Source organism: Dehalococcoidia bacterium (genome assembly GCA_041649635.1).
Classification (GTDB): domain Bacteria; phylum Chloroflexota; class Dehalococcoidia; order E44-bin15; family E44-bin15; genus JAYEHL01.
Window position 1 is genome coordinate 1 of record JBAZMV010000002.1, and the last position, 57,438, is coordinate 57,438.

At 53.8% G+C, this 57,438-nt stretch carries 58 protein-coding genes, 2 tRNA genes and 1 rRNA gene (1 of these 61 only partly in view); 28 read left to right on the plus strand and 33 right to left on the minus strand.

Annotation, left to right across the window (positions count from 1 at the left end; translation table 11 throughout):
- Positions 1-112: 112 nt before the first annotated feature.
- The 12 genes from WC562_03830 to WC562_03885 form a co-directional block, all read right to left on the minus strand.
- Positions 113-427 (minus strand): type II toxin-antitoxin system PemK/MazF family toxin, encoded by a 315-nt coding sequence (locus WC562_03830; protein ID MFA5055290.1) that lies wholly within the window; start codon positions 425-427, stop codon positions 113-115.
- Entirely contained in the window at positions 427-681 is a 255-nt protein-coding gene (locus WC562_03835) for a ribbon-helix-helix protein, CopG family (protein ID MFA5055291.1), read from the minus strand. Before WC562_03835 ends, WC562_03830 begins: the two co-directional genes overlap by 1 nt.
- A gap of 175 nt (positions 682-856) precedes the next feature.
- Positions 857-1,891 (minus strand): hypothetical protein, encoded by a 1,035-nt coding sequence (locus WC562_03840; protein MFA5055292.1) that lies wholly within the window; start codon positions 1,889-1,891, stop codon positions 857-859.
- Between the two features lie 178 nt (positions 1,892-2,069).
- Positions 2,070-2,696 (minus strand): HNH endonuclease, encoded by a 627-nt coding sequence (locus tag WC562_03845; protein MFA5055293.1) that lies wholly within the window; start codon positions 2,694-2,696, stop codon positions 2,070-2,072.
- Between the two features lie 69 nt (positions 2,697-2,765).
- On the minus strand, positions 2,766-3,617 hold the full coding sequence (locus tag WC562_03850) for a hypothetical protein (GenBank protein MFA5055294.1): 852 nt from the start codon (positions 3,615-3,617) through the stop codon (positions 2,766-2,768).
- A 45-nt stretch (positions 3,618-3,662) separates the two neighbouring features.
- Positions 3,663-6,050 carry a phenylalanine--tRNA ligase subunit beta gene (pheT, locus tag WC562_03855; protein MFA5055295.1) on the minus strand — a complete coding sequence of 796 codons (2,388 nt, stop codon included), beginning with the start codon at positions 6,048-6,050 and terminating at the stop codon, positions 3,663-3,665.
- 295 nt (positions 6,051-6,345) lie between these two features.
- Positions 6,346-7,404 (minus strand): phenylalanine--tRNA ligase subunit alpha, encoded by a 1,059-nt coding sequence (gene pheS, locus WC562_03860; protein MFA5055296.1) that lies wholly within the window; start codon positions 7,402-7,404, stop codon positions 6,346-6,348.
- A 486-nt stretch (positions 7,405-7,890) separates the two neighbouring features.
- On the minus strand, positions 7,891-8,241 hold the full coding sequence (gene rplT, locus WC562_03865) for a 50S ribosomal protein L20 (protein MFA5055297.1): 351 nt from the start codon (positions 8,239-8,241) through the stop codon (positions 7,891-7,893).
- Between the two features lie 11 nt (positions 8,242-8,252).
- Complete coding sequence (gene rpmI, locus WC562_03870) at positions 8,253-8,450, minus strand: 50S ribosomal protein L35 (protein ID MFA5055298.1); 198 nt, start codon at positions 8,448-8,450, stop codon at positions 8,253-8,255.
- Positions 8,428-9,054: a translation initiation factor IF-3 gene (gene infC / locus WC562_03875; protein MFA5055299.1), complete on the minus strand. Its 627-nt coding sequence runs from the start codon at positions 9,052-9,054 to the stop codon at positions 8,428-8,430. The genes rpmI and infC overlap by 23 nt, the downstream gene beginning before the upstream one ends.
- A 23-nt stretch (positions 9,055-9,077) precedes the next feature.
- Positions 9,078-10,817 (minus strand): threonine--tRNA ligase, encoded by a 1,740-nt coding sequence (gene thrS / locus WC562_03880; protein ID MFA5055300.1) that lies wholly within the window; start codon positions 10,815-10,817, stop codon positions 9,078-9,080.
- Between the two features lie 82 nt (positions 10,818-10,899).
- Positions 10,900-10,976 (minus strand) — tRNA-Val (locus WC562_03885).
- A gap of 250 nt (positions 10,977-11,226) precedes the next feature.
- Here WC562_03885 and WC562_03890 point away from each other — a divergent pair.
- From WC562_03890 to WC562_03915, 6 genes are all read left to right on the plus strand, one after another.
- Positions 11,227-11,302: transfer RNA gene (locus WC562_03890), tRNA-Ala, on the plus strand.
- A 114-nt stretch (positions 11,303-11,416) separates the two neighbouring features.
- On the plus strand, positions 11,417-12,187 hold the full coding sequence (locus WC562_03895; protein MFA5055301.1) for an RNA methyltransferase: 771 nt from the start codon (positions 11,417-11,419) through the stop codon (positions 12,185-12,187).
- Positions 12,188-12,252: 65 nt separating this feature from the next.
- On the plus strand, positions 12,253-14,265 hold the full coding sequence (locus WC562_03900) for a tetratricopeptide repeat protein (GenBank protein MFA5055302.1): 2,013 nt from the start codon (positions 12,253-12,255) through the stop codon (positions 14,263-14,265).
- Positions 14,266-14,308: 43 nt separating this feature from the next.
- Entirely contained in the window at positions 14,309-14,935 is a 627-nt protein-coding gene (locus WC562_03905; GenBank protein MFA5055303.1) for a GNAT family N-acetyltransferase, read from the plus strand.
- Between the two features lie 64 nt (positions 14,936-14,999).
- Positions 15,000-15,425 carry a thioesterase family protein gene (locus tag WC562_03910; GenBank protein MFA5055304.1) on the plus strand — a complete coding sequence of 142 codons (426 nt, stop codon included), beginning with the start codon at positions 15,000-15,002 and terminating at the stop codon, positions 15,423-15,425.
- Positions 15,426-15,434: 9 nt separating this feature from the next.
- Positions 15,435-15,866, plus strand: a complete 432-nt coding sequence (locus WC562_03915; GenBank protein ID MFA5055305.1) for a lipocalin-like domain-containing protein — start codon at positions 15,435-15,437, stop codon at positions 15,864-15,866.
- A gap of 49 nt (positions 15,867-15,915) precedes the next feature.
- On the opposite strand, the gene WC562_03920 is transcribed toward WC562_03915, so the two are convergent.
- The 4 genes from WC562_03920 to WC562_03935 form a co-directional block, all read right to left on the minus strand.
- Positions 15,916-16,107: a hypothetical protein gene (locus WC562_03920; protein ID MFA5055306.1), complete on the minus strand. Its 192-nt coding sequence runs from the start codon at positions 16,105-16,107 to the stop codon at positions 15,916-15,918.
- A gap of 94 nt (positions 16,108-16,201) precedes the next feature.
- Positions 16,202-16,846 (minus strand): 2Fe-2S iron-sulfur cluster-binding protein, encoded by a 645-nt coding sequence (locus WC562_03925; protein MFA5055307.1) that lies wholly within the window; start codon positions 16,844-16,846, stop codon positions 16,202-16,204.
- Entirely contained in the window at positions 16,833-18,785 is a 1,953-nt protein-coding gene (locus WC562_03930) for an NADH-quinone oxidoreductase subunit NuoF (protein MFA5055308.1), read from the minus strand. The genes WC562_03925 and WC562_03930 overlap by 14 nt, the downstream gene beginning before the upstream one ends.
- Positions 18,763-19,266 carry an NAD(P)H-dependent oxidoreductase subunit E gene (locus tag WC562_03935; protein MFA5055309.1) on the minus strand — a complete coding sequence of 168 codons (504 nt, stop codon included), beginning with the start codon at positions 19,264-19,266 and terminating at the stop codon, positions 18,763-18,765. The genes WC562_03930 and WC562_03935 overlap by 23 nt, the downstream gene beginning before the upstream one ends.
- 146 nt (positions 19,267-19,412) lie before the next feature.
- Here WC562_03935 and rrf point away from each other — a divergent pair.
- The 8 genes from rrf to WC562_03975 all read left to right on the plus strand — a co-directional run bounded on the left by rrf (position 19,413) and on the right by WC562_03975 (position 24,334).
- A 5S ribosomal RNA gene (gene rrf, locus WC562_03940) occupies positions 19,413-19,530 on the plus strand.
- Positions 19,531-19,620: 90 nt separating this feature from the next.
- Positions 19,621-19,821, plus strand: a complete 201-nt coding sequence (rpsU, locus tag WC562_03945) for a 30S ribosomal protein S21 (GenBank protein MFA5055310.1) — start codon at positions 19,621-19,623, stop codon at positions 19,819-19,821.
- Between the two features lie 32 nt (positions 19,822-19,853).
- A complete protein-coding gene (locus WC562_03950; protein MFA5055311.1) occupies positions 19,854-20,303 on the plus strand; it encodes a GatB/YqeY domain-containing protein in 450 nt (149 codons plus the stop codon).
- Positions 20,304-20,458: 155 nt separating this feature from the next.
- Positions 20,459-20,983, plus strand: coding sequence for a 50S ribosomal protein L9 (gene rplI, locus WC562_03955; GenBank protein ID MFA5055312.1), 525 nt, complete (start codon positions 20,459-20,461; stop codon positions 20,981-20,983).
- Positions 20,984-20,992: 9 nt separating this feature from the next.
- Entirely contained in the window at positions 20,993-22,342 is a 1,350-nt protein-coding gene (gene dnaB / locus WC562_03960; GenBank protein MFA5055313.1) for a replicative DNA helicase, read from the plus strand.
- On the plus strand, positions 22,339-23,031 hold the full coding sequence (locus WC562_03965) for a DnaD domain protein (protein ID MFA5055314.1): 693 nt from the start codon (positions 22,339-22,341) through the stop codon (positions 23,029-23,031). Before dnaB ends, WC562_03965 begins: the two co-directional genes overlap by 4 nt.
- The gene (locus tag WC562_03970; protein MFA5055315.1) at positions 22,952-23,800 is read left to right on the plus strand and encodes an ATP-binding protein; all 849 of its coding nucleotides are present in this window, start codon (positions 22,952-22,954) and stop codon (positions 23,798-23,800) included. The genes WC562_03965 and WC562_03970 overlap by 80 nt, the downstream gene beginning before the upstream one ends.
- A gap of 3 nt (positions 23,801-23,803) precedes the next feature.
- The gene (locus WC562_03975) at positions 23,804-24,334 is read left to right on the plus strand and encodes an HNH endonuclease (protein ID MFA5055316.1); all 531 of its coding nucleotides are present in this window, start codon (positions 23,804-23,806) and stop codon (positions 24,332-24,334) included.
- Here the strand turns inward: WC562_03975 and WC562_03980 are convergent.
- The 4 genes from WC562_03980 to WC562_03995 form a co-directional block, all read right to left on the minus strand.
- Positions 24,331-25,176 (minus strand): stage 0 sporulation family protein, encoded by an 846-nt coding sequence (locus WC562_03980; protein ID MFA5055317.1) that lies wholly within the window; start codon positions 25,174-25,176, stop codon positions 24,331-24,333. The two genes, WC562_03975 and WC562_03980, sit on opposite strands and share 4 nt — an antisense overlap.
- Positions 25,173-26,180, minus strand: coding sequence for a DNA polymerase III subunit delta' (gene holB / locus WC562_03985; GenBank protein ID MFA5055318.1), 1,008 nt, complete (start codon positions 26,178-26,180; stop codon positions 25,173-25,175). The genes WC562_03980 and holB overlap by 4 nt, the downstream gene beginning before the upstream one ends.
- 309 nt (positions 26,181-26,489) lie before the next feature.
- Positions 26,490-27,794 (minus strand): diaminopimelate decarboxylase, encoded by a 1,305-nt coding sequence (lysA, locus tag WC562_03990; GenBank protein MFA5055319.1) that lies wholly within the window; start codon positions 27,792-27,794, stop codon positions 26,490-26,492.
- 239 nt (positions 27,795-28,033) lie between these two features.
- The gene (locus WC562_03995) at positions 28,034-28,843 is read right to left on the minus strand and encodes an MBL fold metallo-hydrolase (protein MFA5055320.1); all 810 of its coding nucleotides are present in this window, start codon (positions 28,841-28,843) and stop codon (positions 28,034-28,036) included.
- Positions 28,844-29,015: 172 nt separating this feature from the next.
- Between WC562_03995 and WC562_04000 the strand changes: the two genes are divergently transcribed.
- The 3 genes from WC562_04000 to WC562_04010 all read left to right on the plus strand — a co-directional run bounded on the left by WC562_04000 (position 29,016) and on the right by WC562_04010 (position 31,865).
- Positions 29,016-29,561, plus strand: a complete 546-nt coding sequence (locus WC562_04000) for a hypothetical protein (GenBank protein ID MFA5055321.1) — start codon at positions 29,016-29,018, stop codon at positions 29,559-29,561.
- 637 nt (positions 29,562-30,198) lie between these two features.
- Positions 30,199-30,513 (plus strand): hypothetical protein, encoded by a 315-nt coding sequence (locus WC562_04005; GenBank protein MFA5055322.1) that lies wholly within the window; start codon positions 30,199-30,201, stop codon positions 30,511-30,513.
- Positions 30,514-30,602: 89 nt separating this feature from the next.
- Positions 30,603-31,865, plus strand: a complete 1,263-nt coding sequence (locus WC562_04010; GenBank protein ID MFA5055323.1) for a pitrilysin family protein — start codon at positions 30,603-30,605, stop codon at positions 31,863-31,865.
- A 187-nt stretch (positions 31,866-32,052) separates the two neighbouring features.
- Here WC562_04010 and groL read toward each other — a convergent pair whose 3' ends face one another.
- From groL to tsaD, 3 genes are all read right to left on the minus strand, one after another.
- Positions 32,053-33,663: a chaperonin GroEL gene (gene groL / locus WC562_04015; GenBank protein MFA5055324.1), complete on the minus strand. Its 1,611-nt coding sequence runs from the start codon at positions 33,661-33,663 to the stop codon at positions 32,053-32,055.
- 47 nt (positions 33,664-33,710) lie between these two features.
- Positions 33,711-34,004, minus strand: coding sequence for a co-chaperone GroES (groES, locus tag WC562_04020; protein ID MFA5055325.1), 294 nt, complete (start codon positions 34,002-34,004; stop codon positions 33,711-33,713).
- Between the two features lie 462 nt (positions 34,005-34,466).
- Complete coding sequence (tsaD, locus tag WC562_04025) at positions 34,467-35,486, minus strand: tRNA (adenosine(37)-N6)-threonylcarbamoyltransferase complex transferase subunit TsaD (GenBank protein ID MFA5055326.1); 1,020 nt, start codon at positions 35,484-35,486, stop codon at positions 34,467-34,469.
- Positions 35,487-35,697: 211 nt separating this feature from the next.
- On the opposite strand from tsaD, the gene WC562_04030 reads away from it, so the two are divergent.
- The 5 genes from WC562_04030 (at position 35,698) to WC562_04050 (ending at position 41,109) form a co-directional block, all read left to right on the plus strand.
- The gene (locus WC562_04030; GenBank protein MFA5055327.1) at positions 35,698-36,954 is read left to right on the plus strand and encodes a hemolysin family protein; all 1,257 of its coding nucleotides are present in this window, start codon (positions 35,698-35,700) and stop codon (positions 36,952-36,954) included.
- Between the two features lie 6 nt (positions 36,955-36,960).
- Positions 36,961-37,608 carry a TIGR03936 family radical SAM-associated protein gene (locus tag WC562_04035; protein ID MFA5055328.1) on the plus strand — a complete coding sequence of 216 codons (648 nt, stop codon included), beginning with the start codon at positions 36,961-36,963 and terminating at the stop codon, positions 37,606-37,608.
- Between the two features lie 206 nt (positions 37,609-37,814).
- A complete protein-coding gene (locus WC562_04040; protein ID MFA5055329.1) occupies positions 37,815-38,447 on the plus strand; it encodes a histidine phosphatase family protein in 633 nt (210 codons plus the stop codon).
- The gene (gene tilS / locus WC562_04045) at positions 38,448-39,887 is read left to right on the plus strand and encodes a tRNA lysidine(34) synthetase TilS (GenBank protein ID MFA5055330.1); all 1,440 of its coding nucleotides are present in this window, start codon (positions 38,448-38,450) and stop codon (positions 39,885-39,887) included.
- A gap of 262 nt (positions 39,888-40,149) precedes the next feature.
- Positions 40,150-41,109 carry an NAD-dependent epimerase/dehydratase family protein gene (locus WC562_04050; GenBank protein MFA5055331.1) on the plus strand — a complete coding sequence of 320 codons (960 nt, stop codon included), beginning with the start codon at positions 40,150-40,152 and terminating at the stop codon, positions 41,107-41,109.
- A 77-nt stretch (positions 41,110-41,186) separates the two neighbouring features.
- Here the strand turns inward: WC562_04050 and WC562_04055 are convergent, their stop codons facing one another.
- The 4 genes from WC562_04055 to WC562_04070 all read right to left on the minus strand — a co-directional run bounded on the left by WC562_04055 (position 41,187) and on the right by WC562_04070 (position 45,302).
- Positions 41,187-42,152 carry an NAD-dependent epimerase/dehydratase family protein gene (locus tag WC562_04055; protein MFA5055332.1) on the minus strand — a complete coding sequence of 322 codons (966 nt, stop codon included), beginning with the start codon at positions 42,150-42,152 and terminating at the stop codon, positions 41,187-41,189.
- A 77-nt stretch (positions 42,153-42,229) separates the two neighbouring features.
- Positions 42,230-43,438, minus strand: coding sequence for an NADH:flavin oxidoreductase (locus WC562_04060; GenBank protein MFA5055333.1), 1,209 nt, complete (start codon positions 43,436-43,438; stop codon positions 42,230-42,232).
- A gap of 334 nt (positions 43,439-43,772) precedes the next feature.
- Positions 43,773-43,979 carry a hypothetical protein gene (locus WC562_04065; protein MFA5055334.1) on the minus strand — a complete coding sequence of 69 codons (207 nt, stop codon included), beginning with the start codon at positions 43,977-43,979 and terminating at the stop codon, positions 43,773-43,775.
- Positions 43,980-44,114: 135 nt separating this feature from the next.
- Positions 44,115-45,302, minus strand: coding sequence for a radical SAM protein (locus tag WC562_04070; GenBank protein ID MFA5055335.1), 1,188 nt, complete (start codon positions 45,300-45,302; stop codon positions 44,115-44,117).
- A 94-nt stretch (positions 45,303-45,396) separates the two neighbouring features.
- Here WC562_04070 and WC562_04075 point away from each other — a divergent pair, with 94 nt between their 5' ends.
- Complete coding sequence (locus WC562_04075) at positions 45,397-46,443, plus strand: hypothetical protein (GenBank protein MFA5055336.1); 1,047 nt, start codon at positions 45,397-45,399, stop codon at positions 46,441-46,443.
- Positions 46,444-46,452: 9 nt separating this feature from the next.
- On the opposite strand, the gene WC562_04080 is transcribed toward WC562_04075, so the two are convergent.
- The 5 genes from WC562_04080 to WC562_04100 all read right to left on the minus strand — a co-directional run bounded on the left by WC562_04080 (position 46,453) and on the right by WC562_04100 (position 51,975).
- Positions 46,453-47,169, minus strand: coding sequence for an SDR family NAD(P)-dependent oxidoreductase (locus WC562_04080; GenBank protein ID MFA5055337.1), 717 nt, complete (start codon positions 47,167-47,169; stop codon positions 46,453-46,455).
- A 12-nt stretch (positions 47,170-47,181) separates the two neighbouring features.
- Positions 47,182-48,093, minus strand: coding sequence for a hypothetical protein (locus WC562_04085; protein ID MFA5055338.1), 912 nt, complete (start codon positions 48,091-48,093; stop codon positions 47,182-47,184).
- A gap of 63 nt (positions 48,094-48,156) precedes the next feature.
- On the minus strand, positions 48,157-50,082 hold the full coding sequence (locus tag WC562_04090) for an FAD-dependent oxidoreductase (GenBank protein ID MFA5055339.1): 1,926 nt from the start codon (positions 50,080-50,082) through the stop codon (positions 48,157-48,159).
- 187 nt (positions 50,083-50,269) lie between these two features.
- A complete protein-coding gene (locus WC562_04095) occupies positions 50,270-51,088 on the minus strand; it encodes an ABC transporter permease subunit (protein ID MFA5055340.1) in 819 nt (272 codons plus the stop codon).
- The gene (locus tag WC562_04100) at positions 51,085-51,975 is read right to left on the minus strand and encodes an ABC transporter ATP-binding protein (GenBank protein ID MFA5055341.1); all 891 of its coding nucleotides are present in this window, start codon (positions 51,973-51,975) and stop codon (positions 51,085-51,087) included. Before WC562_04100 ends, WC562_04095 begins: the two co-directional genes overlap by 4 nt.
- 230 nt (positions 51,976-52,205) lie before the next feature.
- Between WC562_04100 and WC562_04105 the strand changes: the two genes are divergently transcribed.
- The 4 genes from WC562_04105 to WC562_04120 are packed head-to-tail and all read left to right on the plus strand — an operon-like array spanning position 52,206 to position 56,052.
- Complete coding sequence (locus tag WC562_04105; GenBank protein MFA5055342.1) at positions 52,206-53,510, plus strand: NAD(P)/FAD-dependent oxidoreductase; 1,305 nt, start codon at positions 52,206-52,208, stop codon at positions 53,508-53,510.
- A 56-nt stretch (positions 53,511-53,566) separates the two neighbouring features.
- A complete protein-coding gene (gene mscL, locus WC562_04110) occupies positions 53,567-54,022 on the plus strand; it encodes a large-conductance mechanosensitive channel protein MscL (GenBank protein MFA5055343.1) in 456 nt (151 codons plus the stop codon).
- A gap of 35 nt (positions 54,023-54,057) precedes the next feature.
- Positions 54,058-54,537 (plus strand): DUF3795 domain-containing protein, encoded by a 480-nt coding sequence (locus WC562_04115; protein MFA5055344.1) that lies wholly within the window; start codon positions 54,058-54,060, stop codon positions 54,535-54,537.
- A 48-nt stretch (positions 54,538-54,585) separates the two neighbouring features.
- A complete protein-coding gene (locus WC562_04120) occupies positions 54,586-56,052 on the plus strand; it encodes an NAD(P)/FAD-dependent oxidoreductase (GenBank protein ID MFA5055345.1) in 1,467 nt (488 codons plus the stop codon).
- 75 nt (positions 56,053-56,127) lie between these two features.
- Here the strand turns inward: WC562_04120 and WC562_04125 are convergent, their stop codons facing one another.
- The gene (locus WC562_04125) at positions 56,128-57,129 is read right to left on the minus strand and encodes a 4Fe-4S binding protein (GenBank protein ID MFA5055346.1); all 1,002 of its coding nucleotides are present in this window, start codon (positions 57,127-57,129) and stop codon (positions 56,128-56,130) included.
- 135 nt (positions 57,130-57,264) lie between these two features.
- On the opposite strand from WC562_04125, the gene WC562_04130 reads away from it, so the two are divergent.
- Positions 57,265-57,438 carry the beginning of a glycerol-3-phosphate acyltransferase gene (locus WC562_04130; protein ID MFA5055347.1) on the plus strand. It continues 465 nt past the right edge of the window, so 174 of the gene's 639 nt are visible here — the first part of the coding sequence; it begins with the start codon at positions 57,265-57,267; its stop codon lies off the right edge, out of view.

Genomic DNA, 57,438 nt, shown 5'->3' on the forward strand with positions numbered 1-57,438 from the left:
CGTACGTCCGCTGGCTGAAGCCCCCCGCTCCCCGCCCCACCCCCGCCCCCTCTGCCCCCATGTCCCCCGCCGTAGCGCGGACGGCGGCCGCGGTTTTGCCCCTTTAGGTAAGCTATTCCATGCCCATAGCGAATTGGATGGCCGCATCGATTTCTTTAAGTTTCTTGGCGCTCAAGGTAGTGATGCGGCTGCGAAGGCAGTCTTTGGGAATAGTGGTGATGGTATCCAGGTTGGCTACGCATGCCTGTGGCATTCCTTCCGCCTTGCCCAGGGATACCTCCGAGGGAATATTACGGATGCGGGTGGTGACCGGCGCCACGATTACCAGTGAGCGGACGCTATAGGCTTCGTTACGTGAGAGCAGCACCACGGGGCGCTGCCCCGCCGGCGCTTCCAGCTCCGCCCACCATATCTCGCCCCTCCGCATTACCAGGGTTCCTCGGCAAGGATGGTGCTGGCGGCGCGGCGGGCTGCGCTCACTTCCTCCGGCGTCTCCGGCGTCTGCTGGTAGGCGCGGATGTATTGCTCGCTCTGCTCCTGCTCCTGCTGGCGGCGGAGTAGAGTCTCAACAGCGCGGCGGAAGAACTGGCTGCGGCTCTCACCCCGCTGATCCCGTTCCCGTTCCACCGCGTCGAGAACTTCCGATGGAAGGCTTATGGCAATTTTCGCTGTTTTAGACATGGTGTCACCTTATCATACTGAATTCATACCATAGTATGAAAGAATCAGATGTGTTTGTCAAGTCAACTCCCCCCGCCCCACCCCCGCCCCCTCTGCCCCCATGTCCCCCGCCACAGCGCGGGCGATGGTCGCCTTGTTGCCCCACAGGGATTCGTATATGATCATAGCTCCCGGGTTACAAACTTTTTCTAGAGACTCTGACATTCCTATTGAACTTGAATCCTGATCTATTGCCCTGTTCCGGCTGCAAACCGCTTTCCTTAATTTTCTTTTGAAATAGGTCGTGTGCATCATTCTTTTGTGGACCAGACCATTTTAAAACAGAGGGGACGAGTAAAACTTTGTTGTCTCCATAAAGAGACAATGTCCCATCTTTATCGAACGTAATATTCTTCACTTCGTGCCAGTAAATTCTGTAGGTAGCCAACATACTGCTACATGTGACGCTTTCATCATTAAAAGTGAAATGGTTCACCCTCCAAATCAAGTTGATGACACAAAGTACTGAAAAAGCTACTAAAAAATAAGCCAGACTGTTCTCATGTGCCAAGAACGAGCCGATTGCGCCACCGGCGGATATTACGATGCCCAACAAGGTGTATATCTTGGTCGTACGCAGCCCGACCTTCAAATTATCAGATGGTTGACTGGTTATAAATGCGGGCTTCACCACTGCCGGCTCTTGCTTACTCATGAAGTCTTTTACATTTTTGTTTAGGTTTGATGGCGAACCTCCGCCAGGGTAAGGCGTCGCCTCGCATTCTTGAAGCTTCCTCAGGAAAAAAGCCAATGCGTTTTCCTTATCTGGGCCTGACCAGAACGAAGGTGGAAACACGTTTAGACGCTTTTTATCTGTATGAAGCAAAAGATCTCCACCTTGACCGTATTCTATCTTTTTTATATCGCGCCAATAGATGCGGCGAGTCAGAAAAATGTTGCGCCATGTCACACTTTCTTCGTCGAAGATGAAGTGGCCAGGGGCCAGGATCAGGATAGCTCCTAGTAGTATTACCGCGAAACATATCCAAATCCCAACGTATTGCTGCGCCAGGAACGCGACTATTGCCACAATAGTAAAAACCGTTATACCTATACAGCCGATAATCTTGATACTGCGCATTCCAACTTTATATTGGATAGGCGGTTGTTTTGGCAGAGGTTTACCGGTTTGAATTCCTGGTTCCATCCATCCTGTATCGCTGTCTTTCATCTTATCCCTTTCATAACTATATAGATGAATAAACATCTTTTTAACCCCCCGCCCCCTCCGCTCCCATGTCCCCCGCCGCAGCGCGGGCGACGGGTGCGGTGTTGCCCCACAGGGATTCGTAAACGGCGATGACTTTTATGAGCGCCCCCTGTTGCGCTGGCGAAAGTCCGTCTTGTATTCAAACAGCTTCGCTGATTTTCTTGAAGTAACTTTGAAGCAGGATTTTCTTTGGTGGACCTGTAACTTCGCTCGATGGAGGCAATTTAAACTTTTTTCTAAATTCATCATCTGTCATGGTGTGTTTTCTACTGTTGCATGAACCACATATAAGTTGGAGGTTAGATACATCGTTTGTTCCGCCAACTGCGACAGGGTTCTTATGATCAAGATCAAAGTCAGAAGGCTCGTGTTTCTCTTTCCCGCAATACATACACTTTCCCTTCTGCTTCTTGAATAGTTCTTGCATTATCTCTGTCTTGTGTGAGATGCGTTCGCGGTAGAACTTCTGTTTTTCATTCCCATCTTCTAACTTAGGTTTATCTGTAACAAATTCACTTATATCAACACCTTTAATTCCAGGGAAACCGCCGTTTACTGCTTTTTTTATGATATGGAGAAGGTACTTTTGCTTAGTTGGTATTGGGTCCCAACCATGATGAAGATGGTTTCCTGCGTATTTAATAGTTCTTCTTTGTGCCTTTGTGAGGGGGCCGTGTTGAAGTGCCCAATTAGCCAATTCTAAATAAAACTCTGGCGGATAGCTGCGGAGTTTCGCAAGAGTTGTTGATTCCGGGTAGTTGTTCATGGATGATCTTAACTCTTATCTTCATGTTAACGCAGATATTCTTAATCTTTGCTAATTATTGTAGCACTTTCATTTTCTGCGGGAAGTACGGCGTCTTGCTGAGCAAGGAAGCACCTGGTAGCTTGTGGTATCACCAATTGGTTGCACATCCTTGTATAAGTATTGTAGTACTCTCTTCGCGTTTAACCTTGTTGATTCTGCTAATGCTTTGTATTCATAGAGCATAACTGTTTGAGCTTCCTCTGTAGGATGCATGTAACTCATTTTGCCGTTTTCGCTAACAACGCATTTCCTTATTTTGTCGGGCATATCGGCCATCGGAATTTTCTTATGTGCAGGAGATGACCCTGTCAGAAATTCGTGAGGTTTCTGGAGTTCCAAGTTCGCATGTGTAACGTCATCTCTTGCATTCTTGACAAAGAGAGCAGCCTTAACGATCTCATCATCGTGATTATTCGGTAAGATACCGCACTTTTTGCATTCTGTGATGCATTTGCCGAGAGTCATATCTTTCCGGTTACAACTTATATTTCGACTTTCGAGTTCGTTTTTAAATGCCCTCTCAACTGTTGCAGCCGCAAGCAGGATACAAGCACGGAATTGACCTTGTACGTATGACCAACTTGATTCGCTCCACATTCTAAACATACCTTGTCCCAAGGCATGTCGTTTCTGCTTTTCGGTGGTGTCAACTATATCTACACCTTTGAATGGAACATACTCTAGCTCTATTCCGCCAGTGCCTAGCCCACCGATTTCCTTGAGCCTTTGAGCATGCTCTTCCAAATGATATTCAAAACTCCATCTTAGACTATCTTTAAGCAGATTAAGATCAAGCCGATGTTCTGGATTCCAAGGAGTGCCGTTTTTATTATGTATTGGGAGGTTCTTATTGAGAGGTGTACGCCGTGCTCTTTTCATCGCAGCATTTCCCCCCTAGCTACAGTGAAATAAATAATAGTGAACTTATCCCCTCAGCGTCGCGCCGAGCTCTTTTGTCAGCCGTTCCAGAATCTTCCCCTGCGCCTTGTCCACCTCTTCGTCGGTCAGGGTGCGGTCCGGGGACTGGTAGGAGATGCTCAGGGCCAGGGATTTCTTGCCCTGCGGCACCTGCTTGCCCGTGTAGACGTCAAAGAGGGTGACCCTGGCGGCCAGCGGCGATTTGCCGATGATATCCATGACCTTCTGCGCAGGCGTTTCCACGTCGAGGATTATGGCGACGTCCCGCAGCACGGCGGGGAACCTGGGAAGTGTCTGGAATTCCCTCTCTATCGATGTGGCGGCCAGCAGCTTTTCCATGTCGATCTCGAAGAGGCAGATGGTCTGCGCGGCGATGTCGTACTGCTCGGCGAGGCGCGGGTGCAGCTCGCCCAGTATGCCTATCGATTCTTTTCCGGCGACGATCGATGCCTGCCGCGCCGGGACGAGCGTCTTGTCGGTCGATGTTGTGTACTCGGCGTCGATGCCCAGTCGTTCCATCAATGTTTCGATGATGCCCTTGGCGTCGAAGAAGTCCATGGTGCCGCCTGCGCCGTGCCATGAGCGCTCGATGCGCGGGCCGCACATGATGCCGCCCAGCATCTCCAGCTCGTGCGGCAGGTCGTTCTTTTTCGGGATGTATATCCGGCCGGACTCGAAGAGGCGCACGCCGTCGTCCTCGTGCTTGAGGTTGGCGGCGAGGGTCGAGAGCAGGCCCGGTCTGAGCGATGTGCGCATGTATTCCTGCTCCGGGGTTATCGGGTTCTCAACTTTTAACGGCTTGATTTCTTTATCGAACCGTTTCACGGAGTCGAGGCTGGTGAGCGAGTAGGTGATTATCTCCTGCATGCCGCAGGCGACGAGAATGTCGGTGACGTCGCGGCGCAATGTTCGCATGGGGTCGGGGGTGTGGTGCGGCAGCGCGCCGGAGGGCAGGGTCGTGGGCAGGTTGTCGTAGCCGATGATGCGGGCGATCTCCTCGATTACGTCCTCGGCCAGCCTGACCTCGGTGCGCCAGTAGGGAACCGTTATCGACAACTCATCTGTCGTCTTTTCGTCGCATTTAAATCCGAGCGATGTCAGGACTCTCTTAATATCGGCGGGCGGTATCTTGACGCCGAGCACGCGCTCGACCTTGGTTAACTTCAGATCGATCTTTACCTCCGGCTGTTTTCCCGGGTAAACGTCGATGATGCCTTTGGCGATCTGGCCGCCGCCGATCTGGGCCAGTAGCTGGGTGGCGCGGCGCAGCGCGTGTATGGGCAGCTCCGGGCTCAGGCCTTTCTCGAATCGGTTCGAGGCCTCGCTGCGCAGCTTGAAGCGGGCGGAGGTGCGCCGGATGCTGGCGGGGTTGAAGTTGGCCGACTCCAGCAGGACGTTCACCGTGGCGTTGGAAACCTCGCTGTCGGCGCCGCCCATGACGCCGGCCACGGCCACGGGCCCGGCGCCGTCGTTGATCATGAGCGTATCGCCGGTGAGCTCGCGCTTCACGTCGTCCAGCGTGGCCATCACGTCGCCGTCTTTAGCGCGCTTGACGATTATCTTGCCCTGCGCCAGCCTGTCGAAGTCGAAGGCATGCAGCGGCTGGCCGAACTCCAACATTACATAATTAGTGACATCAACAACGTTGTTTATCGGGCGCTGGCCGCAGGCGGTCAGGCGTTTCTGCATCCACGCGGGGGAGGGCCCGACCTTGATTCCGGTGACCAGGCTGGCGGTATAGCGCGGACACAGGTCGGCGTCCGCTATCTCAACCGAGGCCTTCGATTCGATCGCCGTATCCGATTCTTTATAGTCGAGGCCCGGCAGCTTCATCGGCTTGCCTGTTATGGCCGAGACCTCGCGTGCGATGCCGATGACGGAGAGCAGGTCGGCGCGGTTGGCCGTTGTCTCCACGTCGAGAACCGTATCGCCCAGGTAGCTGTCGAGGGTGGTGCCTATCGGCGCGTCGGCAGGAAGAACTAAAATACCCTCGTGGCTCTGCGATATGCCCAGCTCGCACTCGGAGCAGACCATGCCCTGCGACTCCACGCCGCGTATCTTGGCCTTCTTCAGCTTCGATTTTTTTCCGGTGTCGGGGTCGATAAGCTCGGCGCCCATGCGGGCGAAGGCTATCCTCTGGCCGCAGGCCACGTTGGGCGCGCCGCAGACCACAGTGACCTTCTCCGTCTGGATATCGATGGTGACGAGGTGCAGCTTATCGGCGTTGGGATGCTGCTCCACGCTCAGGACAAGGCCGACGAAGACGTTGTCCCAGCCGCCGGCGCCTTCTATGTCCCCGACCTCGGCCCCGGCCATGGTCAGCTTATGTGCCAGCTCGGCGACGGGCATGTCTATGTCCACGTATTCTTTTAGCCAGCTTATCGGTGCTTTCATTTAGCTAAGTGTATCAACCCCCTGTATCCCCCACTCATGGGGGAATTTTAAAAAGATAGGGGACACCCCTAAGACCCCGTCAGGAGAGGAATCTCCTGTACCTTTCTTTATCGTCATTCCGGCGAAAGCCGGAATCCATATCGGGCGAGACGACCTCGCCCCTACATTTCTAATCTGTCATTGCCCGACGTAACCTGTAGGGGCGACCCTCGTGGTCGCCCATGGCGGGCAGGCACAAGACCTGCCCCTACTATCTACCCTCTCCCTCCGCAGGGGAGAGGGTCAGGGTGAGGGCCTAAAACTGCCTTAAAAATCTCAAATCGTTGCCGTAGAACAGCCGTATATCGTCGATTCCGTACTTGAGCATGGGTATGCGTTCGATGCCCATGCCGAAGGCGTATCCGGTGTACTTCTCCGGGTCGTAGCCCACGTTGCGCAGCACCTGCGGGTGCACCATGCCCGCGCCCAGTATCTCTATCCATCCGGTGCCGGAGCACAGGCGGCAGCCCTTGCCCTTGCACACGAAGCAGTCGATGGCCATCTCGCAGCCCGGCTCCACGAAGGGGAAGTAGTCGCAGCGGAACCTGACCCTGCGTTCCTGGCCGAAGATGCGCCTGGCGAACTCGTAGAGCGTGCCCTTGAGGTCGGCGAAGGTTATGCGCTCGTCGACGGCCAGCCCCTCTATCTGGTAGAACATGGACTCGTGCCTGGCGTCAGTAGCCTCGTACCTATAGCATTTCCCCGGGACGACGACCCGCACCGGCGGCTTGGTCTTCTCCATGACGCGTATCTGCATGGGCGACGTGTGCGTGCGCAGCAGCATGTGGCGCTCGCCCTTATCATCGCGCTGGTCGATCCAGAACGTGTCCCACATGTCGCGGGCGGGGTGGTCCGCCGGTATATTCAAAGCGTCGAAATTGTAGTGTTCCCACTCAACTTCAGGCCCCTCGGCGATCTGGAACCCCAGCGAAGCGAAGACGTCGCAGACCTCGCGCAGCATCTGCGTGGAGGGGTGCAGCCGTCCGGCGCTCACGGGGCGGCCGGGGAGCGTGATATCGAATTTCTCGCCTTTGGTCTCTTTGGCCGAGGTCTCCATGTCCTCGTAGAGACGTTCCTTCATGGCAGTGAGGTTCTCTTTGTAGAGCATGTCCAGCATGCCCTTGACGTCGTTAGCGAAGGCGCCCACGGCCTTGCGCTGCTCCGGCGAAAGCGTCGCCACACTGCGCAGTATGTTTGTCAGCTCGCTCTTCTTGCCGAGATGAGCGACGCGCCAAGCCTCCAGGTCCTTGACGCTGGCGATGTGTTTAAGCTCTTCCAGGGCTTTGGCTTTTATTGCTTCGAGGTTCTTGAGCATATCGTCTGCTATTATAGGCTACGCATAGCTAGGGGTCAAGGAGAGTAGATAGTGAGTAGCGAATAGCGAGTAGCGTGTAGGGGCGAGGTTGTCTCGCCCGCTGTCATTACGAACGAAGTGAAGCAATCTCTTTCTACACAGGTTATTGGAATGATGAGATTGCCACGTCGTCCTTCCACACAGGCCAATAGTGGAAGGACTCCTCGCAATGACAATAGTGGAAGGACTTGCCCTGCCCGATAGAGAGGGCGCAGCAAGCGGCGCCCCTACTTAGCCCTCTATTTATATGTAGGGAGAGGTTATCAAAAAAAGAGGTGCAGGAGAAGAAGTCTCCTGACGGGGTTACAGGGGTGTCCCCTGATATACAAAATGTCCCCCAACGTGTGGGGGACTACAGGGGGTTCGGTCGACAGCTCGGAGCGGAATCGATACAAAAGAAAACACCCTCGTACAGAGGGTGCTCTTTGTCAGTAGATCGAATTTCTATCAGCTCTTCTTAGCGGCCGCTACGACCTTGGCGAAGGCGTTGGGGTCGCGAACCGCCATATCCGCCAGCACCTTGCGGTTGATATCGATTCCAGCCTTGTTGAGGCCGTCGATGAACGTGCTGTATGACATTCCTTCTGCGCGCACCGCGGCGTTGATACGGGCGATCCAGAGGCGTCTGAAATCCCCTTTGCGCTGGCGTCGGTGCATATATGCGTAATGCAGGGAATGCAGCATGGCTTCATTCGCAACCTTATAATGTATATGCCTGGACGCGCGCTGGCCTTTTGTGATGTTCAATATTTTTTTGTGCCGTCTGTGTGCGGCGACGTTACCTGTAGCTCTTGGCAATTGAATCCTCCTTAAGAATAGGGCAGAAGCTTCTTAATCTTCGATTTAAATACGGGATGCAGGGGCAGCTTGGCATCGTAGGCCTGCTTGGCCCGCCTCGATTTGTTTCTGCGCAGGTGGCTCTTGCCGCCCTTCATGCGCATTATCTTTCCCGAACCGGTTACGGTGAACCGTTTCTTAGCTGGCTTATGAGTCTTTAGTTTGGGCATCCGTTGGCTCCTTGTCTATTTCCGCTGCCGTTTGTTCCTGTGACGGCTTCTTTACTTTTCCAGGGGAGAGGATCATGATCATGCGCCTGCCGTCCATAACGGCGGACCTTTCTATTACGATCTCTCCTTCCAGTTCTTTGGCCACCCTGTCGAGCAGTTCCTTGCCCAGCTCCGGGTGAGTTATCTCCCTTCCGCGGAAGATTATCGATACTTTTACCTTATCGCCCTCTCCGAGAAGTTTTCTGATCGTCCTTGTCTTGAACTCGATGTCGTGATCGCCTATCTTGGGCCTGAGCTGTACTTCCCGGATGTTGATAGATTTCTGCTTTTTTCTGGCCTCGCGTTCCTTTTTGGTCTGTTCGTATTTGAACTTTCCGTAATCGATGAGGCGGCATACCGGGGGGACCGCTTGAGGGGCTACCTCAACAATATCAAAACCTCGTTCGTTGGCTACCTCTCGTGCTTTGAAGAGGGGCATTGTTCCAAGCTGCTCGCCCGTCTCGCTTATCAGCCGCACCTCTTTACCGATGATCTGCTGATTGACCCTATACTTCTTATCTATTGCCCGTCCCCCTTTAGATAATGTGTCATACAGAATCGAAATATACTATATTCCAGCCCTAAAAATCAAGCCGTTTTACTGGAAACGGCGTCTTTTGCCATCTGGATGAAGTCCTCGATCGACTTCTTTCCCAGGTCTTCATTGTTCCTGAGCCTTACTGAAACCGAGGAGCTCTCAGCCTCCTTGTCGCCGACGACGAGCATGTAAGGTATCTTCTGGAGCTGCGCTTCACGTATCTTGGAGTTCATGCGCTCCGAACGCGCGTCGATCTGCACCCGGAAGCCCTCGCCCTTGAGTCGCGATTCCAGATTACCCGCATATTCAAGGTGCCTGTCTGCGATGGGAATTATCATTATCTGCACCGGCGCCAGCCAGACGGGGAAGGCCCCGCCGTAATTCTCCACCAGCACACCGAAGAAGCGCTCCAGGCTGCCCATGAGAGCGCGGTGCACCATGTACGGTCGCCGCTCCTTGCCGTCCTCGCCGATGAAGGTCATGTCGAAGCGCTCCGGCAGGTTGAAGTCGAATTGAATCGTGGAGCACTGCCAGTAGCGGCCCAGCACATCCTTTATCTTGATATCGATCTTGGGCCCGTAAAATACCGCCTCGCCCTCCTTGCGCTCGTGCGGCAGGCTGCGGGCGTCCAGCGCCTTGATCAGCGAGCGCTCGGCCTGCTCCCACATGTCGTTGCTGCCGGCATATTTATCGAGCTTGTTGGGGTCGCGCACGCTCAATTCGACTTTGTAATTATCGAAGCCGAAGGCCTGCAATATGCTCAGGCAGAAATCGAGCACCCTCGTTATCTCGTCCTCTATCTGCTCAGGGGTGCAGACGATGTGCGCGTCGTCCTGGGTGAAGCCGCGCACCCGCAACAGGCCGTGCAGCGTCCCGCTGCGCTCGTAGCGGTACACCGTGCCCAACTCGGCCCAGCGCAGCGGCAGCTCGCGGTAGGAGCGCAGCCGCGTCTTGTAGATCATGATATGGAACGGGCAGTTCATGGGCTTTATGTAGTAGTCCTGCTCGTCGATCTGCATCGGCGAGTACATGCTGTCCTTGTAAAAGCCCAAGTGTCCCGATGTCTCCCACAGGTGCGCGCGCCCGATGTGCGGCGTGAAAACTATATCGTATCCGCTCTCCAGGTGACGCTTGCGCCAGTAGTCCTCAATAAGCACGCGGATGAGCCCGCCCTTTGGGTGCCAGTAGGCCAGCCCGGCCCCGGCCTCCTCGTGGAAGCTGACCAGGTCGAGTTGTTTTATCAGGCGGCGATGATCGCGGGTCTCGATCTCCTCCAGCCGCTTGAGGTGCTCGTCCAGCTCGGCTTTGGTCTCGAAGGCGGCGCCGTAGATGCGCTGCAGCATGGGCCGCTTCTCGTCGCCGCGCCAGTAGGCCCCGGCGATGCTCAGCAGCTTGAAGGCCTTGACCTCTCCGGACTTGCCGACATGCGGGCCGCGGCACAGGTCGGTGAATTTGCCCTGGCGGTAGACGCTCACATGCTCGTCGGGTATTTCATCGATGAGCTCCAGCTTGTATGGTTGGCCGGCGAAGATGCGACGCGCCTCGTCCTTGCTCATTTCCTCACGGGTGAACGGCACGTTCTGAGCAACTATCTTCGACATGAGCTTTTCGATCTGGGGCAGGTCGTCGGGCGTCAGCGGGCGCGGCAGGTCGAAATCGTAGTAGAAGCCGTTCTCAATCGTGGGCCCGATGCCGAACTTGGCGTCGGGAAATAGCGATAGCACCGCCTCGGCCATTATGTGCGACGCCGAGTGTCTCACCTGTTCGATGTGTTCTTCCTGCCCGCTCATTGTCTACTATTTCGCTCTCTATCTAATGAATAGCCTCCCGCCCTGAAGGGAACGAGAGGCTCGCTCGAAGGGACGAATTGAATGGTGGGCGGTATTGGAGTCGAACCAACGACCTCTGCGATGTCAACGCAGCACTCTTACCAACTGAGCTAACCGCCCACTGCATTGCTTTACATATGGAAGTGTACAGAAATCGCTATGTGAAGTCAAGATTGACGTTTGTAGGGGCGAGGTCGCCTCGCCCTTCTTGCGGGCAATCACAAGGATTGCCCCTACGGGAACGGTCGAATAGGTGTGCCCCCCGGATTATTCATCTTCCCCCAAGATTGGGGATCTGAGGGTTGATTCCTCTATCCTCTAATTCTTTCAGATTGAACTCGCTGCGGTTTTATGCTAAACTCTTGCGCGTGGGGCTGTAGCTCAATAGGGAGAGCGTTTGACTGGCAGTCAAAAGGTCGGGGGTTCGAAGCCCCCCAGCTCCACCAATCAGTGTCAGATTCAGAAATCCCTGCCGTCGAGACTTGAAGATGGAGGGATTTTATGTTTATATAGACTATCCTGTCGGGCTTAATCGTATCGATTTCGAAAGGTAGATAGCTATGTACGGGGAACGCAAATCTCTAAAGCCGTTGAAGTGGTATAAAGCGCTGGCGACGGTCAAGGGTCGTGAGTCATCGGGCGCCTTTTTAATCGAAGGAGACAGGGCTGTAAGGCAGATTATCGCAGGCCATCCGGATTCGGTCGTAGAGATATTAACAATGGGTGAGCTTGCGCCCGTATACAGCGATTATCCGGGCCGGCTTCTCACGGAGAGCCAGTTCAAATCGATATGCCTGACCAAGACGCCCCAGGGTCCTCTGGCAGTTATCAGGATGCCGGACGACGTGGAGTCGTGCGATATTCCTATCGATGCGGGGGACAGGATTTTACTTCTTGAAGATATACAGGACCCGGGGAACGTCGGGTCTCTGATACGGAGCGCGGCGGCCTTCGGGTACTCCGGCGTGGTCATGTCCGATAAATGCGCCGATCCCTTCTCGCCGAAATGTGTCCAGTCGACTGCGGGCGCGGTGCTGTCTCTGTGGATAAGACGTACGGCTTCGTACCTGAGTATCATCGTAAATCTAAAATCGCGCGGTTACAGCCTGATCGCGACGGTATTGACAGGCGAGGATACCCTTTCCGTTATTCCCGGATCAGGCAGGATAGTTTTGGCTTTAGGGAACGAGGCTGACGGGCTTTCCATGCCGGTCATCGAGTTGTCGAATTATCGCTGCAAAGTTCCTATTCATGACGAACATATCGAATCGCTGAACGTGGCGGCCTGCGGGGCCATATGCATGTATGTCACTTCCGCAAAACCCCGGTAAAAGCCCTTCACAAACTCGGTTTCCTTTTGTTATACTTACCTAATTTTGCCCTAACATGAGGTTGTATGTCGTCTGATTTACTGCAGCTCGGCGGCGAGTATTTCGCGCGCGGGATGTTCGCCGATGCGATATCGGAATACAGTAAGGTAATCGATAAATATCCTCAGATGGTGGAAGCTTATCTGGGAAGGGCAGCGGCTTACCAAATCCAGGGTGAGGTCGACAGGGCGTTGGAGGACTATAGCAAGGCTGTCCGGCTGAACCCGGCTGAAGCCAGGGCGTATCGCGGCAGGGGTGATGCCTACATGGGGTTGGGCACCGCTGTCTGTGCCGTCTCCGATTATACCGAGGCCATAAAGCTGTGTCCTCGTGTTGCGGAGCTATACGCCAGCCGCGCGGCGGCCTATATGGAGCTCGGCATGCACCAGCACGCGGTCAATGACTACGAAAAGGCTATCGACATGAGTCCGGACGACGCGTGTCTGTATGACCGGCGCGGGATGATGTATCACAACCTTCATGAGTACGAACGCGCCATAGATGATTACAATAAAGCTATCGAATTGAACCCGGAATTCGCCGCGGCGTTTAATCACCGAGGGCTTGTTTACCAGAGCAGGGGCGAGCTGGCCAGGGCTATCGATGACTACGATCGTGCCATAAGCATCGATCCTTGCAGCGCAGGAGCGTATCAGGACCGGAGCATAGCCTATTACAACCTGGGTGAATACAGGAGGGCGCTCGAGGACTGCAACGCGGCGATAAGCCTCGATATTCGAGATCCAAAGGGATATATCAATCGCTGTCTGGTGAATTACAGCATCGGAGATTATAAACAGTCCCTGATGGATTGCGACGAGGTGATAGTTTTAGATGCCAGCGATTCTTGGGCTTATCATAACCGTGGCATGGTGCGGTACAGCCTGGGCGAATTCGAACTCGCGATCGAGGATTACGATAGGGCCATTCAGCTGAACCCGTCATGCACGCTGAGCTATAACAACCGCGGTATCGCGTATCATGATCTGGGAGATCTGGAGAAGGCTATCGCGGACTACGGCGAGGCCTTGCGTCTGGATCAGAACGATGCTCAGGCGTATTACAATCGCGGTCTTGCCTACAATGATATCGGCAAGCCGCTCCAGGCTATCGAGGATTACAACAGGGTTTTGAAATTACAGCCTGATGACGCGCAGGCTTTGTATCATCGCGCGCTGGCCTGTATCGATGTGGACAGGTTCAGGCAGGCCATCGATGATTGCGATGCGGCGCTTCTCATCGAACCGTGTGGCAGTGAGATATACTACGTTCGCAGCCTTGCCTATGCCAATCTGAAAGAGTTCCAGAAGGCGATAGAGGGTTGTAATGAAGCGATTGAACTGGACCCGTATAACGCCTGCGTTTATCAGTGCCGCGGGATGATACATCATGAACTCGGTGATTATGGACGCGCCATCGAAGACTATAACAAGGCTGCCAGCATCGATAATCATGACGCGCGTACGTATCAGAGCCGCGGCGCCGCATACTATAAGCTTGGTGACTTAGAGAAAGCCATAGCTGATTATGACCATGCCATCAAACTTGATCCCAACGATTCGATAAGCTACTACGACCGCGGCCTTGCTTTTGCCAGCATTGGCGACTATCAAGAGACGATACGCAGCCTGGGTGATGCCGTCCGAATCGATCCTGATGATGCAACCGCTTATTATAACCGCGGCCTCATTTATCATAAGTTAGGTGAGATGGACAGGGCGGTGGAGGACTACAGCAGGGCAGTTAGGTACGATTCCGGCCACGCTTTAGCCTACTATAACCGCGGCCTTATTTATCATAAGAAGGGATGTTACCAGCAGGCCGTGGATGATTATAGCTGCGCTATCCGTATAGAGGAACACAATATCCAAGCCTATCACAATAGAAGCATTGCCTACAATGATATGGGTGAATTCGAGCGGGCCGTCAGGGACAGTGAAGAGGTGGCGCGGCTTGAATCGAGCGGTAAGCTACTCCGGCAGGACGACGGCCTGGACGGGTATCAGACGAAGCGCAGTGGCGGCGCTCCGCGTTACTAGTCGGGCTATTCGCGGAACTGCCAGCCTCGACGGTTGTTATCTGTTGGCAACAGGTGTATACTATCCCAACTCCAACTATAAGTTCGATGCAGTATCACAGCGGAGGTTGGATATGCTGTCGGATAACGATCCCTGGCAATTCAGTAAATATAAAAAACCTTTCGTTATCAGGAACGGTTCCACTGTTTTTCTGCGTCCCATACAGAGAAGCGATGTAGATCGGTTGCTGGGTCTGGCCCGCCGCTTCAGCCGCGAGACCATGTATCTCAGGTTTCACCACGTGGTTACAAAGATGTCTCGCGAGGAGGCGATAAGATTCTGTACTATCGATTATGATCATACGTTTGCGCTAGTGGTTACGGTCGGCGAGGGTGACATTGAGAAGCTTCTTGCAGTCGCCCGTTATTATCGTCTGCCCCGTGAAGATGCGGCCGAGTTTGCCATTGTGGTCGCCGACAAGTATCAGAAACAGGGTATCGGCACTCATTTGATGAAAGAGCTGACCGCCGCGGCCAAGATTGGCGGCATACGCTTCCTTCGGGGCGAGGTGCTGGTTGAGAACAAGGATATGATGCACATAATCAAGTCCTGCGGTTTCCAGGTGTCTGAGGAATTGGAGGAAGATGTGTATCAGGTTACGCTTGATCTCCATACATATAGGTATAAATAGCGATTCATATGTTAAAATGTAGTGGGACGGGGTGGTATTTCTGGCGAGGGTTTAAGGAGGCGTTTTGGCTAGAGTAGAGATAAAACTGCCGGAGAGAACGGACTACTCCTTCGATGTCGAGGTGCGCATGTCCGATGTCAATGCCGGGGCCCATCTCGGCAATCATAACCTGGTGTCGATGCTTAACGAGGCGCACCTGAAATTCATGAAGCACATCGGTTTTCCCGATCTTCTGGTTGAAGGGAAGGCATTCATCAACACAGACCTTGCCATCGTTTACAAATCGGAGAGTTTCTACGGCGATATCCTGCAGGTCGATGTGACCGCGGCTGATCTGGGCAAGTACGGCTGCGATATCGTTTGCCGCGTAACTAACAAGACTCAGAAACGGCTGGCGGCTATCGCAAAGCTGGGCATGGCGTTCTTCGATTATCAGGAACGCAAGATAGCCGAGGTGCCGGAATCGTTCAAGAAAGCGATTTTGAGCTAGGAGAAGGAAGTGACGTTGGTGAAAGAATTCGTTGGTACCTGGAAACTTAAGTCGTACGAGGTCAGGTGGGCCAGCGGCAAGGTGAGCTATCCCTTCGGTGAGAGTCCGGAGGGCCGATTAACTTATACTGAAGAAGGCTTTGTTGCGGTTAACATAATGGCGACAAGCCGCCGCAATTTCGAGGCGCGTGAGCTGAAGCTGGGAACGGCTGAGGAAAAAGTCGCCGCCGCAGAGACATACATATCGTACAGCGGCAGGTATGGACTGGATGGAGACAAAATTCGACATCACGTAGACGTATGTCTATTTCCGAACTGGGTCGGCAAAGATCAGGTGCGCATCTACGATTTGCAGGGCGATACGCTGGCTCTTAAGACCATACCTGATCCAAGGGATGAGCAGGGGAGGCAGGGGTATCTGATCTGGGAGAGGATCAAATAAAAAGTGGCGGCAAAGATGTACCGCCACTCTACGTCGATAATTAAAGAACCTAGGCTATCTCAGGCGATTGTGCCTTTGGCTGTGCCTTGAACTTAAACTTGGCTTGAGGAGCGGGCTTGGCGGTCTCGTCGGCACTATGGTAGAAGGTGCTGCATTGCGGGCATATCAGTTTTCCGTCTCTTTTCAGGGCATATGCCTCGAAGGTTTTGAATCCACATATCTTACAAAGAAGTACTGACATAAACACCTCCAAGACTAATTTACCAGGATGTAATAAAACGGTTCATCTCAAGTGCAAGGCTGTTATATTAATGTATCATATTAGTTAATTTTTGTCAATATTTTCTAATAATGGAAGATACTGGACATAAATCGGCACAAAGCCCGCATCCGTCGCAGGCGGTGTCCGCCAGCCTGTCCCCGCAGAACGTATCGATTATGGTGCGGTCGCTGCGGAACGCATAGTTGAGTGCGCCGATACCCCTTTTTTCAACGCAGGCCCACACGCATTTGCCGCATAGAACGCATTTATTACGGTCGATAGTGATGTCGGGATGGCTGTCGTCTATAGGATAGCTTCGCTCCTTTTTGCGCAGACGCTTAGTCTTTAGGCTTGTTTTTAGGAAGGCGGCGATACGGTGCAGTTCGCACTTGCCGTGTTTTGGACAGTTCTTGCAGTCAACGGGATGCGATGCCATGATCATCTCGAACGCCGTGTGCTGCAGTCTGCGAACGCGCGGCGTGTCGGTATGTACAATCATACCCTCGATAACGTTCTCGGTGCACGACGTCACAGGGTCAGGTCGCCCGTCGATCTCGACAAGGCACAGGCGGCAGCCGGCATGCGGCGTTGCGTCGCGGATGGCGCAGAGATTCGGAATATAAATACCGGCATCCAGCGCGGCGAAGAGCAGCTTCTGACCCTCCCGCGCTTGAACGGCTGTCCCGTCGATAACGATATTTACCTTATTTGCTGTCATTGGAACCTTTTGCAATAGGACTTGGCTCGGATGGCGGCAATTCGCTCAGCGGCGATATCTTGACTATGGCCTTGTACTGCGGCGGGCAGGCGGTGATGCAGGTGTCGCATTTGACGCACTTCTCCTGGTCGATGACCTTGATGCCGCTCTTTCCGGTGAAGATAGCCTCGGTCGGGCAGGTGCCTACGCAGGCGTCGCAGGAACGCTCGCACTTGTCCGGCACGATGTAGGTCGCGGTCAGTTCCGGGCAGACCTTTGCCGGACATCGCTTCTCGATAATGTGAGCCTCATATTCTTCCTTGAAATACCTAAGCGTTGTCAGGATCGGATTGGGCGCGGACTGGCCCAGCCCGCACAGAGAACCTTCCTTGATGTCGGCTGCCAGTTCCTCGATAAGAGAAAGGTCGTCCAACTTGCTATTGCCTCTTGTTATATCTTCGAGGATGTCGAGCATCTGGACTGTTCCCAATCGGCAGAAGGTGCATTTCCCGCAGGACTCGCTGCGGGTGAACTCCAGGAAGTAGCGCGCCGTCTCCACAATGCAGTTGTCCTCGTCGAGCACTACCATACCGCCCGAGCCCATCATGCCGCCGGCGTGCTCCAGCGAGTCAAAGTCGACAGGCAGATCGAGCAGCTTTTCCGGAAGGCAGCCGCCGGACGGTCCGCCTATCTGCACCGCCTTGAGTTTCCTGCCGTTCGGTATGCCGCCGCCTATGTCGTAAACTATTTGTCGCAGTGTAGTACCCATGGGCACTTCGGTCAGGCCGGTGTTGAGCACCTTGCCTGCGAGAGCGAATACGGCGGTGCCCTTCGAGTCGCCCGTGCCGGTGCTTGAGAACCATGCGTCGCCCCGCTCGATAATCAGCGGCACGTAGGCCAGCGTTTTTACATTGTTAATAAGCGTCGGCTTATTCCATAATCCACGCACCGCGGTTCGCGGCGGGCGCGATCGCGGCCAGCCGCGTTTTCCCTCCAGCGATGCGATGAGCGCGGTCGCTTCGCCGCAGACAAAGGCTCCCGCCCCTTGGAAAACCTCGATGTCGAACGCGAATCCGCTGCCTAGGATGTCGCCGCCGAGGAGCTTTTTAGTCCTGGCATGTTTTATAGCATTATCGATGCGTTTCACCGCCAGTGGGTACTCTTCGCGCACGTATACGTAACCTTTCGATGAGCCGATTGCATAGGCGGCAATAGTCATTCCCTCGATGACGGAATGCGGATCGCTCTCTAGTATAGTGCGGTCCATGAAGGCGCCGGGGTCGCCCTCGTCCGCGTTACAGATGACATATCGTATGTCGCCCGGAGTATCGTGGCAGAGCTGCCATTTGTCCGCGGCGGGGAAGCCGGCGCCGCCGAGGCCGCGCAGTCCCGATTTACCGATCTCATCGATTATATTCTGCGGCGGCATATCTAGGGCTTTCGCCAGCGCGCTGTAGCCTCCGGTAGCAACGTACTGGTCGATATCATCCGGATCGATCTCGCCGCAGTGGCGCAGGAGATTGCGTTGTTCATGTTGAAACCTGGGCTGGTCGAAGATCGATGGAATCTCTTCGTTCTCCTCCAGCGCGCCTAGAGCGAACTCAAGGCACGGGTCGTTGCCGACGATGAAGTCGCTCACCAGTCTTTCGGCAACGCCGGGTGTGACGTATCCGTAGCATATCGGCGGGTATCCCGGTTTGGAAATGACCACGAGCGGCTCGGCGTAGCAGTAGCCCCTGCAGCCGACCTCGACGAGCGTTGCGTCGATTTTTCTGCGCTCGAGTTCGTCACGAAGTGTCTGCATGGTGTCCAGCGCGCCGGCGGCGCGCCCGCAGGTGGCGGTTCCTATCGTGATGGATATGCGGTCGTCGGCAGAAGCGCGTTTGCATGCGGAAACGGCTTCCGTATAAAGCCTCTCGAATATCGTTTGCGCCGCGTTATTTATGCTTCTTTTCGCCATTCCGTTTTTTCTTTTTCAGTTCGAAATCGAGCAGGATGCCCTTGACGCGTGTTGGCGAGACCTTTGCTTCGATATTGTTATTGACCACGGTAACAGGCGCCATGGCGCAGCAGCCGACGCAGGCCACGCGCTCCAGACTGTACTCACGGTCGGCGCTGGTCTTGCCTTCTTCGAGGTTGAGCTCACGTTTCCATGAGTCGAGGATTATCCTGCCGCCTTTGATCTGGCAGGCGGTTCCCAGGCAGACCTTGATCTGATTTCTGCCGGGCGGCGTGAGACGGAACTGGTTGTAGAAGGTCGCAACCGAGTAAACCTCGCTGTTTTGCAATCCCAGCTTATCGGCTATCGCGGCCATGGCCTCGCGCGGCAGCCAGCCCAGCCTGGCCTGTGTGTTTTGCAACACGGGGATTAGATCGCCGCGTCCCGTCTGACGCGGGACAATCGCATCGACGATTTGTTTTATAGATGACTCTTTGCTCAAATGCGTTCCTGTCGCCAAATTTGCAAACTACCTGCGATTATAACACCACACGGTATCGCTGTTAAGTTGTATTCAATGAGTTTGCATATCAGGCCGTCCAGGTGCTTTACACCATAAAATAGTTCTGTTATAATCCCCTTTGGCTTTCCGGTGGTTTGAGCGAGGTGGCCCCACCCGTTCCCATCCCGAACACGGAAGTGAAACTCCTCAGCGCAGACGATACTGGTCTCGCGAGAGGCTGCGGAAAATATGCCACTGCCGGGGAGCCTTTTTAGTTGCTTGACACGGGTTTATCTCATAGCTAGAATAAGCTCGTTGTGCCATAAACATACTGGCCCGAAGGGAGGCGATAATGTGGCGGAGGTGAGACTCGGAGACCATGAGAGCTTTGAGGAGTTGCTCAGAAGGTTCAGCCGAAAGGTTCAACAGGCGGGGATTCTCTCTGAATATCGTCGCAGAGAGCACTTTGAGAAGCCGAGCATCGCTCGAAAGAAGAAGGCGGCTGCCAAGAGAAGGAAGTCCGGCAGGAGTTCCAGCGGCTTTTCTAAAGGTTAGCATCGAAGCGATTCTAGATGTGAGTGGATAACATGTCGCTTCAGGAACGAATTACATCCGATTTACATAAAGCGCAGAAACAGGGAGATAAATCCCGCGTGTCTGCGCTTCGTCTTATTATATCCGGCATTCAATACGCTGAAATCGCTAAGGGCGCTTCTCTGGATGAGGCCGGCGTGATAGATGTTTTTAATAAGGAAGTTAAACAGCGGCGTGAGAGCATTGAAGAGTTTGCCAAAGGCAACCGCGGTGACCTGGTGGAAAAAGAGAAAATCGAATTAGCTATATTGCTCGAATATCTGCCCAAGCAGCTGAGCCGCGAAGAAGTTACCGCGATTGTCAAACAGGTAATAAATGAGGTGGGGGCCAAGGGCCCCGGCGATAAAGGCAAGGTGATGTCCAGGCTTATGCCGCAGGTTAAGGGAAAGGCGGATGGGCGCGAGGCGGGCTCTGTCGTGGATGAGATCCTTGCCGCCTTGTAGGTTTCTTTAATAAGTTAAGACGTCCGCATCAATCCGGTGGTGCGGCCTTTTTATTTAATGCTTCCAGACTATCTCTTACTCATCGTATACAAACGATCGGAAGTTTTGAAGTTTTTGTGGGTGTGGATTATAATAACTGCAATAGGAGTGTAAATATGAAAGTAGTATTGATTCAGGAAGTCCCGGGTTTAGGAAATGTGGGAGATGTTAAAGAAGTGTCGGGCGGATACGGCCGCAACTATCTTATCCCCAGGGGTTATGCGCAGTTCGCTACTACCGATAGTCTGAAAAGGGTGGATAATCTGAGGGCCAAGGAAGATAAACGTCAGAAGGCCCTGAACATGGAGATGGCGGACTTCGCTAAGCAGTTGGAAGGTTTGGAAGTAGTAATTAAGGCCAAAGTGGGAGGGCAGGAAAGGCTGTACGGCTCGGTCACAGGGGCGGACATTGCCGATTACGTTAAGCAGTTGACCGGCCAGGAGATAGATAAACGAAAGGTTCTCTTGCCTGAGGCTATCCATAAAGTCGGCGAGTACGGGGTGTCCGTTAAGCTGTCGAGAGACCTTGCTCCCAAGCTGAAGGTATTAGTGGTTGATGAAAAGGCGGAGGCCAAGGCTGAGATTAAGGCGGAGGGTAAGGAAGAGCCGGAGTCAAATCCGGAGGAGACGGCCGCAAGTTAGGTATATGGCATGACCACTGATAAATTGCCTCCGCATGATATCGAAGCAGAGGAGGCCGTGCTCGGCTCTCTTCTGGTGGACAGCGGGGCGATTTATAAAATAACCACTGTAATCGCACCCGAGGACTTTTACCGCGAGAAAAACCTGTGGGTTTATCAAGCCTGCTGCGACCTGTACGAGAGGAACGAGGCTATAGATCAGGTCACAGTGGCTCATGAATTGAGCCGCGCGGCGCGGCTGGAGGCGGTAGGCGGGGCGGCGTATTTAAGCCACCTGGTGTCCAACGTAGCAACTTCCGTTCATATCGAGCATTACGCTCAGATAGTACACCGTTTGTCCGTGATGCGGCGATTGATCAGCGCAGCCTCGCAGATCGAATCGATAGGCTACGGCGCCGGGCCTGATGTTGATGAGGCCATCTCCAAGGCGGAGGACGTCCTGGTGCGACTGCGCCACGGCGAACGTCCGCGTGAATTCGTTCCGATAAAGGATCTGCTTAACACCTATTTTGAAGATACCGAGATCAAATCCTTTGAGGGTGACGTGGTGTTCACCGGGTATAAGGCGCTCGATAACCGTCTTGGCGGCCTGCGCCGCTCCGATATGATCGTTCTTGCCGCCCGGCCCAGCCTGGGCAAGACAAGTCTGGCCCTGGGCATCGCCAGGAACGCCGCGGTCAATCAGAAGGCCAAGGTGGCTATATTCAGTATAGAAATGTCGCATGAGCAGATCGTGCAGCGCTTCCTCGCCAGCGAAGCCGGCGTGGACTCGCACAGGCTGCGTCTCGGCGAACAGACGGAGGCGGAGGAACGCAAGATGATGGACGCCACCGGCGTTCTGTCGGAGGCTCTGATCTTTATCGATGATTCCCCTACACTTAGTGTTATAGAGATGAAGTCCAAGGCTCGGCAGCTTCACTTCGAAAGAGGCGTGGATCTCTTGATAGTCGATTATATACAGCTGATGCACGGAAACGGCAGGGATAACCGCGTTCAGGAGATGACAGAGATATCGCGCTCCATAAAGCAGATGGCCCGCGAATTGAACGTGCCGGTGATCGCCGTGTCCCAGTTGTCGCGCGCCGCCGAGCAGCGCCAGACTCACCGGCCGCAGCTTTCCGATTTGAGAGAGAGCGGCTCCATCGAGCAGGATGCCGATGTAGTTATGTTCATATATCGCGAGGATACATATACCAAAGAGGACCAGTGGGAGAAGGAGCATCCCGGCGAAAAATATCCCAGGGGCGTAGCCGATATCATCATCGCTAAGCACCGCAATGGTCCTATCGGGGAGGAAAAGCTGCGTTTCCTGTCGAACACGGTGAGGTTTACGGATTATGAAGTGGAGAGGGCGGCATGAAGCCCTTTGACGGCTTCCAGAAGAATACGCGGTACACGCCGCTGCCGAACGTCTTCTTCAGCCGTATAGCGCCCGATGTACAGGACGCGGCCGAGCTTAAGGTTATACTGCATATATTCTATTTGCTTTATCAGAAGAAGGGTTATCCTAAATATGTCGCCGATGCCGAGCTTTTAAGCGATAAGGAACTGGTGTCTGGTGTCGGCGGTTCCGAGGCTCTGCACCGCGGTTTGCGGCAGGCGCTGGATCGTGGCGTTTTGGTTCGATGCGAGCTTGAGCGCGGGGGTCAGCCTGTCGCGTTATACCTACTCAACTCGGAGGAGGGGCGTGAGGCGTGCTCCATGATAAAGAACGGCGAAATCGATGTCGCGGCTGTCCCCGTTCGCGAGGCTTGCGGGGAAGTGGTGGCGGAGCCGAATATCTTTGAGCTGTACGAGCGCAATATCGGGATGCTGACCCCGATGATCGGCGATGAATTGAAAGAGGCGGAGCAGATATATCCCGCCTCCTGGATAGAGGACGCGTTCCGCGAGGCGGTGAGCAGGAACAAGCGAAGCTGGAAATACATCGAAACGATCTTGAAACGCTGGGCCAGCGAGGGCAGGGGAGATGGAGAAACTGGGAGAGATTCTAAAGAAGACCCCGACAGGTACGTCAAAGGCAAGTACGGGCACATCGTCAAGCGCTGAAGCCGGAGATACGGGGAATGAGTGCCCTCTTTGCAAGGGCGCCGGTTTCGTGTATCCGATGCTCGATTCCGGGCGGCCCGATTATTCCAGGGTCGTTGCGTGCAAGTGCGGCAAGGACGAGATGGACGGCGAGAGGGTGGAACGCCTGCGCCGCGACAGCGGGGACCTGGCGCTGAAGCTTCTCAGGAGTATGACATTCGATACTTTCGATCCGAAGCGCGATAACCTCCCCAGGGAACAGCAGGAGAATCTGAGCAAGGCTTATAAGACGGCCCGTGACTACGCCCAGCATCTGGACGGATGGCTTGTTTTTCTCGGCCCCAACGGCTGCGGCAAAACCCACCTCGCTGCGTCTATCGGCAACTATCAGTTGGAGAAGGGTAATCCGGTCTATTTCAAGGTCGTTCCCGATCTGCTTGACCACCTGCGCTCCGCGTTCGGGCCGGAGAGCAGGTCGACTTATGATGAAATATTTGAGAGGGTCAAGAACGCTCCTCTGCTGATACTTGATGACTTTGGGGAGCAGGCCAGTACGCCTTGGGCGCAGGAGAAGCTGTATCAGGTCATCAACTACCGCTACAACGCGCAGTTGCCGACCGTTATAACCTCCTGCTTCTCGCTGGAGGACATCGAGATGAGGATAAGCTCGCGGCTGGCCGATATAAGGCTGAGCACATCCTTCAATATAAACGTTCCGGATTATCGCTCCGACCTGTCGCCGTCCGAGGCCGGTAAGCAACAGAGCCGTCGAACGCGGAGGACGCGTTAGGATATGATCAATTCTCCCGTACTCGTACTGAATCAGAACTACGAGCCGCTCAATATTGCGCGCGTGCGTAGGGCTTTAGTGCTGGTGATGATGGGGAAAGCGGAGACTATTGAGAACGGTTCGGGCGTCATACGCACATCCAACGAAACCGTGGAGATTCCCTCGGTGATACGGCTGCTGTACCTGGTGAAGCGGCCGCGACACGAGAAGCGGCTGACCAGGCGGGAGGTATTTCGCAGGGATCAGCAGACCTGCCAGTATTGCGGCAAGGAGACGAAGAATCTCACCCTGGACCATGTTCTCCCCCGTCACCGAGGGGGCAAGCACGTATGGGATAACGTGGCCAGCGCCTGTTTTCAGTGTAACAACCGCAAGGCAGGGCGCACTCCGCAGGAGGCAGGGATGAAGCTGATAAACAAGCCGTGCGCGCCTTACTCCAGCGGATACTATGTGTCTATAGAATATATGCAGCGGCACGACGGGTGGAAAAAGTTCTTACCGATGCATCGGGAGAGGGTGGCCGGGGAGGTTTAACCCCTTCTCCTTCTCGGGTTCCTGGGCGGTCTGGATTGTCTCTCCCGATCGCTGCTTAGTTCTTCAAGAGGGACTTCTACTACAGCCTCGCTCTCAAGCCGGACCGATACCGTCTCCTTCAGGGGATTTCCTCCTATAACTGTTCCTGTTCCAACAGGCGTGCTTACCTGCTGGCCGACGGGCGGCAGTTTTTCTTTCATGGCGCGGTACTGGCTGCTTTCGTAACTCAGACAGCACAGAAGCCTGCCGCAGGTGCCGGATATCTTGGTGGGGTTAAGCGGAAGATCCTGTTCTTTGGCCATCTTTATAGAGACGGGACTGAACTCGGAGAGGAACGAGGCGCAGCAAAGCGGCAGGCCGCACTTGCCATGGCCGCCGAGGAGCTTGGCCTCATCCCGCGGGCCCACCTGGCGCAGTTCGACGCGTATCCGGCACGTCGACGTCAGTTCCTTGAGCAGGTCGCGGAAGTCGATGCGTCCTTCGGCGCTGAAGTAGACCGTGATGCGCGTGCCGTCGAGATTGCACTCCGCCGTGATGAACTTCATGGGCAGATTGAGTTTATTGCTTATCTTTATACAGTTATCTAGTATCTCGCGCTCTTTGATAGTGAATTCATCGCGCTTCTTGAAGTCATCATCCACGGCTTTGCGCAGGACGGGTTTGAGCGGCTCGGTCAACTCGCCGTCGAGGACCTGCTTTGGGGCTACGACCACCTTGCCCAGCTCCGGCCCTCGCCCGGTTTCGACGACGACCCATTCATTGATGCCGGCGATTACACCCGACGGATCGAAGTAGTAAATCTTACCGGCGTTCTTGAATCTTATACCTATCACTTCGCTCATGGCTTTACAGTATCAGCAACCTTTCTCCTGGGCATGTCCAGTATCAACACATCGAGCACAAGCCGCGGGTTGGCGTTGTTCTTCAGTAATATTCCTGTCTGGATCAGGCTCGCTATGAAATTACTGATATCTATTATGTCATAACAGGCTTCCTCGCGAAAGAGCGTTTCCCTGAAATCAACGTTAGTTATAATGTCGCGGCATCCGCTCTTTATCAGGAGCAAGTCGCGCCACCAGCTTATCCATAATGATAGCAGCTTCTGCACCTCGGCGCGGTTCTTGCTGAACCGGCCGGCTATACTTGCCGAGTATGAAAATTTGTCGATACGGTCTGACTTGGCGATGTCGATGAGCGTTTCTATATGCTCTTTGCGGCTCTCCAATGTCTCCGGGTCGGAGGAGGCTTGAACTGCCCAGCCCATGCAGCCCGATGACAGCCTGGACAACACACGGGCGTCGTCAGGCTTAACGCTCCAGTGTTCTATCAGGGCATTCTTAATATCGGATACGGCTACCGGCCTGAGCTCCAGTTTCTGGCAGCGCGATAGTATTGTGGACAACAGAGATTTCTCGTTGGCGGACAGCAGGATGATGTACACGAAGGGAGGGGGCTCTTCAAGAGTCTTCAGTAGGCAGTTCGTCGCCTCGGATGACATCAGTTCGGCGTTGTCGATGATGAATACCCGGCATCGGCCCTCGAAAGGCTTCAGCGAGGCGTAACGCTCCAGTTCCCTTATCTGATCTATCGACACCTCGGTTCTGCCAGTCGTATCGATGATCTGCACGTCGGCATGCTGTGAAGCCATTATGCGACTGCATGAGGCGCATGTCCCGCACGGCCTGTCGCCGCTCTCGCAGTTCAATGCCTGCGCCAGACTGATTGCCAGCGTCATCTTGCCCACCTGCGCCGGGCCTATGAATACGTAAGCATGAGACAGCCTGTCGTTCTTCAGGCTGTTATCCAGCAGCCTAACTGCCGCTTCATGTCCTACAATGTTCCACATCAGATGTCGTATCCTCTAAGCTGTAGGGCGAATTTCCAATCCGCCGTTTTGTAATATTCGGCGGGTTACACTGCGTTAAACCCGCCCTACGGCTACCCTACAATTATATGTCATTGCGAGGCGTCCTTCCATGATATTGAGGTATATGTAAGGGCGACGTGGCAATCTCGGCGTTTGTGTAGTAGGGGCACGGCGCGCCGTGCCCCTACGTGATTGTACGATAATGTCGAGATTGCTTCGCCGTTTCAAAGAGCGGCTCGCAATGACCGTCGACAGGGCGTATCGCGATACGCCCCTACATGTAAATCTTTAAACCATGTCGCACTTGGTCAGGTCTTTGTATGTCTCACGGCGGCGTATCAGTTTGGCCTTGCCGTCCCTGACCAGCACGATGGGTGGCTTAAGCGATGCGTTATAGTTGGACGCCATCGATAGACAGTAGGCGCCGCAGCAGGGCACGGCTATGATGTCGCCAGATTCGATCTTCGGCATGTCGATGTCTCTGATAAGTATGTCGCCCGATTCGCAGTACTTTCCGCCGATGGTGACGGTTTCCGTTTTCGCCTTACCCGATTCGACCGCTTTGTTGGCGATCAGCGCTTCATACTTCGCCCCGTACAGGCTGGGACGTATGTTATCGCTCATGCCGCCGTCGACGAGCACGTATTTGCGCACGCCCTCGATGTCCTTTATCGCGCCGACGGTATAGAGCGCCATCCCTGCCTGCCCCACGATGGAGCGCCCCGGCTCCACGACGAGGTGCGGCAATTCGAGTTTGGCCGTTTTGCAGCGCTTAATGACGTTCGATGTAATCATTTCGGCGAAATCATCCACGGACGGAGGTTCGTCATCGCTAAGATACGCTATGCCCAGGCCCCCGCCGGTGACGAGCATCCGCATCTCGAATCCGTTCTTGCGCTTCATGGCGGCGGCGAAATCGACGACGACCTTTATCGACTTAAAGTATGGTTTCATGTCGAAAAGCTGTGAGCCGATGTGGAAATGCAGCCCGACCAGATTCAGCCATTTTGAAGCCATCGCCGTTTCAACGGCGTCCCCGGCCTGGCTCATGAGGAAGCCGAACTTGCTGTCCACGTTGCCGGTGGTGAGATAGGCGTGTGTGTGCGGGTCGATGCCCGGAGACAGGCGCAGCAGAACGTCCTGTTGTACCTTTGCCTTCTTCGCCACGTCGCTCAGGACGGACAGCTCGTGGAAGTTGTCGACGATGATATATTTGACGCCCCATGCCACCGCTTCCTCCAACTCGGCGCGGGACTTGTTGTTGCCGTTGAAGTACACCCGCCTCATGGGGAAGCCCGTTTCTTTGGCTATGGCGATCTCGCCCGCGGAGACGGCGTCCAGGCTCAGGCCTTCTTCGTTGAAAAGCTGCGCCAGCGCCTTGTTGATATAGGCCTTGCAGGCGTAGCTTATCGTGCTGTCCGGGTAGCGTTTCTGGAACGCCTTGCGGTACTCGGAGCACCTGCCGCGCAGTGTGGCCTCGTCGAAGATGTAGAGCGGCGTGCCGAACTCTTTGGCCAGCGCCACCGTATCACACCCGCCGATGGTGAGGCGGCCTTTGTTGATCTTTGCCGTCGATGGGAATAATTTAAGCATTGATAGCTCCTATATATCTGTCGGTCACCGTGTAGGGGCGACCCTCGTGGTCGCCCGCAACGGGCAGACACAAGGCCTGCCCCTACATCGAAATCCCCCTTGGTCCCCCTTTATTAAAGGGGGATTCTTAGAAATGGGGGATACCCCCATTTCCCCCGGCAGGAAGCATCCTGCACCTCTTAAAACCCCGTCATTCCGGCGAAGGCCGGAATCCAGAAAGGGCACGGCACGCCGTGCCCCTACAGCGGTTTGAACGTGCCGTACTGCCCGTCGCCCGCTGAAACGACCTTCCCCTCTTTCTCCAGCTTGAGCAGGTGGGCGTAGGTCTGCCCCTTGGCTACTGCGAAGAGGAAGCCGTTGAGCTCCGGATATATCGCGGAGGTGATGTCCTTCACCGTGTCCCTGCCCTTCTTCAGCAGGTCGAACACCTGCCGCTCGCGCATTATGCGGTGCTCTATCAGATCCTCTATCCTCTTGCGCGCCTCCGTTATGGGCGGCCCGTGCGCCGGCAGCATCAGGTCGACATCGTATTTTAACAGTTTCCGTAGCGATTCGATATACTGCGTCATGTCGCCCCAGGGCGGCTGGAGGGCGGTGGTCGTCTTGGACAGCACGTGGTCGCCGGAGAACATTATTCTTCTATCTCGAATATAGAGGCACATGTGTCCGGGGTTGTGGCCCGGCGTGTGCACCACTTCCAGGTCGATGCCGCCCAGCGATATGATCTCCCCGTCATTGACCCTCTTGTCGATGGGGATGTCGGTCACCTCCGCCGAATGCAGTATCGATTGAGCGCCCGTTCTCCTTTTCAGCAGTGTAAGCCCGCTGATGTGGTCCGGGTGGGCGTGGGTGATGATCAGGTACTCTATCCTTGCCGGGGGCACGCTTTTTACGTATTCTAGGTAAGTTTCCGCTATCTCGTCCTGTCCGTAAGCGGTGTCTATGAGCGCGCCCTTTTCGCCTGCGACGAAGTAAACGCGAGGAGCCGAGTGGCCCATCAGCCTGTCGAATTTTGTGGGTATATCGTGAATGCCGGGAAAGATTTCCATATTGCTGTACCTGTGAGCCATATTAGCAACTGGGGTATTCAAAGTCAACCTAAAAAAATTAGCCTAGCTTGACATGCTCTGGTATCCGAATTAAAGTAATGCCAACTTACATTGTACTATTGGACTCGGATGGTATTACTCTTCAGGAATAATTGAAAGGGGGTAACTGCAAATGAAAAAGAGAGACATTGTTTTGTTGCAGCTACTCCTAGCGTTAGTATTGGTGAGCTCCGCTGTATTCGGCTTAGCATGTGATCCCAAAACCCATTCCTTGTCCGTTACTGTTGATGGTAATGGGGTTGTTTCGCCTTCTTCAGGCACGTTTGAAGACGGAGAGTTGGTTATGCTTACCGCGGTTCCTGCATCTGGATGGAAGTTCGATTACTGGGATGGTTCTATCTCTGGGAATGAGAATCCGGTTTATGTGCGTATACATTCTGATAAGAGTATAGAAGCCCATTTCATTGTTGAGCCTACTCCTACGATTGTGTATACGCCAACGTCAACGCCTGCATCTACGGCTGCTGTTGAGGATGTCGTGGATATGGTGTCTGACGCTGTTGTAAGAATTACGACAGCAAGCGGATCGGGTACCGGTATGATTATTGATGAAAGTGGTTATATCTTAACTGCCAACCATGTTATTGAAGGCTACACATATGTGACAGTTTATCTGGGAAGTGGTGAACAGTTCAGTGGAATAGTGACCCGGCTGTGATGCGGTCAATGACCTCGCTGTTGTCAAGATTGATGGCAGCGGCCTTCCGACAGTGATGCTTGGCGACTCCGATGTGCTCAGACCGGGACAGGGAGCTATTGCTATAGGATATCCTTTGGATCTGGCTGGGGGTGTAACAGTAACTCAGGGGATTGTTTCTGCATTGAGAGAAGATGGTCTAATTCAGACCGATGCTGCACTTAATCCCGGTAATAGTGGCGGTCCGCTAGTAACTATGGCGGGTGAAATCATTGGAGTCAATGATATGAAGTGGGTTTCTGAAGATGTGGAGGGTATAGGTTTTGCTGTAGCTATCAATATTGCGAAGCAGCTCATTCCTGAATTGAGGGATGGAAGATTAGCATGTGTTCCAGGTGCCGTACCAACCTCTACTCCTAGTTCTTACTGTGCTGCAGGATGTCCAGATTACTGGATTGGTGACGGCTATTGTGACAGCGCCTGCAATAATTATGCATGTAATTATGACGGGGGCGACTGTAGTGCCAGTTACTGTGCCACAGGGTGTCCCTGGTCCTGGGTAGGTGACGGGTACTGTGACAGTGCATGCAACGTCGCAGCTTGCAACTATGACGACGGGGACTGTACAAGTCAGGGCGAGTGGTGCTCGGATTACTGTATGTGGGCGTGGGTCGGAGATGGAATCTGCGACAATTGGGAAGGTGGCTGCTATACGGCCTCCTGCAACTGGGATGGAGGGGATTGTAATGCGACGAGCGGCTACTGCGCGACGAATTGTCCTGATTACTGGGTAGGAGATGGAATCTGCGATTGGGATGAATGTAACAACACAGCCTGTAATTACGATGGCGGTGATTGCGCCGGTTATTGTGCAGATGGATGCAGGTGGGAATGGGTCGGTGACGGCTTATGTGATGACTGGTTAGGCTGTTATGTGGCGGAATGCAACTGGGACGGCGGCGACTGCAATTAATGACATATCAGTGTCTGTTCATAGATTAACCATTGGTATATGATTCTAAAGCCTTAGCATCGTCGATAATATAAACGAAAGGCATTTCATTGTACAGCAAACATATTCTTAAAAACGGCCTACGCATAATCACCAGCAACATGCCCTCCACGCGTTCGGTATGCGTAGCCGTATTCATAGGCATAGGCTCCCGCTATGAAAGCGATGAGGAAGCGGGTACCTGCCACTTCATCGAGCACATGTGTTTCAAGGGCACGCAGCGCCGTCCTTCCCCGATGGAGATAGCGGAGACGATTGAAGGCGTGGGCGGCATGATGAACGCGGGGACGGGCAAGGAGTTCACCACGTTCTGGTGCAAGGTGGCCAAGCCCCATTTCCCGCTGGCGCTGGACCTGCTGACGGATATACTGCGCAACTCCAAGTTCGACGCCGCGGATATGAACAGGGAGCGCGGGGTGATACTGGAGGAGCTCAAAGAGAGCATAGATTCGCCGCAGGACAGGGCCTCGCTGCTGCTGAACGAGCTGATGTGGCCGGATCAGCCGATGGGGCGGGACATCATCGGTACAAGGGAGTCGATAAGCTCTCTCGATAGAGACGGCCTGTTGAAGTATATGATGGAATGCTACGGCCCGCGCAACTCGGTGGTGGCCATAGCCGGCGACCTGAACCATGACGATATCGTGTCGATTGTGGAAAAATCGTTTCAGGGATGGCCTAAGGTTAAGGCAAGGGCTTTTTCGCTTGCCGACGATTCGCAGGAGGGGCCGCGCATCAAGATCGAGAAGCGCGAAACGGAGCAGGCGCACCTGTGCCTGGGCGTGAAAGGATTGCCCGTGAGCCACCCCGACCGTTTCAAGCTGGACCTGCTGAACGTGGTGCTGGGCGGCGGGATGAGCAGCCGCCTCAATCAGGAGCTGCGCGAGAAGAGGGGGCTGGTATACGACGTGGACAGCTGCGTGGATTACCACATGGACTCGGGCGCGCTGACCGTTTACGCCGGGGTCGATCCGAGTAGCGCGGAGGACGCCCTGGCGGCCATCATGGAGGAGCTGTCCAAAATGAAGGAATCCGTCGAAGCTCCTGAATTAACCAAGGTCAAGGAGCTGGTCAAGGGGCGGCTTTTGCTGGGCATGGAGGACACGAGGAGCGTGGCCAGCTGGGCCGGGAGGCAGGAGATACTGACGGGGCGTGTGCTTACAGTCGACGACGTTGTTGCGGCTATCGATGCCATTCGGGCCGAGGATATCGCCGGGGTGGCGCGGGATATATTTGTCGGGGAGCGGCTGAGCCTGGCGGCGGTGGGGCCGATCGCGTCCGAGAAGGGTTTGTACGATCGTCTGAGATTTTGATTGGCTGATCTTGGAAGGACTCGCAATGACATAGTTTTTTCATGGGGTCGGGTAGGGGCAATTCATGAATTGCCCCTACGGTTCGCAAAGACGGTATGCGATGGTCGTCGTATCTATATATGTTATAGAAAAAAAGAGCGGCTGAGATTCCTCAGCCGCTCTTTGCTATTCAAATGATGTGGGATTTCTAGTACTCGGGCATGGGAGGAGGAGGAGCCATAGTCTCCTTCTCTTTGACATCGGCGATCAGGCACTCGGTGGTAAGAACCATGGCCGCTATGCTGGCCGCGTTCTCCAGGCCTGCGCGCGTGACCTTTGCCGGGTCGATGATGCCGCGTCTCTTCATGTCGGCGTATTCGTCCCTGAGGGCGTCGTAGCCTATGCCGGCCTTCTTACTCTTAACATAGTTAACAACCACCGATCCCTCTTTGCCGGCGTTGAGCGCTATCATACGCAGCGGCTCTTCCAGAGCGCGTCTGACTATTGCTACGCCTGTAGCCTCGTCTCCGGTCAGCTTCAATTTATTGAGGGACGGGATGACGTTGATGAACGCCACGCCTCCGCCGGGCACGATGCCCTCTTCCACGGCGGCCCTTGTCGCAGACAGCGCGTCCTCGACGCGGTGCTTCTTCTCTTTGAGCTCGACCTCGGTGGCGGCTCCAACCTTGAGAACCGCGACGCCGCCGGCCAGCTTGGCCAGTCTTTCCTGAAGCTTCTCCCTGTCGAATTCGGAGGTGGTCTCCTCGATGAGGGTCTTTATCTGCTTAATGCGGCCTTCGATAGCCTTATCGTTGCCCCTGCCTTCGATTATGACAGTCTCTTCTTTGGTGGAGATTATCTTGCGGGCCCGGCCCAGGTCTTCAATCGTTACCGAGTCGATCTTGCGGCCCATTTCCTCGGTTATGAGCTGTCCGCCGGTGAGCACGGCGATGTCCTCAAGCATAGCCTTGCGCCTGTCGCCGAAACCGGGGGCTTTCACGGCTATACAATTGATTATGCCCCTGAGCTTGTTGACCACGAGGGTGGCCAGCGCTTCGCCGTCCAGGTCTTCGGCAATGATAACGAAATTCTTGCTCACCTGGAGCAGTTTCTCCAGCGTGGGCAGGAGGTCGGAAACCGCTGATATCTTTTTATCGGTTATCAGGATGTAAGGATCGTCCAGAACGGCTTCCATTCTCTCCGGGCTGGTGACGAAGTACGGCGATATGTAGCCGCGGTCGATCTGCATTCCTTCAACATATTCGGTCTCGAACTTGATGCCCTTGCCTTCCTCTACCGTAACAACCCCGTCCTTGCCGACCTTCTCCATGACCTCGGCGATGAGATTGCCTATCTCCTGATCCGCCGCCGATATCGATGCTACCTGCGCGACCTGCTCTTTGGAGGTCACGGGTGTGGCCATCTTCTTGAGGGCTTCAAGGACGACCTGTGTGCCTTTCTCGATTCCCCTCTTGATAGCCATGGGATTGGCTCCGGCCGCGACGTTCTTCATGCCCTCGTGCAGCATGACCTGTGCCAGCACCGTGGCCGTGGTCGTGCCGTCGCCGGCGATGTCGTTGGTCTTTGTTGCTACCTCTTTGATAAGCTGAGCGCCGATATTCTCGAACGGGTCCTGCAAGTCGATCTCTTTCGCTATGGTCACGCCGTCGTTGGTGATGGTCGGCGGCCCGAATTTCTTATCCAGGACTACGTTTCTTCCCTTGGGGCCAAGGGTTATTTTTACCGCATTCGCAAGAGCGTCAATGCCGTTCTTTAGGCTTCTTCTTGATTCTTCACTATATACTAACTGTTTTGCCATTTTCCCTCCTTCTCCGTATGAAAATTATTTCCGTAAAATTGAAGACTTTACTTTACCCTGGCTATGATGTCGCTTTCGCGCAGGATCAGGTATTCCTCGTCGCCCTCTTTGATCTCGGTCCCGGTGTATTTCTGGTAGATTACCTTATCGCCTTTCTTAACTTCCATCGGGATGCGGTTGCCTTTGTCATCCAGTTTGCCGGGGCCGGCGGCCTCAACTACGCCGCGCTGGGGCTTCTCTTTTGCGGTGTCGGGCAGTATGATGCCACCCTTGGTCTTCTGTTCTTCTGCAAGCGGTTTGACCACTACTCTGTCTCCTAACGGTTCAATCTTTAGTGCCACGCTTAACCTCCTCCTATTTTTAGTTTATTTATGCTCGTAAATTAGCACTCTCATTCGGAGAGTGCTAGTATAGCTTAGAACTGTTTTTCCGCTATAGCAAGCAAGTAGAAATTAATCTAAACAGATAAGTTGGCATTCAAGAACAATAAAGTCTTATTATCTCTTAATTATAGCATAATATATCTCTATTTCTCGCTATTTCAATATATACATACGTAAAAAGTGCTCGGCTTAAAATTACTTAATTAGCCTCCGGACGGCATGGTGCTGGTGTGAAAACAGCCTCTTGTACCCATGGGAATGGCATGACGGTGGTTAAAAACACTGCCACGGTCTGTATAAATCGGGGCTGACCGGGTAAATTATACTTTTTAAGGGCTCCGATTTCTGGTGAAGTGAGAAACCATAAAGTCTTGTTGAATGGTGTTGAAAGCGGTGTCTAAAAATTTACCGCGGGGCTCTTCATACCTGTGTAATCGCGGCACTGGGCCTTACATCGAGGCGCTGGTCGGAGAGTTTCCCGTTTTGTATATGATAGTAGCCGCAAACCGCGATCATGGCCGCATTATCTGTGCAGAGTACAGGCTTTGGGATGAAGAGGGGGAGAAGGCATCTGTCCTGCATCTCCTGTCTCAGCGCACGGTTGGCCGCGACACCGCCGCACAGCAGGACATTGCGCGCGCCGCAGCGCTCGGCGGCTGCTATGGTCTTGGTTACCAGCACATCGATCACCGATATCTGGAATGAGGCGGCTATCTCTGCCTTGAGGCTCGAAACCTCCGGTTCTAATGGGGCTGTATTTGAATCGATGTCGGCTTCAACCAGATGCAGCACGGCTGTCTTGAGCCCGCTGAAGCTGAAGTCGTCGGTATTCTTGAGCCAGGCGCGGGGCAGGCGGTATCTCGTGCCGCTTGCTCCGCGGGCGGCTTTCTCGATAGCCGGGCCGCCGGGGTAGCCCAGCCCCAGTAGCCGTGAAACCTTGTCGAAGGCTTCGCCGGCCGCGTCGTCACGGGTGCGCCCCAGTATTTTATAGCGTCCATGGCCTTCCATCAGCAGTATATCGCTGTGGCCTCCCGAGACTATGAGGCACAAGGCTGGGAATTCCGGGGTGTTACCATCAAGCCAGTTGGCGTAGACATGTCCCTCCAAGTGGTTGATCCCTATCAACTTAAGGTTGTGTGCCGCCGCTATAGCTTTCGCCGCGTTCACGCCGACAAGCAGCGAGCCCGCCAGTCCTGGGCCGTTAGTTACCGCAACTGCTTCAATGTCGTTCCATGACATATGAGCCTTTTTCATAGCCTCGTCGATTATCGGGGTGATTGAGAGGAGGTGCTGTCTCGATGCCACTTCAGGCACTATGCCTCCGTATCGCGAATGGATATCGACCTGGGAGGCGATGACGTTGGATAGAATTGCACTACCGTCTTGCACCACGGAAGCGGCCGTCTCATCGCATGATGTTTCGATTCCCAAAATATTCATAGATGTTGAACCCGTAATTTATTGCGTCGAGTGTTTACTATTAACAATTATACTTCGTGACGGGAAACGCTCGATGGCAAATATAACAGAACTTGCGTTCGATGTAAATGTGAGAGATGAACACGGAATAGCAGGGTGTTTTTGACAGCCTGCGGGACGGATGCTATCATGAGCAACGTGGTAAACCTGATTTACAGGAGAGTATTCTGGCATGGATGAAACCATTGCACTATACTTGATACTATTTTTGATTTGTATCGGTGCGTCAGCCTTCTTTTCCAGCGCCGAGACTGCCTTTATATCGCTGCCTAAAACACGTATCAAGTATCTCGTAGAGAGCGGGGCGCATGGTGCCGTTAATATCGAAAAGATAATGCAGCGTCCGGAAAGGTTGCTCTCCACGATATTGCTTTGTAATAATCTGGTCAACGTGGCGGCGGCTTCTCTGGGAACGGCTATGGCGGTAACGGTCTTTAAGGAAAATAGCAATGTAGCTATATTGATCTCTACCGTTCTGGTGACGACCGTTTTATTGATTTTCGCCGAGGTTACTCCAAAGACCGTGGCCATGAAGCATGCCGAGAGGATGGCGCTGATCTACGTTTATCCCGTGCAGTTGATAAATACGGTGGTCTCTCCGCTGGCCATAGGACTGAGCTGGATCGCGACGCTGTTTGCGGGGAGAAGGGGAGGGGTGAAACCCCTGATAGTCAGCGTTGAGGAGATACGCAGTATGATATCGGCGGGGCAGCAAGAGGGCACCGTGGAGGAGGCTCAGGCCGAGATGTTGCACAACGTTTTCGAATTTGGCAACCGCAGCGTGCGTGAGGTGATGACTCCCAGGCCAGAGGTCATATCGATAGAAAGCGGAACTAAGTTCGCCGATTTCCTGACGCTCTATTCTAATACTCCTCATAGCCGTTATCCGGTTTATAAGGATAATCTGGATCACATAATAGGCGTTATAACCGTAAAGGATGTTCTCATGTCAGCAGCGCGTAGCGCCATGGATAAAAACAGCGTGATCGACGAGCTTGTGCGCCCGGTCTATTTCGTGCCGGAGACTAAGCGCGTGATGCAGCTCCTAACCGAGATGCAGGAAAGCGGCAATCACATGGTCATGGTGGTGGATGAGTTCGGTGTCACCGGTGGTATAGTGACGCTGGAACAGCTGGTCAGCGAGATAGTCGGCGAGATGGGTGATGAGTCGAGTCAAGCGGACAAGGACTTCGAAATAATCGATGAAAAGACCATGCTGGTGGACGGCGGCATGAGGATAGAAGAGGCCAACGAGGAACTCAAGCTGGAGCTGCCCGATGGCGAATACGATACCGTGGCCGGTTTCCTGCTGAGCATACTGGGACATATACCCAAAGAAGGGGAGCGAATAAAGCACGGCAATCTGAAGATGAGAGTGACGCAGATGAAGGAGTTGAGGATCGAGAAGATAAGGGTGACCAGGGAGTAAAGTGATATGCAGAGGCTGCGGGTCATCTTCTCTCGCGGGGAGGAATTGAAATATCTGTCTCATCTGGATGTGATGCGGTTGTGGGAGCGGGCACTGCGCCGCGCCGGATTGCCTCTTTCATACTCCCAGGGTTTCAGCCCTCATCCCAGGATATCAATAGCGGCGCCTCTGCCGCTGGGCGTCACGGGCGAAAAAGAATTGATGGATATCGTTTTCCAGCGCAGGGTTTCACCTTATTCGGTGCAGAAAAATCTGGCTGAACAACTGCCGTCAGGGATGGATATCATCGGCGTGACCCAGGTGTCCCCCGACGCTCCATCGCTGCAGTCTCAGGTGCGCCGAGCCGAGTATCGCGTGGAGATAGAAACCGATAAGCCCGGCGCAGCGATCAGTGATTCCATCGATTCGCTCCTATCGAAAACGGAGCTGCCGTGGCGGCATAAACGCGACAACGAGGTGCGCAGCTACGACCTGCGCAAGCTGGTGGAGCGGGTATGGCTGGTCGAGTCGCGCGGGACGATATGTGTCCTCGGCATGTGCCTGCGAACCGATGGTTCCGCTTCAGGCAGGGCGGAGCAGGTGCTACTGGCGCTGGGTTTCACGGGGCAGCCCAGATCAATATGCCGCACCAGGCTTTATCTGGCGGGTGAGTAGTATATGCAATATCTGATTCGATATTATCAACCCCCTGGCCCCCAATCTTGGGGGATTTTTAAGTTTGGGGGACACCCCCAATTCCCCCGGTCCTTCCGCGGAAGGACACCTCTTTTAAGTTCGTTTCTAAGTCATACATTTATTCTAACCGGAGTGAGCGGCTTCTATCAGGGAAAGTCGTCGAGTTCCTTGTCTGGGGGCTCGCTGTGAGGCTGATTCTAGTTCGGCACGGTGAAACGGAATGGAACCGGCAGAATCGCATCGTAGGGCATACCGAGATCGCGTTGAACGATATGGGTCGCAAGCAGGCCGCGCTGCTGGCTCAGGCGCTGAGTAACGAAAAGCCGTCGGCGATATACGCCAGCCCGTTGCAGCGCACGCGCGAGACGGCCGCCGAGATATCGCGGGTGCTGGGCGTTCAGGTGAAATTCGATGACGCTTTGAAGGAGATCGCCGCGGGCGATATCGACGGGTTGACGTTCGAGGAGGTCGCCGAGAACCACGGCGATTTCTTCCAACAGTGGATGAGGGGCGATCCATCTCTACGGCTGCCCGGCGGTGAGTCGTTCACGGACCTGAGGAACAGGACATGGCCCCTGCTACAGCGCATCGTCGCGGAGCACACCGACGGAGATGTAATCATCGTCAGCCATACCCTTGCCATCATGAGCATCATCGCCGCCGCTCTGGGCATGACCGCCGCCAATTTCAGGCGCATCAGGCTTAATGTCGCGTCGATAAGCATACTTGAGTTCAAAGACGGCAAAGCCTCGCTGCTGCTGTTTAACGATACCTGTCACTGGAAAGACCTGGGTAAAGCCGAAGGCAGGGTGATGTAGATGGGCGATCTGGAAGATCGGGTGCTGGATTTCATCTGGCGTGAAGGCCTTATACCGTCTGGCGGCGATTCTCCCGCGGTCGCGGGGGATAAGAGCGTCGTGGTGGTTGCCGTGTCGGGAGGGCCGGATTCCGTATGTCTTTTGCATGTGCTGCATCAGTTGAAATCATCGCTTGGGATTAAGCTTCATATCGCTCATCTGAACCACATGCTTAGGGGCGCGGCTTCAGAAGGGGACTCTTCTTACGTTAGACAACTGGGCCGTTCTTTCAGGATACCTGTTACTGTCGAATCATCTGATGTCGATGCGTATCGCAGGGAGCACAAGCTTTCTCTGGAGGAGGCTGCGCGCGAGGTGCGCTACGGGTTCCTGGCCCGTGTCGCCGAATCGGTCGGAGCGGACTGCGTAGCGCTCGGGCATACCGAGGATGACCAGGTGGAGACCGTGCTGATGCACCTGGTGCGGGGCGCCGGCATCGCGGGGCTGCGGGGTATGTCGCCGGTTGTAGATATGAATACACGCGGCGGGGGAAAACTGCGGGTGATCAGGCCGCTCATCGAAGTGTCGAAGAAAGAGACGGAGCATTACTGTTCTGCTCATGGTCTCAATCCTCGCATTGACGCTACGAATGAATCGCTCGATTACGCCAGGAATCGTTTTCGTCATGAAATTATCCCGATCTTGAGGAAGTCGAACAGCGATATCGGTGCTGCCGTCAGGCGTGTTACGGAGACCGCCGCCGATATAATGTCGTTCCTTGATATCGAGTTGGATAAAGTCTGGAGCGATGCCGTATGCGTCAACCCTGTCGGCATTGAGATAAACAAAGCGGCGGTAATCGAGCTTCACACCGCGTTGCTGCGTCACCTGCTGCGGCGGGTCGTGCGCGAGGCGCTGGGCGATATAGTAGATATCGAGGCGGTTCATATCGAGAAAATGATGGAAGCCTTGAGCAAGCCTGCGGGGAAAAAGATATCGCTGCCCCGCGGCCTGAAGTTCTATGTCGGCTATGATACGTGCTTGCTGCACAAGGATGCTGTCGACGTTTGCCCTCTGTCTGAAATCAAGGGAACGCGTCGCTTGAAGGTGCCCGGGGTTACGCTGCTGCCGGGGTGGCGGGTGCGAGCCGACATCGTTGGACACGGCGAGCGGGCAAGCGGCTTTACGGCTTGTATCGATATGGATGCCGTCGGCAAGCAGTTAACTGTGCGCTGCCGCCGTCCGGGGGATCGCTTCCGTCCGCTGGGGATGAGCAATGCCAAGAAATTGCAGGACTTCATGGTCGATGCTAGGATTCCGAGTATATGGCGCGATCGAGTGCCGCTGGTATGTTCTCTGGACGGTATCGTATGGGTCGTTGGCTGGCGTATTGCAGACTCTGTAAAGATAACGGATTCGACGAAGCATCTATTGCGTATCAGTTTCGAACAAAGAGATTAACCTCATGCGCCGTACGATCGGCTCTATCTGTCTTCATTATTACTTCAAAAGCTCATAGAGGGCTTAGTTTATTCCCAATGATGTCCGTGGGGCCTCCCATGAGATGGCATTTATACCTTTTTATGTAGCAGTAAAGTCTTTACTAATTTTATTGATATATTTATCATTAGTTTTAGGCGAAGATTAACAACCAGACTCCGAGTTGCCTATCGAATAAACAATCACATGACTATCGGATTAGTCGAAGGATTGGAGAAGCACGATGAAGAACGTTGTTGTTACGGGCGCATCCGGGTATCTCGGTCAGCAGTTGATAAGCCGTTTGGAACGCGACGATAGTGTCGAGCGCATAATAGGGATAAGCAGGAGAGCCCCCAAGGTCTCATCGTCCAAGCTTAAGTTCTACTCCCACGATATTCGCGAACCTTTCGATAAGATTTTCGCCGAGAACAATGTCGATTCAGCTATCCACCTCGCTTTCACGGTCGGGGCCGCGCGCGATGTAAAGGCCGCTCGAGCGATAGATGTCGACGGCTCAAAGAATTTCCTCAATGCGTGCAAGAAGGCTTCGGTGAAGAAAGTCTCCTTTCTCAGCAGCTATACGGCTTACGGGGCTTATCCTGAGAACACACAAAAACCGCTAGCTGAAGACGCTCCCCTTAGACCGAACGCCGGGTTCCAGTATCCTCATCACAAAGCTGAGGTGGATAAAATGTTCCAGGAGTTCATGAAGCAGAATTCGGATACATGCGTTTCGATTCTGCGCGCCTCGGCAGTAGCCGGGCCTGAGAGCGACGGAGGGCCTCTGGCAGCTTTCTTAAGGAATCCCGTTGCCGTATGTATCAAGGGCTATGATCCGGAGTGGCAGTTCGTGCATGAGGAAGACCTTGTGGAGATCACGGTTTTCCTGCTGAAGAAGGGGCACAAGGGAGTGTTCAACGTAGCCGGCGACGGAGCCGTCCTTTATTCCGAGATGATGTCCAAGATAGGAAAGAGGTGCATCGCGCTGCCTAATAAAGTGAGCGCCTTTATCACCAATCTGACCTGGTATCTGCATCTGCAGAACGAGTCGCCAAGCGGCAAATCATCCGACATATTGATGTACCCGATGGTATTAAGTACCGAAAAGCTGAAGAAGGAGACCGGATTTAAGTTCAAGCATACTGGAGATGAGGCATTCCAGTCATTTGTCGATGCCGCAAGAAAACGGTCGAATCACTGAAGCGCACTTAAGCGGATTCTATGAGAAAAGAAAAGGCCCCGTATTCGGGGCCTTTTAGATTGTCGATTCAATGTAGTTTACTCTTGGCAACTGCAGCTTGCAGGCTTCTTTTTGCCCATGACCTCTAGGAATATGTCGAACGCCTCCGGTCCCGTGTAGCGGTATTTGTAGCCCGTCTCCTTGATTAATTTCTCGCCGCTCATTAGTGTAGAATATTGGATCATACGCAATGCGCCGGCCTGTGCCTTGGACTGCAGCTTTAGCCGCCATGTTATCTTAATGCCCCAGTAAAGAAGCCAGGAGGGCAAAGAGATAGAAGGTTTCCCCAGCATTTTTATTATCTCGGAATATTTGTATGCGCCCTGGGCTGTAAAGTTGAATATTCCTGCCTTCCTTTGTTTAGCCAGGAGTGTGATTATATCGACCAGGTCATCTTCGTGGATGAATTGCCATGTTGAATCAAGACCTATGGGTTTGATCATTACAGGAAGGAATAGCACTGTTAGGCCGCATTTAGCGCCGCCGGGTCCCGTCACCGCCGCCGTTCGGCCTATGGTTACCTTGATATCCGGGTGCTCCGTGGCGAATTTCTGAAACATGTGATCAACCTCGGCCTTATCTGACGGGTAGGGGAAATCGGGGTTGGGCTTAAGCGGCATATCCTCGGTGAATGTGGGATTATCACGCCATGCCCCATAGGCCGAATAACTGCCCATGTAGAATACCTGCTCCACCTTGGCCTCGGCGGCGGCAGCCATGAAGTTCTGGGAGCCTTTTATATTTATTTCGTGCGCCATTGCTTCGGCATGTATAGGGGCTACGATGAACGCAAAATGTATCGCCGTGTCGATTTTGTTTTCAGATAAGATGTTACCGAAAGGCTGTCTCACGTCGTGCTTAATAAAGGTGAATTTGGGTGATTGGATATCGGGTTCTTTGATATCCATTCCGATGAGGTGCTCCACCTCCGGTTCCTGTAAAATCCTTTTGGCCAGCAGGGTGCCGAGATATCCGGAGACGCCGGTGATCGCTACGTTCTTCATACTGCCTCCCGCGATTTTTATTAATCCGGTAGATTAATCTATCAACATCTGATGCCTTATCGACGTGCTCAAGCGTTCTACTTTGTTGCCGCCCCTGCCGCCGCGAGTTCATTGCATACGCACTTGACGCCGTTGGGCCCTGACATTTCGGCGACGCACTTGTTGCAATGGTCGCAGTCGGAGGCCGTTATCTCACCGGCTATCAGCCTGTTAACGAAGTCGGGATCTTTTATGGTAGCCCGGCCGAGCTCAAGGAATTCGAAACCTTCATCCATAACCTTTTTCATGTTATCGAGAGAGCATACACCGCCGACGTATACAACGGGGATCTTAACGGCGTTCTTTATCTGTTTTGATAGATCGAAGAGGAACATCTCCTCGAAGGGGACGATCTTTAATATGAGGCCGGCAAAAAGTTGCAAGCCTATTTTTGTGACGATATTCTTTTCGTACTTAATGTATTCTTTCTTGGGCAGGTTCCCTCGCATCATGTGGAACGAGGTCTTGGCGGTGAACCCGCAGCTTGGGATCAGCGCGCTCGCTCCCGCCTGTTCGAAGCGCTTTGCTACCTGTACGGCTTCATCGATTGTGATACCGTTCTTAAAGCCGTCTTCGGTGTTCATCTTGACCAGTATCGGAAAGTCCGGGCCCATCACCTTCCTGACGTGTTCTATTACCGATGCCGGGAATCTCATGCGGTTCTCCAGCGATCCGCCGTATTGATCCTTGCGGCTGTTGGTCCACGGCGATAGGAACTGGCTGAGCAGATAGCCGTGTCCGGCGTGTATCTCAACGGCATCGAAGCCGGCCTCGCGCGCCATCTGGGCCGCTTTGCCGAAGTCCTCCCTGACCCTGTTCATATCTTCTTCGGTCATGGGTCGGCAGATGCTGTAACGGAACATGCAGAACTTGCGTGACGGTCCCATGGGCGTATAACCGGCCGCGGATTTGTTAGCAAAGAAGCCGCAGTGTCCTAACTGTACACTGGCGGCAGCTCCCTCCGCGTGTATGGCATCGGTCATTTTTTTAAGGATTGGTATTATTTCCGGTCGCATATACATCTCATGACCGAAAGCAACGCCGTCTTTAGCTACGGCGCAATATGACACGGTGGTCATGCCTATGCCGCCGTGCGCTACGGCCTGGTGATGTTTGAGAAGGGCTTCACCCGGCGTTGCGTTGGGACACATGCCCTCAAAACAACCGGCTCTGATAGTTCGATTACGAAGTTGAAGTGAGCCGATTTTGCCGGGGGTAAATACTTTCATCTGCTTTACGTCTGTCATAGTTCCGCCTTTCTTTGCTTTCGCAATAGTTATTAATGAGTTATCTAGAAACGTTTCTGCGTGGCAAAATTAAATCTTTTTATGCATTTTATGGCATAATTTGACTGACATTTTGCGATACTGCTTGGAATATCGGGGAAATCACATAACGAAGTGCTGCTACGGGTGTGGTGGACTGACGCTTTGTTCATAAATATTCTCTATCGAATATAAACGCGCATCAAAATAGTATAAGATTGAATAGAGCCGAGATGACAGAGATAGGGTATCCCAAAAGTCAGTCTCTGTCAATAAGAATTCCCCTCGTTCGTAGTATCTATATATTTCCGTGTGATTATTTCCACCATTTCTTGCGGCTGGCGGCGACCGCTGCCAACGGCGATACAGCTATCCACAGCGTGAATGTTATGAGCATAGCCATGGGATAGTCTATTTTGCTCCAACCCAGGTCCGGCGCTATGACGCTCCATAGCAGCATGAGGAAGAAGGAGCTTAAGAAAAAGCCGGGTATTGCCGATAGGAACATGAAGTAGCCGAACATATTTGCCTCCTGTCATATATGTCATTGCCCGACTTGATCGGGCAATCCAGGGTGGGCGAACACATAGGTTCGCCCCTACGTCTAAATCATCTTTCCAAACTGTGGAAGGATGATGACATTGTAATATCAATTACCCTAATATCCAAACTTAACGTATTCTTGTGCTTTGCCGAGCCGCTTGCCTACCGTTCCCAGCGCGTCCATCGAGCGAATCCTGCCACCGTTCTTGCGCAGGCGTAATATCGTATTCACCGTAACCGGCCCCAGCCCGGGGACGCGCAGCAGCTCGAACTTGTCGGCGCGGTTGATATCGATAGGGAACACCTCGGGATGGCGCATGGCCCACAGCTCTTTCGGGTCGGTCGTCAGCGACAGGTTGCCGTCGCTCTCGAAAGGTATCTCCTCCTCGCTGAAGCCGTACTTGCGTATGAGCCAGTCGGTCTGGTAAAGCCGGTGCTCGCGGTTCAGCAGGTCGGCGTTGCTCAGCGCTGACCGCTCGCCGGGCAGCCCCTCTTCGCCCAGCCCGCGCTGGTAGGCGCTGAAGTACACGCGGTTGAGCCCCAGCCGTTTGTAAAGGCCCCACGAGTATTTTACGATCTCGCTGTCGGTCTCATCCGATGCGCCGACGACGAACTGGGTCGTTTGATGCACGCGGCTGTATCTCGACTCCGGCTCGGTCAGCTTGCTTATGAGCTTCATCGGTCGGATGATATCGTCCAGGTAGTTCTTGCTGCGGCCAAGCTTTTGAAAGTGCTCCTCGCCCGCCGTCTCGATGTTGATGGAAACGGCGCTGGCCAGCGACACGGCCCGCTCGACGGCGGCGTCCGATGCGCCGGGGATGACCTTGAGGTGCATGTAGCCTCTGAAACCGCCCCTCCGTAAAATGTCGGCGGCGGCGATAATCCGATCCATAGAATCGTCCGGCGTATTCGTCATGCCGCTGGTGAGGAAGATGCCCTGCACGCGTCGCGCGCGGTAGTATTCGAGGAAGGCTTTAGCTGTTTCTTCCGGCGTCAGTGTGCAGCGCCTGCTGTCGATGCCGACCCGCAGCGGGCAGTAGCGGCAGTCATTCAGGCATTCGTTGGATACCAGCGTTTTGAAGAGGAAGGTCTTGCGCCCGTTCTCAAACGTGACGGGGTATATCCACCTGTCGTCCCTGGAGCGGCGGCGTGCGTCGGTCTCATTCACGCCGCAGGCGCAGGCCAGGTCGTACTGCGAATCCTGCGATAAGATCGACAGCTTCTCATGCGTGTCCGGCGCAACGCGGACATAGGGCGCGCCGATGGTCGCCGGCCTATCGCAGGTGGGGCAGTTGTCCTTCATGGAGACATGATACTACCGGAAAAGTCGATGGGCAAGGATTGTATTTTTGTAACTACTGACAGTAGTCTCTTGCACCTCTTTGGGGGATGGTATAATGTCAGACATGGAAGAAGTCAAAGAAACTAGAGTTGAATCTGAAGTAACAGCAGTACCTCAAAAACGTCCGATTAAAGATTGGCTTCTAGAACCAGCAGTCATAATAGCTCTAATCTCTGGCCTTGCCTACTTATGTGCGTACATTTATGAGATAGGATACTGTTATTACTTTGGTATACCTTATGATCTAATTATTATAAACTGGACGCGTTTTTTGATAAGCATTTTCCCTTTCTCGGTATTTCTGTTTGCTGAGCTATTACCTCATATTGTAAGAAAATTTCGGAACCTATCTTTTATAACGTTAGTCGTTTTTTTGTTCATCTTCTCTTATTACCCAATTCAGTATTGCAATATCCGATATGGCTTCTTGATACCTTTAACCCCTTTTCTGATCATATTTGTTTTGGCGGTTATAGGTGGTATTCTACTTATTCTTCTTTATCCTTTGGAAAGGACCAGACGACAGGAAAGGGGAAGAGGGAGAAAAGGAATAGAGACTGATGATATAAAGAAGGAGGCGAATAAGGAAAAAGCTGTTTTAATATCAAGTGACGAAAGAGTTGTTTTGATTACAAGTGTACTAATATTTGGAACCACAGTATTTATATATTGGATTTATTATCGGATACTTCTTGATCAAGCTTGGCAATGGAGTGTATTAATAATAGCTTTTTTTCTCAGCTTGGTAGGGCCTGTTTGGAGCAAAACTCTTGTTTCATTTACAGCTAATCTATCTCCAGATAGGCAAGAAGCACGTAGATTGTCTATGGTTGCAATTACCTTAATCTGCATATTTATATTTTTCTGGTTATCTATAGATGCTGGAAGAGACGTGGCTAGAACAGAGAAGGAATATTTTGTGACATCTTCAAATCAGAGCATGGTAGTGCTCAGGATATATGGCGACAATGCTATTTGCGTGCCGTGGTATAAAGAAGGGAATAAGTCATATATAACAAAGGAGTTTGTGATACTTCCTTTGGAGAATATAACGCTTATACCTCAAGAAATCGGGCCGTTGCAGGTAAAGTCGGCGGAGTAGTTTTATCCTCTATCCCATTCTGTAAAACCAATTCGGCATGACCTTCATTACCCAGGCGATGAGCCGCCAGCGTCGCGTGACATAGGCGTGCGGCTTCTTCCTCTCGATGGCGCGGTATATCTGCTGCGCGGCCTTTTCAGTCGACGCTCGCCAGAATATGTTATCCCCCTGCGCCATGCGCGTGTCCACGAATCCGGGCTGGATGTCGGTCACGTAGATGGGCAGTTTTGTCTTCATGGCCATGTGGCGCAGCCCCTCCAGATAGTTGCAGACGTAGGCCTTGGAGGCGTTGTAGGCCGGGGCGTAGCGCCCGCCGCGTATCGCCGCTATCGATGATATGCCGACGAGGTGGCCGCGGCCCTGCTGGACGAAGTAGTTGAAGGCGGTGTCGGCGATCGCGGTGAAGCCGAGGACATTCGTGTCGATGGTATCTTTCTCGTTGGGCCATTGCAGGTCGGGGGTGCCGTGGCCGGTGCCGGCGCTGATGACCACCAGATCGACTCCGCCCATCTCGGCGACGAGATCGTTGAATGTTGCGATGGCGTTCGGCGTGTCGGCGACGTTCATGGTTCGCATATGGCATTTGTCCGAAAGCTCAGCTTGCAGCTCCTGCAGCAGCTCGGTGCGGCGGCCGGTGATGCCGACGATGTAGTCGTGTCGGACGAGGACTTTGGCCAGATCACGCCCCATGCCGGATGACGCGCCGATGATGATGGCTTTTTTCATAATAAACTCATATTAAGGCCAGACTCCCTGATAACCGTCGCATGTGTTGCACTGGCATATATTCATCTCGGAAGAGTTGATGAATTGCGAGACGACGTTTCCCTCATTATCCACGCCCCAGATATAGTGGAAAGTATCGTGGCATCCATTAATACCGCCATCGCAATTATCATTATTGGGGCCTGCCAGTGCGATACATCCGTCCGGCACTTCTCTGAGAAGGCCGCCGTTGCTAATGAGTAGTTCCGAAAAATTTATGATGTAATACGAGCCGTTAGGATGAGTTAGTGTGAATGTGGCGCTCTCGTTTATTATGGGCAGTTGAGAAGAGTTGTTGGAATCGGACATATAGTAGGCAACCGCGTTTCGCATTTCTTCACGAGTGGTACTATAGGCAGCCTCTCGGGAAGAGCAGAATGTGCCACCAACAGAAGAAAAGAGCATCATTATGATGAAGAAGAATATAAATATTACGAATATTGCTACTGGTAAATGAGATGCAGTTTGCTTCTTCACATTTTCCGTGGTTAGGTGGTGGATGTGCTTTATATCCGATAAGAGAAGAAGCAGAGACAATGCGATGATAATTGCTGCAATAATAGTTATCTTTGCTGCACCTGTGTCCGGTGTGATTTGATATGGCCCATCACAATGAGTGCCAAGATAATATATGATACCCCAGCACATAATTCCCAGGTTGATGAATGCGAGGATTAGGCAGTTCCACCACGCAATTCTTCTTATTTTAGTCCAAAGTGTGCATGCGGCGATGAGGAGCAGGAAGGATGCGATGAGGAGTGAGGGCGTTAAGTAAGGAGGAATGGGGTTGATACCGCAATCATTAGAGGAAATACCCCTGCTGACAAAAATTGTAGCAAATAGTTCGTAGATTAATATTAAGAAAGCCGCGATTTTTGTTTTCAATTCAATCGCTCAAAGAAAAAATAGAAAAGCTATGCCTAAACGTGTTTACACACAAGCGAGTCTTTATATCTTCGCGGCTAGCTTTGCCGCGGTGGCCACCGCAGCCGCCGCGTCGCTGGGATTGGCCGCGTCGCCGATGACGTGGATTTCGGGCGCCAGGCCTTCGATTTCCTGTACCAGATTGTTGACAGCCTTTGCGCCCACGGCCAGGATAACGGTATCGGCAGGGATGGAGAATATCTCGCCGCCCCAGTTCATGGTCACGGCCTTATCGGAAATCTCGATTACGCTTGTATTGACGAACATCGGCATGCGCAGGTCGATGAGCTTGCGCGCCAGCGTGCGGTAGGTCATGCGCTCCAGCTTGCTGCCGTTCTCTCCCAGCATCGCCTTGGTCACAATCGTCACGTCCTTGCCCTGTTCGGCCAGCAGCAGAGCGACCTCCAGCCCGATGAAGCGCCCGCCGATGACTACGCATTTGCCCTTAATCTTGGCTTTGCCGGTTATGACATCGAGTGCCTGAACCACGTTCTTGCCGTCCGCGCCCTTGATCGGGAGGGAGCAGGGGACGGCTCCTGTTGCGATCACTACAGCGTCGGGCCTGGAACCGACGATGTCTTCCTTTTTGATCTCGGATTTCATCTTCACCTTGACGCTGGATTTCTTCAGCTGTCGCTCGAGGTACGCGGTGAAGTCGTTAAAACGCTCTTTGCCCGGCACGTTGGCCGCGATGGTCCACTGGCCTCCAAGCGTGGTGCCTTTCTCGTGCAGCGATACTTTGTGGCCGCGCTGCGACATGAGGATGGCCGCCTCCATGCCCGCGATGCCTCCGCCGACAACCATTATTGTCTTGGCCTTATCGGCCTTCGGAAATGGCAGCTTGGCCTCGCGGAAGAGGAACGGGTTCACCGAACACGGCCCCGCTCCCGGGTCGGTCTTGACGCAGTTGTTGCAGTAAACACACGGGCATATCTCATCGAGCTTGCCCGCGCGCAGCTTGTTGGGCAGTTCCGGGTCGGCCAGCACCGGTCGTCCCATAGCGATGAAATCGGCCTTGCCGGCCTTTAGTGTTTTCTCGCCGAGTGCGGCGTCGATCTTGCCGGCTACGATTACGGGTATCTTGACCGCCTTTTTCACTTTCTCGGCCAGAGCCAGCATCGCGCCGTCGGGATACGCGTAGCAAGGTATGCTCGAAGCACACCAGAACTCGAGACTGGAAGAGACAGAGATGGCGTTCGCGCCGGCTTTTTCAAGTTCCTTGGCCTGATACAGCACCTCTTCCATGGAGATGCCGCCTTCGAGGTCGTCCGTGGCGTTTATCTTAACGATGAGAGGGAAGGCCTTGCCGGTGGCTTTATTTATCTGCTCAACGATTCGTTTCGCGAAACGCAGCCGGTTTTCCTTTGAGCCGCCGTATTTATCGGTGCGGCGATTGGTTATCGGCGACATGAACGTGCTGACCAGACAGCCGTGGCAGGCGTGCAACTCGACGGCGTCGGCTCCGGCTTCCTTGGCGCGCCGCGCCGCCTGGGCGAAGTCGTCTATGTAGCGCTCTATCTCTTCCTCCGTAATCTCGGAGTATTTCCAGACAGGGTTCAGCCACGGCGTTATAGACGGAACCTTGATAATCATGCCTTCGGGCACGAATCCGCTGAAGGTGATCAGTAATCCGTTGTGCATGAGCTGGATGGAGGCCTTGCTTCCGGCTTGATGTATCGTGTCGACTACGGACTTGATGCCGGGTATGAACGAATCGTTATATATGCCGAGCTCCCAGCCGGGCGAGCCGTCCTTGCTGACGCCGGCGCACTGGGTCGTGACGAGCCCGATGCCTCCGGCGGCGCGGGCTCTGTAGTAATCGAGCATGCGCTGGGAGGGGTTTCCCGTCCCGTCGGTGAGGACCGTTCCCATAGCGTTCATTACGAGCCTGTTCTTCAGTTTGAGCTTCCCGATGCTGCCCTGGCTGAATAACGTTGGATATTTGTTCATATAATACCTCCCGCGCGTTAAACGATTAAGTTTCTTGTAGTCTACTTTATTTATGCGTCTGAGGTCAAATCTCGTGAGTAAACAGAAAAACAAAAAACCCTTATGTGCTATTTAATGTCAAATAGATGGGTAGAGACATCAGGCTTTTCTCTTTTGCACTCGGAGCCTACTCGGAATCGATGAATCTCTAGGCCGCTATGTCGCGGCGCTGGAAGACGAATATCGAGGCTACGGTACATATGGCGATTATCGCTATATAAACGCCGATACCCAGCCAGTCGACGTTGAAGTCGGCGGCTATCTCGCCGGGCGCGTAATAGTGGAAGATCGACAGATATCCGATCCAGTCAAGGCTGTCGATGGTGTCGGATAAGATGTTGAGCAGGAAGAACAGGCCGGTAAGCGAGCCGGCGGCCATCAGCACCTTGCGCGGCTCAAGGAAAATGCAGGAGAACAGCATCGAGTAGCTGGCCACGGCCAGCGGCAACAGTACGCCGGGCAGGAAGACCAGGCATATGCCGGCGATATCCGTCGTTGTGCCTATTATAGCCATGCCGATTACAATCCCGATAAGCGAGGCCGCTACCACGCCCAGCAGCAGCAGCGGGAACACGGCGAACCTGCTCATAATGACATGGGTGCGTTTCACCGGCTGAGAGAGCAGCATGTCCAGCGTTCCTTTGTCTGCCTCGCGGGCCACGATGTTGCCGCCAAAGAAGATGGCGTAGACCGCCATCATCATGGGCCACATCGAGAGATACTCCAGCGAGAGCCATTTGCCGAGAGACAGTGTGCCGTCCGGATTGAGCAGCGAGCCGATGTCGCCGGCGAATATCTCGAACATGGCGCCGAACTGCTCGGCGTACTCGGCTATGGTATCGGCGATGTCCTGCATCGGGTTGAACAGGTATACCATCAGGATGCCGTAGAGGATGAAGAAGATAGACCAGGCTATGAGCCCCCCGCGGCTGGATCTGAGACCGAAAGCGAACAGATAGCGGTTCATTCCGCCTTCCCCCCGCTGTAGAACTTCATGAAAGTATCCTCCAGTGTGGCCTCGGGGAATATCACGTCCTCCAGAGGTAATGCGGCCAGTTTCGGCATGAGGTCGCCGATGTGGCCGTGCACAAACACCTCGATATGCCTGCCGTCGATGCGTGATATCTCGACGCCGGGTATCGTCAATCGTTCCTCAGAGACCTCTTCCTTAAGGGTCAACTCAAGCTTTCGCACGCGTTTCGACTTGAGGTTATCGATGCTCTCGACATCGACCAGCACGCCTTTTCGCAGCAGCCCGACCCTGTCGCATACGCGTTCCACCTCGGGCAGTATGTGCGATGAGAAGAAGATAGTTTTGCCGCGGCTCTGTTCGCGCTTGAGAAGGTCGTAGAACTCGCGCTGAACCAGCGGATCGAGGCCGCTCGTGGGCTCGTCCAGGATAAGCAGCTCGGGGTCGTTCATCATGGCCTGGATGATGGCCACTTTCTGCTTCATACCCTTGGAGTATGTTTTGATCCTGCGCGACAGATCGAGGTCGAGCCGTTTGGCCAGCGCCCGTTTTCGCTTACCCGAGTGATTCTCGTGCAGGCTGCTCATGAGGTTAAGGAACTCGTCGCCGGTGAGATGCTCGTAAAGCGATACGTCGCCGGGCAGGTTGCCGATGCGCTTGCGTATCTCGACGGAGTGCTTCTGCACGTCGAGGCCGAATATCCTGGCGCTGCCGCGGGTGGGGCGTATCAGGTCGACAAGTATGCGTATGGTCGTTGTTTTTCCGGCACCGTTGGGGCCCAGGAACCCGAAAATCTCTCCCTTGACGATATTCAGGTTCAGATTCTCGATGCCGCGGACTTTGCCGTAGTACTTGGTTAACTCTGAGGTATGGATTACATCCAATCACTGTTCCTTTAATAACATAGGGTCTATCGCTACATCGAATTACAAAATAACACCGTGGAAAAAGTCTGTCAAATTTATTTCTCGAACGTGATCGATGTTTGACTTCCGTCGTACGCTGTGATATAAAAGCGGATACTGATGTTGCATTAACCGCTCGGGGGCGACTGAAAACTGGACCCCGGGCTTTGTTTTGTACTCAGGATAAATCTTATAGATTGAGGTCAATAATGACGCGTGAGAGTTGCGACGTACTGGTTATCGGTTCAGGGATAGGGGGGCTGTCGGCGGCGGCGCTGCTGGTAGCATCGGGATATAAAACAATCGTCGTAGAGAAATCGCCGCGTATCGGGGGACGTTACTCCACCATCGACCATAAGGGTTTCAAGATCACCACCGGCGCCATCGAGATAGAGATGGGCGGCGTGATACAGAAGGTGTTCGATGCCGTGGATGCCAAGTTCGAAGCTACGGTAGCGTCTACGTTTAAATATCGCATAGATGGCAGGGATTACGATATGCCGGCCAAGGGCGGCATGCGGGCATTCATATCGGCGTTGGCGGAGAACGAAGAGGAAACGAATCGCGTTATGGGCGGGATGAAAAAGGCGCTGGCATGGCAGGAGCCCGCCGACAACATATCGCTCAGGCAGTGGGTGCAGCAGTACACCGAGAACGAACGTATCGCCCGCGCCTTCTGGGCGCTTGTCAGCCCGACGCATTTTGTTAATGACGACGAGCTGTCCGCCGGTAAGTTCTTCGCCTATTTGAAAGCTCCGAAGGCATCGGCTGTCGGCATTGCGCCGCGCGGCCCGCTGGAGCTGATGGAGTCGCTGCGAAAGGGCATCGAGGCCAGGGGCGGACAGGTGTGGACTCAGTCGCAGGTTACAAAGATAGTGGTGGAGGATGGCAAGGCTGTCGGCGCCGCGGTCAAGCGCGACGGCGAGTCGGTCGATATCGCGGCCAAGGCTGTTATCAGCAACGCCGGCCCGCGCAAGACAGTTGATCTGGCCGGCGCCGATAACTTCGATCGCTGGTATTTAAATCTCATGAAAGATACGTTGCATCCCGCGCCTTTCATCGCGGTTCACGCCGCCAGCGACGAGCCGCTGGTAGATTGCGACTCAATCGTGTTCGTGCTGGGGCGCAGGCTTAGCTGCATGAACACGCCGAGCATCGCATGTCCCGAGCTGGCGCCAAAGGGTAAACACCTGCTCATGGCCGGCGGCACGCCGCTGTCGTCACTGCCGCCGTACGATGTACAGGCGGACAAGGAGCAGATTGTCGCCGAGCTCAAACAGGAAATTCCTGATTTTGATAAGCGCGCCGAGCTTTTGATGGTGAGCTATTTCCGCGGCGATGTGCCCGGCTATCACAGCTGGCCGGGGTTAGACATGCCGCAGAAGACGCCGATTCTTAATCTGTATAACGTTGGTGACGGCGTTAAACCGGCAGGCTGGATCGGTCTTCCTGCCTGTGCTAAGAGCGCCGAGATGGTCGTCGAGGACATCAAGTGGCGGGTGAAGTTAGGGTGAGGCAGTTTGACATAAAGAGTTAATGTCGTGCAAAGGAGGGATTTATTAGTATGAAAATGTTCAAGGAGTTCAAGGAATTCGCCATGCGCGGCAATATGATCGACATGGCAATCGGCATTGTCATCGGCGCTGCCTTCGGCGCCATCATATCATCGCTGGTGTCCGATATCATAATGCCGCCCATAGGTATGGCACTCGGCGATCTGGATTTCTCCAATCTTTTCTGGGTCATGAGAGAGGGAGATGTCGCCGGTCCTTACGCTACAATACAAGCGGCGCATGATGCCGGAGCCGTCACTTTCAACTACGGCAAGTTCATCCTGACGCTTATCAACTTCATAATCATCGCTTTATGTATTTTCGTCCTGGTTCGCTCAATAAACAAGATGCACCGGCCAAAGGAAGTTAAGCCCGGCGAGCCGACAACCAAGGAGTGCCCTTACTGCCAGTCTGCGATATCAATTAAGGCCAGCCGCTGCGCCTTCTGCACCTCTCAGTTAGAGCAGAAATAGTATTAAGGGATTATTTCCCGGAGAGGCGGTTTATTATGAACGGCGATCGGAAAGTATTCGCCGCGCCCTGCGGTCTCTATTGCGGCGCCTGTTCCATACGGGCGGCGTATAACCGTAAAGACGCCCCGATGCTGAAGGCTATGGCCGACGGCGTCGCCATGTATCTGGGACATGATGTCGAAATCGAAGACCTTGCCTGCGGAGGTTGTTTATCGGATACGCTGGCCGCGCCGTGCCGCGAGTGCAAGATACGCGACTGCGCGTTCGCGAAGGGGCTTACCCGCTGCTCGGAGTGCAGCGAATTTCCCTGCGAATTAGTGACAAGTTTCAATAATGACGGCCTTCCTCATCATTCTGAAGTGCTCAAGAACATCCGCCGCCAGAAAGAGGTCGGAGTAGATTCATGGCTGGCGGAGCAGGCGGAGAGATGGCGTTGTCCCAGCTGCTCCGCCGAAACCAACTGGTACGCAAGCCAGTGCCCGGAGTGTGACAATGTGCTGGGAGGGGCTTTTTAGAGTAATGCCCTTTATATATCGGATTAGCTAAAAAAGAGGAGGTGTTTCATGGCGAACAAGAGGTACGATGTCATTATCATGGGGGCGGGTCCGGGAGGTATCGCCTGTGCCGCGATGCTGTGCAAATCGGGGCTGAAGACGCTGGTGGTCGATAAGAACCAGATCGCCGGCGGCAAGGCGATTACGGTTGAACATAAGGGGTTCAAGTATGACCTCGAACCAAAACTGCAGGTGCCGATGACGGGTTCCGCGTTCTGGCTGCTTTACGACGAGCTGGGGATCAAAGACCAGTTGGGTGCAATACCATGCGATACCGTCAAGCTGGCCTATAGGCACAAATCTGCCGATAAATACAATGCGCAGACCGTGCCTCAGACCAGCGTCGACCCGACTCCGCTGTTCGATCTCTGGGGGCTCGATGAAAAGGAGCGCAATGACGCCATTCCCGTACTGGCCGAGCTGGCTTTCCTCACTCCGGAGCAGTTGAGCGCCATGGACGAGATGACCTTCGATGAGTGGCTTAAGAGTAAGAACACGCCGTGGGGCCTGTACAGTTTCTTCTGCATGCACGCCAATGGATCTCTGGCCGAGCCCATAGACATGGTCGCGGCTTCGGAGCAGGGGGCGATAATGCAGCATATCGCCACTGCGGGCGGCGGCGGCTATTACAAAGGCGGCTTCGGGCGCATGCTGGGCACGGTTGCCGATTACATCAAATCGCACGGCGGCGAGTTTTTGATGGGCACTCGGGTCGAGAAGATTAAAGTGTCGAACGGAAGGGTCACGGGCATATCGACGACGAAGGGCGATTTCGATTCAAACATTGTCGTCAGCGATGTGGGTCTCCAGCCGACGATGCTCAAGCTCATCGACGGGAAGGAGTTCGATAGCAGTTATCTGAATTACATACGTGACCTGGTGCCGGGTTGGGCCTTCACCGCCGTCCGTTACTTCTTGAACAAGAAGGTCGTCAAAGAGCAGATGGCCATGTGCTGGGCGGACTATACCTGGATGACCATGGATCTTTATAACAAGGTCAAGGCCGGGCAGAAGCTGGAGGAGGAGATATTCTTCTTCACGGTGCCGTCGAACTACGATCCGAGCATGGCGCCTGAAGGTCAGCAATGTGTTATCGCGGGCACTATCTGCTCGCCCGATCCGAAAGCGCCGGAGATCAAAATGCAAAACGATCTTCTGGATACAATGATAGAGAAGATATATCCGGGCTTCATGGACGCCTGTTTCGAAAAGCAGGCCACCGGGCCCGCCGAGATATCTTCGGCCACGCGCGACAGTGTGCTGCCCGGTCAGGGCGGTGAGTGCGTCGGCCTGGCGCAGATCGTGGGTCAGTGCGGCAAGTACAAGCCCAAGCAGACCACGCCCATAAACGGCCTGTTCATAGTGGGCGCCGACGCCGGTGGCGTGGGGATGGGCACGCACCAGTCGTGCCAGTCAGGTATGAAAGGCGCGAAGCTGGTTCTGCAGCACTACATGAAGCGGCAGGCGGCGAGATAATCGTCGAACCCGTGTCGACCGTAATCAAAAAGGGGGCTGTAACAGCCCCCTTTAATTTTTGTTGAGGACGTGCGATTAAACGGGCTTCATCGCTATAGCGTCGTATGGACAGGAGACAACGCAGACGCCGCATCCGTAGCATTTATCGGTATCGATAACGGCCTTCATCTTTTTCGTCTCTGGCGACCTTACCAGCGTTATTGCGCCGAAGAAGCACCTGTCAACGCAGTCGTTGCAGCCAGTGCATTCGCCGGTGTCGACGACAGCGCGGAAGCGGCTCTTCTCCAGTATGCGGTCGATGTTGTTGTAGCGCAGGCCCCCGTCGAATATGACGCAGCAATCGCGGCAGCAGTTGCAAAGCTCGTTGAAGGCTCCCGATGACCTGACCGGCCACGTGTGTATCAGGCCTTCCTCCTCGGCTTGCAGCGCGATGTCGATAGCCTCATCCGGAGTAAGCTTGCGTCCCGCTTTCCTATCGATGTGGAATTTTGCCGACTTGTTGAACTGAAGGCAGATGTTCACCGGGCTCTTGCAGCGCCGCATGGAGCGGCGGCAACTGCACGGCACTACCGCTATCGGATCGGCTTGCTTGATCAACTCGCGGATGTCCTCTTCAGGAAGCAAGTCGGATGATGGGATGGCGGGGTTGTGCCTTATCGATTTTACGGCGGGGAGAACCTTTATCCGCTGTATGTGTATCTCTTTTGGTATTTCAGCCGTCGAAGGAATCCATTCCGTTTCATGGTATTCCTTCCACAGGTCGAGAAGCTCATTGTCGATCCATTTATCGGCGCTGGAGAGAGTGGCGTCGTGCAGCTGTGTGGCGTCGCGCGCGAACTGTGGGCCCTTGCTTGTCGGAAAAACCAGGCCGCGTTCGAGGAACTCCTGCAGCTTCTGTTTGATCGCAGATTCGTCCATGCCTGTCTGTTGCGCCAGCTCGGCCGGCTCGGCGGGGAGCATCAGCAGCAGTTTCGCGTCTTCAGGCGAGATGAGCTTCTTCAGGATTCGAGGTAGTATTTTTGAATGGGGCTGATTGAGTCTGTTTGCTATTTCAATGTAGATATCGTTTTCTTTCATGACTCTCCTGAGGAAACCGATTTATCCGCTTTGATTCTACACTATTTGGTTTGTTGCGCGCTATGCATTGACACAGCCTTGATTAATACTTAATATTCGTTTTATGGGATATGTTACGAGGGGACTGGTGATGGAATGAACCTCGCGACGCAAATAATCGCCGTTCTGGCAGCAGGGTATCTTCTGGGCAGCATACCTACCGCCCATATCGTAATGCGCGTTTTCCGCAAGAAAGACCTCAGTAAGATAGGCACAGGCAACATAACCTCCACGGCCGTCATGATACACGGCGGCAGGATCCCCGGCAGT

Bases quoted from the DNA above. Each gene is read 5' to 3' on its own strand.
- WC562_03830 (MFA5055290.1), bottom strand. From the start codon at position 427: ATGCGGAGGGGCGAGATATGGTGGGCGGAGCTGGAAGCGCCGGCGGGG.
- WC562_03835 (MFA5055291.1), bottom strand. From the start codon at position 681: ATGTCTAAAACAGCGAAAATTGCCATAAGCCTTCCATCGGAAGTTCTC.
- WC562_03840 (MFA5055292.1), bottom strand. From the start codon at position 1,891: ATGAAAGACAGCGATACAGGATGGATGGAACCAGGAATTCAAACCGGT.
- WC562_03845 (MFA5055293.1), bottom strand. From the start codon at position 2,696: ATGAACAACTACCCGGAATCAACAACTCTTGCGAAACTCCGCAGCTAT.
- WC562_03850 (MFA5055294.1), bottom strand. From the start codon at position 3,617: ATGAAAAGAGCACGGCGTACACCTCTCAATAAGAACCTCCCAATACAT.
- pheT (MFA5055295.1), bottom strand. From the start codon at position 6,050: ATGAAAGCACCGATAAGCTGGCTAAAAGAATACGTGGACATAGACATG.
- pheS (MFA5055296.1), bottom strand. From the start codon at position 7,404: ATGCTCAAGAACCTCGAAGCAATAAAAGCCAAAGCCCTGGAAGAGCTT.
- rpmI (MFA5055298.1), bottom strand. From the start codon at position 8,450: ATGCCCAAACTAAAGACTCATAAGCCAGCTAAGAAACGGTTCACCGTA.
- thrS (MFA5055300.1), bottom strand. From the start codon at position 10,817: ATGAGCGGGCAGGAAGAACACATCGAACAGGTGAGACACTCGGCGTCG.
- WC562_03895 (MFA5055301.1), top strand. From the start codon at position 11,417: ATGTACGGGGAACGCAAATCTCTAAAGCCGTTGAAGTGGTATAAAGCG.
- WC562_03900 (MFA5055302.1), top strand. From the start codon at position 12,253: ATGTCGTCTGATTTACTGCAGCTCGGCGGCGAGTATTTCGCGCGCGGG.
- WC562_03920 (MFA5055306.1), bottom strand. From the start codon at position 16,107: ATGTCAGTACTTCTTTGTAAGATATGTGGATTCAAAACCTTCGAGGCA.
- WC562_03925 (MFA5055307.1), bottom strand. From the start codon at position 16,846: ATGACAGCAAATAAGGTAAATATCGTTATCGACGGGACAGCCGTTCAA.
- WC562_03930 (MFA5055308.1), bottom strand. From the start codon at position 18,785: ATGGCGAAAAGAAGCATAAATAACGCGGCGCAAACGATATTCGAGAGG.
- WC562_03950 (MFA5055311.1), top strand. From the start codon at position 19,854: ATGTCGCTTCAGGAACGAATTACATCCGATTTACATAAAGCGCAGAAA.
- rplI (MFA5055312.1), top strand. From the start codon at position 20,459: ATGAAAGTAGTATTGATTCAGGAAGTCCCGGGTTTAGGAAATGTGGGA.
- dnaB (MFA5055313.1), top strand. From the start codon at position 20,993: ATGACCACTGATAAATTGCCTCCGCATGATATCGAAGCAGAGGAGGCC.
- WC562_03965 (MFA5055314.1), top strand. From the start codon at position 22,339: ATGAAGCCCTTTGACGGCTTCCAGAAGAATACGCGGTACACGCCGCTG.
- WC562_03970 (MFA5055315.1), top strand. From the start codon at position 22,952: ATGGAGAAACTGGGAGAGATTCTAAAGAAGACCCCGACAGGTACGTCA.
- WC562_03975 (MFA5055316.1), top strand. From the start codon at position 23,804: ATGATCAATTCTCCCGTACTCGTACTGAATCAGAACTACGAGCCGCTC.
- WC562_03980 (MFA5055317.1), bottom strand. From the start codon at position 25,176: ATGAGCGAAGTGATAGGTATAAGATTCAAGAACGCCGGTAAGATTTAC.
- holB (MFA5055318.1), bottom strand. From the start codon at position 26,180: ATGTGGAACATTGTAGGACATGAAGCGGCAGTTAGGCTGCTGGATAAC.
- lysA (MFA5055319.1), bottom strand. From the start codon at position 27,794: ATGCTTAAATTATTCCCATCGACGGCAAAGATCAACAAAGGCCGCCTC.
- WC562_03995 (MFA5055320.1), bottom strand. From the start codon at position 28,843: ATGGAAATCTTTCCCGGCATTCACGATATACCCACAAAATTCGACAGG.
- WC562_04000 (MFA5055321.1), top strand. From the start codon at position 29,016: ATGAAAAAGAGAGACATTGTTTTGTTGCAGCTACTCCTAGCGTTAGTA.
- WC562_04005 (MFA5055322.1), top strand. From the start codon at position 30,199: ATGTGGGCGTGGGTCGGAGATGGAATCTGCGACAATTGGGAAGGTGGC.
- groL (MFA5055324.1), bottom strand. From the start codon at position 33,663: ATGGCAAAACAGTTAGTATATAGTGAAGAATCAAGAAGAAGCCTAAAG.
- tsaD (MFA5055326.1), bottom strand. From the start codon at position 35,486: ATGAATATTTTGGGAATCGAAACATCATGCGATGAGACGGCCGCTTCC.
- WC562_04030 (MFA5055327.1), top strand. From the start codon at position 35,698: ATGGATGAAACCATTGCACTATACTTGATACTATTTTTGATTTGTATC.
- WC562_04035 (MFA5055328.1), top strand. From the start codon at position 36,961: ATGCAGAGGCTGCGGGTCATCTTCTCTCGCGGGGAGGAATTGAAATAT.
- tilS (MFA5055330.1), top strand. From the start codon at position 38,448: ATGGGCGATCTGGAAGATCGGGTGCTGGATTTCATCTGGCGTGAAGGC.
- WC562_04050 (MFA5055331.1), top strand. From the start codon at position 40,150: ATGAAGAACGTTGTTGTTACGGGCGCATCCGGGTATCTCGGTCAGCAG.
- WC562_04055 (MFA5055332.1), bottom strand. From the start codon at position 42,152: ATGAAGAACGTAGCGATCACCGGCGTCTCCGGATATCTCGGCACCCTG.
- WC562_04060 (MFA5055333.1), bottom strand. From the start codon at position 43,438: ATGACAGACGTAAAGCAGATGAAAGTATTTACCCCCGGCAAAATCGGC.
- WC562_04065 (MFA5055334.1), bottom strand. From the start codon at position 43,979: ATGTTCGGCTACTTCATGTTCCTATCGGCAATACCCGGCTTTTTCTTA.
- WC562_04070 (MFA5055335.1), bottom strand. From the start codon at position 45,302: ATGAAGGACAACTGCCCCACCTGCGATAGGCCGGCGACCATCGGCGCG.
- WC562_04075 (MFA5055336.1), top strand. From the start codon at position 45,397: ATGTCAGACATGGAAGAAGTCAAAGAAACTAGAGTTGAATCTGAAGTA.
- WC562_04080 (MFA5055337.1), bottom strand. From the start codon at position 47,169: ATGAAAAAAGCCATCATCATCGGCGCGTCATCCGGCATGGGGCGTGAT.
- WC562_04090 (MFA5055339.1), bottom strand. From the start codon at position 50,082: ATGAACAAATATCCAACGTTATTCAGCCAGGGCAGCATCGGGAAGCTC.
- WC562_04095 (MFA5055340.1), bottom strand. From the start codon at position 51,088: ATGAACCGCTATCTGTTCGCTTTCGGTCTCAGATCCAGCCGCGGGGGG.
- WC562_04105 (MFA5055342.1), top strand. From the start codon at position 52,206: ATGACGCGTGAGAGTTGCGACGTACTGGTTATCGGTTCAGGGATAGGG.
- mscL (MFA5055343.1), top strand. From the start codon at position 53,567: ATGTTCAAGGAGTTCAAGGAATTCGCCATGCGCGGCAATATGATCGAC.
- WC562_04115 (MFA5055344.1), top strand. From the start codon at position 54,058: ATGAACGGCGATCGGAAAGTATTCGCCGCGCCCTGCGGTCTCTATTGC.
- WC562_04120 (MFA5055345.1), top strand. From the start codon at position 54,586: ATGGCGAACAAGAGGTACGATGTCATTATCATGGGGGCGGGTCCGGGA.
- WC562_04125 (MFA5055346.1), bottom strand. From the start codon at position 57,129: ATGAAAGAAAACGATATCTACATTGAAATAGCAAACAGACTCAATCAG.